53 protein-coding genes and 3 pseudogenes (2 of these 56 running past the window's edge) are annotated in these 57,671 nt (G+C 70.5%); 37 read left to right on the forward strand and 19 right to left on the reverse strand.

Going from position 1 to position 57,671, the window contains the following annotated elements; genetic code table 11:
- A protein-coding gene (locus tag B085_RS0104715; RefSeq protein ID WP_018557408.1) for an AAA family ATPase crosses the window boundary here: on the forward strand, nt 1–1,354 show its 3' portion. Its footprint begins 1,433 nt before the window's first position; the window shows 1,354 of its 2,787 coding nt (coding positions 1,434–2,787); the start codon falls outside the window, past its left edge; the stop codon is at nt 1,352–1,354.
- Nucleotides 1,355–2,339: 985 nt separating this feature from the next.
- Here the strand turns inward: B085_RS0104715 and B085_RS0104720 are convergent.
- The gene (locus B085_RS0104720; protein WP_018557409.1) at nt 2,340–2,975 is read right to left on the reverse strand and encodes an RNA polymerase sigma factor; all 636 of its coding nucleotides are present in this window, start codon (nt 2,973–2,975) and stop codon (nt 2,340–2,342) included.
- A gap of 124 nt (nt 2,976–3,099) precedes the next feature.
- Between B085_RS0104720 and B085_RS0104725 the strand changes: the two genes are divergently transcribed.
- The 13 genes and pseudogenes from B085_RS0104725 to B085_RS50470 all read left to right on the forward strand — a co-directional run.
- Complete coding sequence (locus B085_RS0104725) at nt 3,100–4,104, forward strand: B12-binding domain-containing protein (protein ID WP_026250676.1); 1,005 nt, start codon at nt 3,100–3,102, stop codon at nt 4,102–4,104.
- Between the two features lie 108 nt (nt 4,105–4,212).
- A complete protein-coding gene (locus tag B085_RS0104730) occupies nt 4,213–4,902 on the forward strand; it encodes an SDR family NAD(P)-dependent oxidoreductase (protein WP_026250677.1) in 690 nt (229 codons plus the stop codon).
- A 148-nt stretch (nt 4,903–5,050) separates the two neighbouring features.
- Nucleotides 5,051–6,205: a lycopene cyclase family protein gene (locus B085_RS0104735; protein ID WP_237497583.1), complete on the forward strand. Its 1,155-nt coding sequence runs from the start codon at nt 5,051–5,053 to the stop codon at nt 6,203–6,205.
- Complete coding sequence (locus B085_RS0104740) at nt 6,196–7,767, forward strand: FAD-dependent oxidoreductase (RefSeq protein WP_106434826.1); 1,572 nt, start codon at nt 6,196–6,198, stop codon at nt 7,765–7,767. The genes B085_RS0104735 and B085_RS0104740 overlap by 10 nt, the downstream gene beginning before the upstream one ends.
- Before the next feature lie 370 nt (nt 7,768–8,137).
- Nucleotides 8,138–9,511 carry a cryptochrome/photolyase family protein gene (locus B085_RS0104745; protein ID WP_018557414.1) on the forward strand — a complete coding sequence of 458 codons (1,374 nt, stop codon included), beginning with the start codon at nt 8,138–8,140 and terminating at the stop codon, nt 9,509–9,511.
- Between the two features lie 439 nt (nt 9,512–9,950).
- A complete protein-coding gene (locus B085_RS41240) occupies nt 9,951–11,150 on the forward strand; it encodes a polyprenyl synthetase family protein (RefSeq protein ID WP_018557415.1) in 1,200 nt (399 codons plus the stop codon).
- Nucleotides 11,147–12,676, forward strand: coding sequence for a phytoene desaturase family protein (crtI, locus tag B085_RS0104755; protein WP_018557416.1), 1,530 nt, complete (start codon nt 11,147–11,149; stop codon nt 12,674–12,676). Before B085_RS41240 ends, crtI begins: the two co-directional genes overlap by 4 nt.
- Nucleotides 12,673–13,671, forward strand: coding sequence for a phytoene/squalene synthase family protein (locus B085_RS0104760; RefSeq protein WP_018557417.1), 999 nt, complete (start codon nt 12,673–12,675; stop codon nt 13,669–13,671). The genes crtI and B085_RS0104760 overlap by 4 nt, the downstream gene beginning before the upstream one ends.
- The gene (locus B085_RS0104765) at nt 13,668–14,684 is read left to right on the forward strand and encodes a DUF5914 domain-containing protein (protein WP_026250680.1); all 1,017 of its coding nucleotides are present in this window, start codon (nt 13,668–13,670) and stop codon (nt 14,682–14,684) included. The genes B085_RS0104760 and B085_RS0104765 overlap by 4 nt, the downstream gene beginning before the upstream one ends.
- Nucleotides 14,685–14,724: 40 nt before the next feature.
- Nucleotides 14,725–15,288 carry a hypothetical protein gene (locus B085_RS49125; RefSeq protein ID WP_158689657.1) on the forward strand — a complete coding sequence of 188 codons (564 nt, stop codon included), beginning with the start codon at nt 14,725–14,727 and terminating at the stop codon, nt 15,286–15,288.
- A gap of 250 nt (nt 15,289–15,538) precedes the next feature.
- A complete protein-coding gene (locus B085_RS0104770; RefSeq protein ID WP_026250681.1) occupies nt 15,539–15,985 on the forward strand; it encodes a cupin domain-containing protein in 447 nt (148 codons plus the stop codon).
- 860 nt (nt 15,986–16,845) lie between these two features.
- The gene (locus tag B085_RS0104780; RefSeq protein ID WP_026250682.1) at nt 16,846–17,076 is read left to right on the forward strand and encodes a DUF397 domain-containing protein; all 231 of its coding nucleotides are present in this window, start codon (nt 16,846–16,848) and stop codon (nt 17,074–17,076) included.
- 243 nt (nt 17,077–17,319) lie between these two features.
- Nucleotides 17,320–17,498: pseudogene (locus B085_RS50470) on the forward strand (thioredoxin-disulfide reductase); the annotation flags it as partial.
- Nucleotides 17,499–17,728: 230 nt separating this feature from the next.
- Here the strand turns inward: B085_RS50470 and B085_RS41250 are convergent.
- Nucleotides 17,729–18,766: an alpha/beta fold hydrolase gene (locus B085_RS41250; protein ID WP_234018495.1), complete on the reverse strand. Its 1,038-nt coding sequence runs from the start codon at nt 18,764–18,766 to the stop codon at nt 17,729–17,731.
- A gap of 355 nt (nt 18,767–19,121) precedes the next feature.
- On the opposite strand from B085_RS41250, the gene B085_RS50475 reads away from it, so the two are divergent.
- Complete coding sequence (locus B085_RS50475) at nt 19,122–19,280, forward strand: hypothetical protein (protein WP_018557422.1); 159 nt, start codon at nt 19,122–19,124, stop codon at nt 19,278–19,280.
- Nucleotides 19,281–19,878: 598 nt separating this feature from the next.
- On the opposite strand, the gene B085_RS0104795 is transcribed toward B085_RS50475, so the two are convergent.
- Complete coding sequence (locus B085_RS0104795) at nt 19,879–21,102, reverse strand: MFS transporter (RefSeq protein WP_018557423.1); 1,224 nt, start codon at nt 21,100–21,102, stop codon at nt 19,879–19,881.
- A gap of 299 nt (nt 21,103–21,401) precedes the next feature.
- A complete protein-coding gene (locus tag B085_RS0104800; protein ID WP_026250683.1) occupies nt 21,402–22,154 on the reverse strand; it encodes an SDR family oxidoreductase in 753 nt (250 codons plus the stop codon).
- An 89-nt stretch (nt 22,155–22,243) separates the two neighbouring features.
- Here B085_RS0104800 and B085_RS0104805 point away from each other — a divergent pair, with 89 nt between their 5' ends.
- Nucleotides 22,244–22,843 (forward strand): TetR/AcrR family transcriptional regulator, encoded by a 600-nt coding sequence (locus B085_RS0104805; protein ID WP_018557425.1) that lies wholly within the window; start codon nt 22,244–22,246, stop codon nt 22,841–22,843.
- A gap of 149 nt (nt 22,844–22,992) precedes the next feature.
- Here the strand turns inward: B085_RS0104805 and B085_RS0104810 are convergent, their stop codons facing one another.
- Nucleotides 22,993–23,334 (reverse strand): DoxX family protein, encoded by a 342-nt coding sequence (locus B085_RS0104810; protein ID WP_199789148.1) that lies wholly within the window; start codon nt 23,332–23,334, stop codon nt 22,993–22,995.
- Nucleotides 23,335–24,016: 682 nt separating this feature from the next.
- On the opposite strand from B085_RS0104810, the gene B085_RS41260 reads away from it, so the two are divergent.
- Nucleotides 24,017–25,009: a lysylphosphatidylglycerol synthase transmembrane domain-containing protein gene (locus B085_RS41260; protein WP_018557427.1), complete on the forward strand. Its 993-nt coding sequence runs from the start codon at nt 24,017–24,019 to the stop codon at nt 25,007–25,009.
- 12 nt (nt 25,010–25,021) lie between these two features.
- Here the strand turns inward: B085_RS41260 and B085_RS0104820 are convergent, their stop codons facing one another.
- Both B085_RS0104820 and B085_RS49130 read right to left on the reverse strand, forming a co-directional pair.
- Nucleotides 25,022–25,264, reverse strand: coding sequence for a hypothetical protein (locus B085_RS0104820; protein ID WP_018557428.1), 243 nt, complete (start codon nt 25,262–25,264; stop codon nt 25,022–25,024).
- A 492-nt stretch (nt 25,265–25,756) separates the two neighbouring features.
- Nucleotides 25,757–25,933 (reverse strand): hypothetical protein, encoded by a 177-nt coding sequence (locus B085_RS49130; RefSeq protein ID WP_018557429.1) that lies wholly within the window; start codon nt 25,931–25,933, stop codon nt 25,757–25,759.
- Between the two features lie 973 nt (nt 25,934–26,906).
- Here B085_RS49130 and B085_RS0104835 point away from each other — a divergent pair.
- Nucleotides 26,907–27,815: a universal stress protein gene (locus B085_RS0104835; protein ID WP_018557431.1), complete on the forward strand. Its 909-nt coding sequence runs from the start codon at nt 26,907–26,909 to the stop codon at nt 27,813–27,815.
- Nucleotides 27,816–28,376: 561 nt separating this feature from the next.
- Here the strand turns inward: B085_RS0104835 and B085_RS0104840 are convergent.
- The 3 genes from B085_RS0104840 to B085_RS0104850 all read right to left on the reverse strand — a co-directional run bounded on the left by B085_RS0104840 (nt 28,377) and on the right by B085_RS0104850 (nt 32,377).
- Nucleotides 28,377–28,793, reverse strand: coding sequence for a CBS domain-containing protein (locus B085_RS0104840; protein WP_018557432.1), 417 nt, complete (start codon nt 28,791–28,793; stop codon nt 28,377–28,379).
- A gap of 230 nt (nt 28,794–29,023) precedes the next feature.
- A complete protein-coding gene (locus B085_RS41265) occupies nt 29,024–30,538 on the reverse strand; it encodes a DUF1254 domain-containing protein (RefSeq protein ID WP_158689658.1) in 1,515 nt (504 codons plus the stop codon).
- Between the two features lie 504 nt (nt 30,539–31,042).
- Nucleotides 31,043–32,377: a nicotinate phosphoribosyltransferase gene (locus tag B085_RS0104850; protein ID WP_018557434.1), complete on the reverse strand. Its 1,335-nt coding sequence runs from the start codon at nt 32,375–32,377 to the stop codon at nt 31,043–31,045.
- Between the two features lie 327 nt (nt 32,378–32,704).
- On the opposite strand from B085_RS0104850, the gene B085_RS41270 reads away from it, so the two are divergent.
- The 14 genes and pseudogenes from B085_RS41270 (at nt 32,705) to B085_RS0104915 (ending at nt 44,960) form a co-directional block, all read left to right on the forward strand.
- Entirely contained in the window at nt 32,705–33,061 is a 357-nt protein-coding gene (locus B085_RS41270; protein WP_037731318.1) for a DUF5335 family protein, read from the forward strand.
- A 42-nt stretch (nt 33,062–33,103) separates the two neighbouring features.
- Nucleotides 33,104–33,307 (forward strand): annotated as a pseudogene (locus B085_RS0104860) (DUF1918 domain-containing protein); the annotation flags it as partial.
- Between the two features lie 86 nt (nt 33,308–33,393).
- Complete coding sequence (gene acsA / locus B085_RS0104865; RefSeq protein ID WP_018557437.1) at nt 33,394–35,190, forward strand: acetate--CoA ligase; 1,797 nt, start codon at nt 33,394–33,396, stop codon at nt 35,188–35,190.
- The gene (pdhA, locus tag B085_RS0104870) at nt 35,187–36,221 is read left to right on the forward strand and encodes a pyruvate dehydrogenase (acetyl-transferring) E1 component subunit alpha (protein ID WP_018557438.1); all 1,035 of its coding nucleotides are present in this window, start codon (nt 35,187–35,189) and stop codon (nt 36,219–36,221) included. Before acsA ends, pdhA begins: the two co-directional genes overlap by 4 nt.
- Nucleotides 36,218–37,210, forward strand: coding sequence for an alpha-ketoacid dehydrogenase subunit beta (locus tag B085_RS0104875; protein ID WP_018557439.1), 993 nt, complete (start codon nt 36,218–36,220; stop codon nt 37,208–37,210). Before pdhA ends, B085_RS0104875 begins: the two co-directional genes overlap by 4 nt.
- 16 nt (nt 37,211–37,226) lie before the next feature.
- Nucleotides 37,227–37,424: pseudogene (locus B085_RS50480) on the forward strand (biotin/lipoyl-containing protein); the annotation flags it as partial.
- A gap of 147 nt (nt 37,425–37,571) precedes the next feature.
- Complete coding sequence (locus tag B085_RS0104880) at nt 37,572–38,552, forward strand: 2-oxo acid dehydrogenase subunit E2 (RefSeq protein ID WP_234018510.1); 981 nt, start codon at nt 37,572–37,574, stop codon at nt 38,550–38,552.
- Complete coding sequence (locus B085_RS0104885) at nt 38,549–38,794, forward strand: acyl carrier protein (protein ID WP_018557441.1); 246 nt, start codon at nt 38,549–38,551, stop codon at nt 38,792–38,794. The genes B085_RS0104880 and B085_RS0104885 overlap by 4 nt, the downstream gene beginning before the upstream one ends.
- Nucleotides 38,795–38,856: 62 nt before the next feature.
- Nucleotides 38,857–39,843 carry an Acg family FMN-binding oxidoreductase gene (locus tag B085_RS0104890; RefSeq protein ID WP_018557442.1) on the forward strand — a complete coding sequence of 329 codons (987 nt, stop codon included), beginning with the start codon at nt 38,857–38,859 and terminating at the stop codon, nt 39,841–39,843.
- A gap of 187 nt (nt 39,844–40,030) precedes the next feature.
- Nucleotides 40,031–40,909, forward strand: a complete 879-nt coding sequence (locus B085_RS0104895) for a universal stress protein (RefSeq protein WP_018557443.1) — start codon at nt 40,031–40,033, stop codon at nt 40,907–40,909.
- 109 nt (nt 40,910–41,018) lie between these two features.
- On the forward strand, nt 41,019–42,506 hold the full coding sequence (locus B085_RS0104900; RefSeq protein WP_026250684.1) for an AAA family ATPase: 1,488 nt from the start codon (nt 41,019–41,021) through the stop codon (nt 42,504–42,506).
- Nucleotides 42,507–42,641: 135 nt separating this feature from the next.
- On the forward strand, nt 42,642–43,112 hold the full coding sequence (locus B085_RS0104905) for an Hsp20/alpha crystallin family protein (protein WP_018557445.1): 471 nt from the start codon (nt 42,642–42,644) through the stop codon (nt 43,110–43,112).
- Between the two features lie 18 nt (nt 43,113–43,130).
- Nucleotides 43,131–44,021 carry a universal stress protein gene (locus B085_RS0104910; protein ID WP_026250685.1) on the forward strand — a complete coding sequence of 297 codons (891 nt, stop codon included), beginning with the start codon at nt 43,131–43,133 and terminating at the stop codon, nt 44,019–44,021.
- Between the two features lie 60 nt (nt 44,022–44,081).
- Entirely contained in the window at nt 44,082–44,960 is an 879-nt protein-coding gene (locus B085_RS0104915) for a universal stress protein (protein ID WP_018557447.1), read from the forward strand.
- A gap of 30 nt (nt 44,961–44,990) precedes the next feature.
- Here B085_RS0104915 and B085_RS41275 read toward each other — a convergent pair whose 3' ends face one another.
- From B085_RS41275 to B085_RS45450, 9 genes are read right to left on the reverse strand one after another with little or no spacing between them, the layout of a single operon-like run.
- Nucleotides 44,991–45,632 carry a V-type ATP synthase subunit D gene (locus B085_RS41275; RefSeq protein ID WP_018557448.1) on the reverse strand — a complete coding sequence of 214 codons (642 nt, stop codon included), beginning with the start codon at nt 45,630–45,632 and terminating at the stop codon, nt 44,991–44,993.
- Nucleotides 45,629–47,020 carry a V-type ATP synthase subunit B gene (locus B085_RS0104925; protein ID WP_018557449.1) on the reverse strand — a complete coding sequence of 464 codons (1,392 nt, stop codon included), beginning with the start codon at nt 47,018–47,020 and terminating at the stop codon, nt 45,629–45,631. Before B085_RS0104925 ends, B085_RS41275 begins: the two co-directional genes overlap by 4 nt.
- On the reverse strand, nt 47,017–48,762 hold the full coding sequence (locus B085_RS0104930; protein WP_018557450.1) for a V-type ATP synthase subunit A: 1,746 nt from the start codon (nt 48,760–48,762) through the stop codon (nt 47,017–47,019). The genes B085_RS0104925 and B085_RS0104930 overlap by 4 nt, the downstream gene beginning before the upstream one ends.
- Entirely contained in the window at nt 48,750–49,253 is a 504-nt protein-coding gene (locus tag B085_RS41280; protein ID WP_018557451.1) for a V-type ATP synthase subunit E family protein, read from the reverse strand. The genes B085_RS0104930 and B085_RS41280 overlap by 13 nt, the downstream gene beginning before the upstream one ends.
- Nucleotides 49,250–49,471 (reverse strand): hypothetical protein, encoded by a 222-nt coding sequence (locus tag B085_RS0104940; protein WP_018557452.1) that lies wholly within the window; start codon nt 49,469–49,471, stop codon nt 49,250–49,252. Before B085_RS0104940 ends, B085_RS41280 begins: the two co-directional genes overlap by 4 nt.
- Before the next feature lie 2 nt (nt 49,472–49,473).
- On the reverse strand, nt 49,474–49,893 hold the full coding sequence (locus B085_RS0104945) for an ATP synthase subunit C (protein ID WP_018557453.1): 420 nt from the start codon (nt 49,891–49,893) through the stop codon (nt 49,474–49,476).
- Complete coding sequence (locus B085_RS0104950; protein WP_202470471.1) at nt 49,890–51,263, reverse strand: ATPase; 1,374 nt, start codon at nt 51,261–51,263, stop codon at nt 49,890–49,892. Before B085_RS0104950 ends, B085_RS0104945 begins: the two co-directional genes overlap by 4 nt.
- A 19-nt stretch (nt 51,264–51,282) precedes the next feature.
- Nucleotides 51,283–52,209, reverse strand: coding sequence for a hypothetical protein (locus B085_RS0104955; protein WP_018557455.1), 927 nt, complete (start codon nt 52,207–52,209; stop codon nt 51,283–51,285).
- The gene (locus tag B085_RS45450) at nt 52,206–52,652 is read right to left on the reverse strand and encodes a hypothetical protein (RefSeq protein ID WP_158689659.1); all 447 of its coding nucleotides are present in this window, start codon (nt 52,650–52,652) and stop codon (nt 52,206–52,208) included. Before B085_RS45450 ends, B085_RS0104955 begins: the two co-directional genes overlap by 4 nt.
- A 298-nt stretch (nt 52,653–52,950) precedes the next feature.
- Between B085_RS45450 and B085_RS0104965 the strand changes: the two genes are divergently transcribed.
- The 5 genes from B085_RS0104965 to B085_RS0104985 form a co-directional block, all read left to right on the forward strand.
- Entirely contained in the window at nt 52,951–54,459 is a 1,509-nt protein-coding gene (locus B085_RS0104965; RefSeq protein ID WP_018557457.1) for an AAA family ATPase, read from the forward strand.
- A gap of 49 nt (nt 54,460–54,508) precedes the next feature.
- Nucleotides 54,509–54,790 (forward strand): dsRBD fold-containing protein, encoded by a 282-nt coding sequence (locus tag B085_RS41290; RefSeq protein ID WP_018557458.1) that lies wholly within the window; start codon nt 54,509–54,511, stop codon nt 54,788–54,790.
- A gap of 156 nt (nt 54,791–54,946) precedes the next feature.
- Nucleotides 54,947–55,870 (forward strand): universal stress protein, encoded by a 924-nt coding sequence (locus B085_RS0104975; RefSeq protein ID WP_018557459.1) that lies wholly within the window; start codon nt 54,947–54,949, stop codon nt 55,868–55,870.
- Nucleotides 55,871–55,949: 79 nt separating this feature from the next.
- Nucleotides 55,950–56,456, forward strand: a complete 507-nt coding sequence (locus B085_RS0104980; RefSeq protein ID WP_026250688.1) for a hydrogenase maturation protease — start codon at nt 55,950–55,952, stop codon at nt 56,454–56,456.
- A 120-nt stretch (nt 56,457–56,576) separates the two neighbouring features.
- Nucleotides 56,577–57,671 carry the 5' portion of a 4Fe-4S dicluster domain-containing protein gene (locus B085_RS0104985; protein ID WP_018557461.1) on the forward strand. 75 nt of this gene lie beyond the right edge of the window, so the window shows 1,095 of its 1,170 coding nt (coding positions 1–1,095); the start codon lies at nt 56,577–56,579; its stop codon lies beyond the right edge, outside the window.

Raw genomic sequence — 57,671 nt, forward strand, 5'->3', positions numbered from 1 at the left:
TGTGATCGTCAACGCCATCGAGGAGACACTGCGCCGAAGCGATGCCTACGATCCCGCGCTCGACGAAGCCCTCTATGTGCTCATGCTGCTGTGCCACTTCGGCGGCCGGCGGGAACTGTGGCAGGCCTTCCACAGGGTCGTGGCACGCCTGCCCGCCCTGCCTGCCGTGATGAGGGTGTCCGCGGCGGCACTCGGCGATCCCGCGCGCGTCAGCGTCGCCGCGCTGCGCGAGCTGGACGAACTCCTCGCCGGGCTTGCCCATGAGAGCGATCCGACGAGTATCGTCCGCATCGGTACCTCGGGTGTCTACGTGGACAGGCTGTCCGGTGCGCGCGACGCGGCCCTTCGTATCTGGCGCCAGGAACGGGATGCGGGCCTGGCCGTCAAGAAGCTGGGCGTCCTTCCGCTGCTGTGTCAGGACGCCTTCAACACCGGCCGGTGGGACGAGACGATCCGCCTGGCCGACCACGGACTTCTCTTGCGGGAACAGGTCGACTACCCGTTCTACACCTGGTATTTCCGGTACGAGAAGGCGCTGGTCGCGGCGGCACGCGGTGACGTCGGTTCCGCCGTGGAGACAGCCGACGCGATGACGTCCTGGGCCGTCTCCCGCGGTGCGGGCCAGATGATGACCGCTGCCACGCACATCAGGTTGCTGAGCGCTTTCGCGGACGAGGACTTCGAGAGCGCCTTCCGGTACGCGGAGGCCATCAGCCCCGCCGGCACGCTGCCGTGCTATGTCCCCCATGCGATCTGGGTGGTGATGGATCTGGTGGAAGCCGCCGTGCTTACGCACCGCCAGGCGGCGGCGACCGTCCATGTGCGGGCCGTCCAGGAAGCGGGGATAGCGAACGTCTCGACACGCCTCGCGCTGCTCGTCGGCGGAGCCGCGGCCGTGGCTGCCACGGCGGACGACGAGGCGACGGCGCTGTTCGAGCGGACTCTGTCGCTTCCGGGCATCGCCGACTGGCCCTTTGAGCGGGCGCGTGTGGCACTGGCCTTCGGCGAACGGTTGCGGAAAGCGAAAGTGACCAGCGCCGCCAGAGAGGCACTGTTGAAGGCGCTGCACATCTTCGAGGAGCTCGGCGCGCGCCCGTGGGCCGACCGGGCCGGACGCGAACTCAGGGCGACCGGGTGGGCAGTCCTGCGTGAGTCGGGCTCCGCCGGGCTCACGCCACAGGAATCGGAGGTAGTCCAGCTGGCCGCCTCCGGACTCACCAACAAACAGATCGCCGAGAGGCTTCACCTATCCCCCCGCACCGTGAGCGGCCACCTCTACCGGGTGTTTCCCAAACTTGGAATCACCACCCGCGCGGCTCTACGCGACGCCCTGGCCGACCTGGACCGGCAATGATCACATGATGGCAGCCGCGGCCTCAGGAGATGGGCGACTTGGGCAGATCCAGATGCTCTTGCCGGTTCTTCGCATCACCTTCACAATCGCTGTCGCATCCGACCGTTGCATCGCCGAACGTACGGAGCGCCGCCGCGTCGCGGGTTCCACCCGGGTAGGCGTCAACCGCGAGCACTGCCGGACCTGGGAGGGACGGAGCGAGCCGGCCGCCCGGACGCCAGCCCGACCGAGCAACCTCGGCGGCGCCACCTTCCGCAGCGATCACAGGGCCCGGTACTGCGGCCGGGCCTTCGCCGAACACCAGAAGGGGCACTTCGCAACGTTGTCACGTCTTGTCGAAGCACGGCGCCGCTTACCGCCAGCAGGTGGCTGCGCTCCATGCAACCCCTCCTACGACAAGGCACACGCAGGCAACGAGCAGCCACACGCGGCGGCGCGGCCGGCGGCGCGGTACCGCTGTCGGGCCGGCACAAGAAGTACGCCCTGAAACGCCCTCCAGACGTACAGCGATGTTCTGCCAGATCCGCTCCGGGGGCCGAGTGAGCGGCTCACCAGCCGTAAACCGTCCCGCCCGCACGACGCGCCGCAGGGACTCAAGCTCTTCCAGGCACTTCTCGCACTGCCGCACATGGGCGCCGACGAGGAGTGTCTGCGCAGGCGTCGATTCGCCGAGCGCAAGGTCAGCAAGAACGCTGGTATCGACGTGCGTCATCGGTGCCTGCCCTCCGAGGCCAGCCAACCAGCGCGAAGCAGGCCGGTAATGTGGACCAGACCTGAAGGGTCGGCAGTCCTGTCATGGATTACTGCACAGCCTTCCTCCTGTCGGCCTGCTGCGGATGCACGGCAGATGCTCCTGGCCGCGACAGGAGTCGTCGCAGAATGCCGGCCGGTGCCGGCTCCAGCTGAACGAGACGGAGCCGCTGCTGAGGCAGTCCCTTGAGCCGCGGCCTTCCTCCAGCCACACGCAGAGTGTGACGTCACGACATCACTGATGAAGTGCGACTGCCTGGAGCCTGTGCCGCAGGCGGATAAGGCCGCGTCGGGCATGGCTCTTGACCGTGCCCAGGGCCAGACCGGTCCGCTCCGCGATCTGGCTGTGGGTGAGGTCGTCGTAGAAGGCCAGGCGGATCACCTCTCGCTGCGGAGCGGGGAGCCTGGCGAGTTCGTATTCGACGAGAACCTGGTCGATGATCTGATCGGCCAAGGCGGGAGGCGCGGGTACGGCCACGACTGTGGCCACGGCATCGGCCAGGTAGCGCCTTCTCGTGCGCGCACTCAGCGCGTCCGCGATCTTCTTCTTGGCGATGCCCACGAGCCAGGCGGGTAGTGCCGCGCGCTCGGCACGATAGGTGTGGCGTCCACGCCATGCGCCGAGGAAGACCTGCTGAGTCACGTCTTCGGCCTCTGTGGGGTCTCCGAGGGCGCGGGTGGCGAGAGAGTAGATCAGGCTTCCCCAGCGGTGATAGGCAGCGGCAAGGTATCGCTCGTCACCGCGTGTGATACCGGCGGCCAATTCCTCGTCCGCCAGCTGTTCGCCGGACAGGCCCGCAGCGGCCGGAGCCCAGGCCGTGGATGCCGCGCCGGCAAGGACGCTGTCGCGGGTATCCGTCAGAGCAGTCATGTGATCCCTCCGCAGGTGGGCCGGTTGCATCGCGCAGGCTCGCATCACGATCCGGCAGTGACCATGGCAATCCGAAAACGCGGAAGACACAACTCGCATCGTTTGTGCGTCGTATTCTGGAGGGGTGACTACAGACACGGGCGAAGGTCGCGAGACCGCGGACATCACTGCACACGGCGGGCTCAGCACGGGTGCCGTGGCGCGGCGGCTGGGTGTGGCCCCGACCACCGTCCGATCGTGGGACCGTCGCTACGGCCTCGGGCCCGCATCACGTGAGGGCGGAAGGCATCGTCGCTGGTCAGCGCGCGACATCGCCGTCCTGGAGCGCATGTGCAGCCTTACGGCAACAGGAGTACCTCCGGGCGAAGCGGCCCGGCAGGCACTCGCCGAGGACCGCCCTCGTCGAACCCATGAAGCGGCACCGGCGCAGTCGCCCGCTCCCGAGATCAGACCAGGGGCGCCGGGCGGCCACGGTTTGCCCTTGGGCAAGGTGCGGGCAGAGTGCCGCGGCCTGGCCCGTGCAGCTGTGCGTCTGGACAGTCCGGAGGTGGAGCGACTCCTGGCCGCTGCGCTCGCTGACCTGGATCTGGTCGAGGCATGGGATGAGATCATCATCCCTGCCCTGCGCGCCGTGGGCCGCAAGTGGGCGTCCTCCGGCGAACGCTACGTGGAGGTCGAGCACCTGCTGTCCTGGCATGTCTCCACCGCGCTGCGGCGGGTCACCGCTCAGGGCGGGCCAAGACCGGGCGGCCGGCCGGTGCTGCTGGCCTGTGCACCCGGCGAGCAGCACACCCTGCCGCTGGAGGCAGTGGCTGCCGGACTCTCACAGCGCAGTGTCCCGGTGCGCATGTTCGGAGCCGCCGTTCCTGCCGGCGCGTTGATTGAGGCTGTCCGCCGGGTGGGACCGGTGGCCGTGGTGGTGTGGTCACAGGGCGGGTCGACCGCACAGCGTGACTTGGCAGCGGTGCTGTGCGCCAGTGAGTGGGGGGTCAGCGGAGCCCGGACGGCTCCTGCGGTAGTCCTCGCGGGACCGGGCTGGGCTACGCATGCCAGACACCTTGGCGGCAGTCTCCGCCCCCACAGCCTGAAGGACGCGCTCGATCTGCTCACGGGACTGGGTACGTCCTGAGTCCGGTCCGGCCGCACAAGAGGCGGGCGCATCCATGCGGCGCCTCCGAGGTGAACAGCAATACACCCAGCAAACGCGAAGGACTGGTAACGGAGCCGGGAGGTCAGCGTGCGTATCCAGGGTGCCCGGATTCTCGTGGCGGGAGCAACCGGCGTGATCGGCACTGCCCTTGCAGACGCCCTCTACAGTGCGGGAGCACACCTGGCTGTCGCGGGGCGCAGTGCTCCGCGGCTGGCGGACCGGGCATGCCGCTGGGGCGAATGTCCGGCCCTGGGCTTCAACGCCTACGACCTCGCATCGTGCGCCGCGCTTCCGGGAAAGGCGTCGCAGCGGTTGCAGGGCCTGGACGCCGTGTTCACGGCCTTCGGGGCAGTTGCCTTCGGGCCGGTCCAAAGCGTCGGTGATGAGATCGTTCAGCATCTGATGACGGTGAACGCTCTGGCCCCCATGGCTGTCCTGCGCGAAGCTCTCCGGCATCTGGGGTCCGGTGGCGTGATGGGAGCGGTCACCGGAACAGTGGTGGACCGCCCGCAGCCAGGGCTGGCTGCCTACTGCGCCTCAAAGGCCGCGCTGAGTACCTGGCTCACCGCCGTTCGAGCCGAGCAGCGCTCTCGCGGCGTGACAGTGCTGGACGTGCGGCTGCCGCACCTGGACACAGGATTCGCGGACAGGGCGGTGGTCGGCAGACCACCGCCGTTGCCGCCCGCGGCCGACCTCTCCAGCGCGGTACGCCGGATCATCGGCGCGATGGCCACGACGGGAGACGTGGTACGGCCTCAGTTGCCTGTCAGCCCGTAGGCGGTTCCGCAGAGGTCTTTGCATCCGGCACGCCTGGGGCGACGGAAGGACCAGTGATCGCGGTCATCCCGCGTACCGCTCCGGAGGGACTGCCGTGCACCGAGCCGACACCGCTGATGTCGTCATCGTGGGAGCAGGCGCCGCTGGTTTGTCCCTCGCACGTCGCCTGACACGTCCGCAGGAGTCATCCAACGCAACGCCCTCTTTGATCCTCGTGGAGCCACCGGCTGGGTCGTCCGTGCGGTCCGCATCGCGTACTTGGTGCTTCTGGGACGACGACCCCGGTGAGTACGACGACCTCGTCACTGCCAGTTGGCGGCACATGCGCATCACCAACCGCGACGGGTCGAGCACAACGGCAGCTCTCCCCCGCGCCTACAAGATGATCCGATCGGCCGATTTCCTCCAGCACATCGGCACCGAGCTGCGTGATCGGACCGAGGTGCGGTCGCTGGAGGCGACGGTCACCGCAGTCCGCGACGTCCCGGGGGGCGCCGAGGTAAGCGGGGTGGACGCTGCGGGGCGGAGCGTGCGGCTCACCGGCCGCTGGGTCTTCGATTCCAGGCCGCCTCGGGAACTGCCCGCCGCGCGGACCGCGTTGCTGCAGCACTTCCGGGGCTGGTTCGTCACCACACAGGCGGAGCGCTTCGATCCGGCTGTCGCCGATCTGATGGACTTCCGCACAGGGCAGCCCGACCGGGGTCTCTCCTTCGTCTACACGCTGCCGATCAGCACCCGTCAGGCACTCGTGGAGTACACGGAGTTCTCCGCCGCGCCGCTGTCCGAGGCGGCTTACGACTCGGCACTCGATCACTACGTACGCCGCGTACGCCCTCTCGGCCCGTTCGTCGCCACAGCGGTGGAGCAGGGTGTCATCCCCATGACCGATGGCTTCTTTCCGCGCCAGGTGGGCCGCAGAGTGTTCCGTATCGGCGTCGCCGGAGGAGCAACTCGTCCATCGACAGGCTATGCCTTCGCTGCGATCCAGCGGCAATCGGCCGCCGCCGCTCGGGCCCTGCACGCCGGCCGCACTCCCCTGCCCACCATGCCTCATACGGCACGGCACCGGCTGATGGACGCCGTCATGCTGCGCGCCCTGGCGACCGGCCGGGTCGGGGGGGCCGCCTTCTTCGAGGAACTTTTCCGCCGCAACCCCGCCGAGCGGGTTGTGCGGTTCCTGGACGGTGCTTCGTCTCTGCGTGACGAGTGGGCCATCGGCTTGAGTACCCCGGTCATGCCCATGCTGCGCTCCCTGGCGGAACTACCCTTGCTTCCCCGTCGAAAGGCCACGAAGTGTTCCTGACCCGCCCCTACCGTACGGCCCACCGCGGCCGGGACCGCCGAGCGGTACTGTGGCCGGCCACCGAAGGCATCCCCTGCGCGCCCTCACCTGGTCCCCGAGTGGCTGTCGTAGGCGGCGGCATCGCCGGCCTGACCGCCGCCACCGCCCTGGCCGAGCGAGGCGTTCGAGTCGACCTGCTGGAACAGGACAGCGCGCTCGGCGGCCGGGTCTCCGGATGGCCGACGACACTGGCGGACGGTTCGACAGCCACTATGAGCCGAGGCTTCCACGCCTTCTTCCGTCAGTACTACAACCTGCGGCAACTGTTGCGCCGCACCGACCCGAACCTGAGCACGCTGCGTCCGCTCGCCGACTACCCCCTGCAGCGCGGCAAGGCCCGTGACAGCTTCCGCCATGTGCCCAGGACACCCCCATGGAGCGTACTGGGCTTCGTCGCGCTCAGCCCGAGCTTCACCTGGTCGGGACTGGCCGGAATGAATCCCCGCCAGGCGCTGGGCCTGCTGGACGTCCGTGTCCCCGAGGTGTACGAACGGCTCGACCACATCAGCGCGGCCGAATATCTGGACCGGGTCCGATTCCCCGAGGATGCCCGGCACCTGGCGTTCGAGGTCTTCTCCCGCAGCTTCTTCGCCGATCCTCACCAGTTGTCGGCCGCCGAACTGGTCTTGATGTTCCACATCTACTTTCTCGGCTCTTCCGAGGGCCTGCTGTTCGATGTGCCACGCGAGCCGTACCCGCAGGCTCTGTGGGATCCACTGGCCGCATACCTGTCCAAGCTCGGAACCACCGTCGAGACCGGTACTCGGGTCGTTGCGGTCCGGCCCGACGGGAACGGCTTCCGCGTGACCCGCACCTGTGCGGCGGACTCACCCGGCGCACCCCCTCGGGAGGAGCCGTACGACGGCGTCGTGCTCGCTGTCGACAGCGGCGGGCTGCGGAGGGTGATCGCCGCCTCCCCGGATCTGCTGGATGCAGACTGGCGCGCTCGCGTCGAGAGGCTACGCCAGGCACCGCCTTTCCTGGTCTCCCGATACTGGCTGGACCGCCCGGTCCGCGCCGACCGGCCGGGTTTCCTCGGAACCAGCGGGTACGGGCCCGTCGACAACATCAGCGTACTCAACCGGTGGGAGGGCGAAGCGGCCCGTTGGGCCGCGGCTACCGGCGGCTCCGTGGTGGAACTCCATGCCTACGCCGTCGACCCCACGGCCGAGCAGGGCGCCGTGGAGGCCGCGATGCTGCGAGAGCTCGTCCAGGTCTACCCTGAATGCGCTGACGCGCGCGTGATCGACGTGCGCCATGAGTGGCGGAGTGACTGCCCGCTCTTCCCTGTCGGAGGCTACGCCGACCGGCCCGGCGTCCGCACCGGCCACCCGCGGCTGGTGCTCGCCGGTGACATGGTGCGATCGACACTCCCAGTCGCACTGATGGAACGAGCTGCTACCACCGGCTTCCAGGCCGCCAACGCGCTCCTGGAAAGCTGGGGCATCCTCGGCCACCCCTTGTGGTCCGTACCGATACAGGGACGGTACGCCGGCATGCGGGCGCTGGCCCGGCTCGGCTGAGCCCCAGTAACCGGCCCAGGTTCCCTCGCGCGCCGGGGCGAGCGGGCGCACCCGCACGATCAGGCTTCGCCACGACGGCAATCCGCACCGCACGGCAACCGCGGTCAGGAACGATCGAAGGTCTGCTCTCTCCCTCCCATCTGTCACCAGATGGCCTTGCAGCCAGGCATGGAGGGTCGGGTGTGCGGGCAACACACTGCGTGAGAAATCGCCGCATCCGGCGGACGGGGCTGCTCGGAAGAAAGAAGTGTCGGGTTCTCACAGGAGGCCTCTGTGTCGCCTTGTGGTGGCGACGAGCGCAGATCTCGCTCATCGTTGGCGCCGCCGGGCCGGGGGACCCGGGCACAGGATGAATCCCGGGAGCTGCCCCATGCACGTCGCGGTTGTGCTGTTCACGTCCGACCTTCGCTTGCACGACCACCCCCCGCTGAGCGCGGCTGTCAGGTCGAACTCGTTCGTGGTGCCACTGTTCGTGCGCGACGCGGGCATCTCGGCAGTCGGCTTCGACGCTCCCAACCGCCGGGCTTTCCTGGCCGACTGCCTGCAGGATCTCGATCAGGGGCTGCGGAGACGCGGTGGGCGGCTGATCCTGCGCACGGGCGAGGTCGTGGAGCAGGTCTGCAAGGTGGTCGCCGATGCCGAAGCGGACGAAGTGCACATGGCCGCAGGGGCAAGCGCCTACGCCCGGGCACGCGAGGAGCGGCTTCGTCGCGCTCTGGAGCGCGAGGGAACCCGGCTGTACGTCCATGAGGCCGTGACGACTGCTCTCGCTCCCGGCGCGGTGACACCTTCCGGTTCTGATCACTTCGCGGTGTTCACTGCATACTTCCGTCGCTGGTCGCAGCGTGACATCCGAACGACGCTGGGCGCCCCCCGCAGGGTTCAGGTTCCCGTCGGCATTCACTCCGAGAACCTTCCTGAGCGCAAGGACGTCACCGGTGTCTCGCCGGGCCTTGCGTCGGGGGGCGAGGAGGAGGGGCGCCGGGGAATGGCGTCGTGGTTGGGAAACGGAATCGCGCGGTACGAGGAACGACACGATGGTTTGGCGGCCGACGCAACCTCCCGGCTGTCCGCGCACCTGCACTTCGGAACGCTTGCCGCCGCCGAGCTCGTTCATCGTGCGCGCTCGACGGGCGGGGAGGGTGCGGAAGCGTACGTGCGGCAGTTGTGCTGGCGCGACTTCCATCACCAGGTCCTGGCAGCGCGGCCTCTTGCGGCAGTGGCGGACTACCGGACGAGGGGGGATCGCTGGCGTTCGGAGGGCGCGGCCGAGGAGGACCTTCAGGCATGGAAGGAGGGGCGAACCGGCTATCCGCTGGTCGACGCAGCGATGCGGCAGTTGCGTCATGAGGGCTGGATGCACAACCGCGGCCGGCTGATCACGGCGAGCTTCCTGACCAAGACGCTCTACATCGATTGGCGGGTGGGCGCTCGGTACTTCCTCGAGTGGCTGGTGGACGGTGACGTGGCGAACAATCAGCTCAACTGGCAGTGGATTGCGGGTACGGGTACGGACACCCGCCCCAACCGGGTGCTCAATCCGGTACGTCAGGGTCTGCGGTACGACGCGGAGGGCGCCTACGTTCGCCGTTGGGTGCCGGAGCTGGAAGGGCTCGAGGGGTCCGGGGTGCACCAGCCGTGGAAGCTGCCTGAGGCACGGCGTGCGCTGTGCGACTATCCGGATCCCGTCGTTGGTCTCGCTGAAGGACTGGAGCGATTCCGGCTGGGACGGGGACTGGAGTAACAGATCCAGCCGTCGTGCGACTGCATCTTGATGCTCAGCCGTGCAGAGCCTTCTCCGCTACCGGCGGCACGGTGCGGGCGACTTCGTCTCCAAGCCGCTCGAACTCTCTCTTCATGAAAGCGTCGGCGAGCCGAGCCAGACCGGAGTTCCGAGCTCCCACCGGACCGTTTCACCGAAGCCGGCAAGGTGAGCGATCACGTCCAGCACGGGCGGACGGATGACGAACGAACGTCGCACGTGAACCATGCCACTCCCCTTTTCCGAGGGACACCGCACCTACCCGAGGCAACTGCTCACACACCATGGGAGCCCCTGCCCGAAGGAACGGTGGTGAACACTCCTACGGCGCATCCGCGGAGATGGGTGGTGCGGAAGAAGGCGAAAGAGCCCGTCACACTTCCGGAGGATCGTGATGTGCCCAACCGGGGCAATCGAACGCGTGCCGGCCAGCGGGCGGACTGCCGTCACCGGCACTCCGTGCGGGGCAGTCGACGCCGACGTCGCCGGCTGCGTCGGCCAGGAGCTCGCGGTTCTACTCGACGAGCAACTGACGCACGCCGCTTGCCTGGACGATGTCTTCGCACGGGATGTTGCCCGCCCGATCGCGCAGTTCACCCTTGAAGGCGGTCGTCGCACTCGTGCACGACTGCTCTGGTGGGCGATGAGGGCCTGCGGGGGCGGGAGCGCCGAGACCGCCTCGGCGCTACGCATGGCCGCAGCGATCGAACTCATCCAGACCTGTGCGCTCGTCCAGGACGATGTCATGGATGGCTCACCGCAGCGGCGTGGACGAGCGTCGTTTCATGCGCAGGTGGCGGAGGAGTACCGGCATGTGACCGCAGGCGCGAGCCGCGCGGCGTCATTCGCCGCCTCGGCGGCGATCCTGGCCGGTGATCTGGCCCTGTCCTGGGCCGACGACATCGTGGCGGCTACCGACTTCCCCCGGGGGTCGAGGCGGCAGGTGCTCGAGATGTGGCGCTGTCTCCGCACCGAAATGGTGGCCGGCCAGTATCTGGACCTGCACAACCAGGTGACGGGTTCGCGGTCCGTCATCCGGTCCTTGCAGGCTGCGCGGCTGAAGACCGCGCTCTACTCGGTTGAGCGTCCCCTGGCGTTCGGCGCAGTGATCGCGGGCGCGAACGCCGCGACGCTGCACGGACTGCGGTGCGCCGGTCGGTACGCGGGCATAGCTTTCCAGCTCAGGGATGATCTCGACAGCGTCTTCGGCGACTCACTGCTGACCGGGAAGGAGTCCGGGGAGGACATCAGAGCCGGAAAGCTCACCTACCTGATCGCAGTAGCCCGCGCCCGTGCAGAGGCACAGCGAAACACCTACGTCCTGTCCGTCCTCGACAGTGCGGTCGGCAACACCTCACTCTCTTCATCGGATCTGCGGCAGGTTCGGGACGCCCTCGCCGACTGCGGGGCCCTGCAGGCGGTGGAACAACGCGTGGCGCGGCTCGGCCGCCGCGCTGCCCGGCACTTGAGCGCCCTTGACCTGGACGGGACCGCCTCGGAACGGCTGGCGGAGCTACTGCACGCCGTCATGGCCTTCGAGCCGACCGCACGAGGAGTACAGGAGGACGACGGTGCGAGGTCCGAGCTCGTCGCATCCGTTGCCCACGGAGGTGGCCGATGAGGACCGTCGGTGGCCGCACGGATCACGTGGTCGTCGTCGGGGCCGGTCTGGCCGGTCTGTCGGCGACCTTGCATCTGCTGGGTGCGGGGCGGCGTGTGACGGTTGTCGAGCGCGACCGACTGCCTGGGGGGCGGGCAGGCCGCATCGTGCAGGGGGGATACCACTTCGACACGGGTCCGACCGTGCTGACGATGCCGGACCTCGTACAGGATGCATTCGCCGCCGTGGGCGACTCGCTCAGTGAGCGTCTGAAGCTGATCGCACTGCACCCGGCCTACCATGCTCGCTTCTCCGATGGCAGCGCACTTCAGGTGCACACCGACGCCGAGGCCATGGAAGCGGAGGTGGAGCGCTTCGCCGGCGGCAGGGAGGCGCTGGGCTACCGCCGGCTGCGCAGCTGGCTGCAAGAGCTCTACGGGGCCCAGATGAGACGTTTCATCGACACGAACTTCGACTCGCCCCTGGCCCTGCTGAACTCGGACCTCGCACGGCTCGCGGCCCTGGGTGGCTTCAGTCGCCTGGATGCCAAAATCGGGCGCTTCATCACCGACGAACGCCTGCAGCGAGTGTTTTCCTTCCAGTCGCTGTACGCCGGGGTGGCACCGTCACGTGCGCTGGCGGCATACGCGGTGATCGCCTACATGGACACGGTGGCCGGGGTGTACTTTCCCGCCGGTGGGATGCACGCCCTTCCCCGTGCCATGGCCGAAGCCGCCGCGGATGCAGGTGCCGAATTCCGCTACGCGCACCATGTCACCCACCTGGAACGTACCGGTGACAGGATCACCGCCGCCGTCACCGACCAAGGGCGCATCCCGTGCGACGCGGTCGTTCTCACCCCTGACCTGCATGTCACGTACCGTCTGCTGGGCCGTAGCCCCCGGCGCCCCCTGGGCCTGCGCCGCGCGCCGTCCGCGGTCGTCCTGCACACCGGTGGTGGTCGCAGTTGGCCGGAGTTGGGCCATCACACACTGTCATTCGGGACCTCCTGGAAGCGCACGTTCCAGGAGTTGACCCGTACCGGTGACCTGATGAGCGATCCGTCCCTGCTGATCACCCGGCCTACGGCCAGCGACCCCGGTCTGGCTCCGGCCGGCAAGCATGTGCACTACGTGCTGGCGCCCTGCCCCAACACCGAAATCGGCCCCGGCCCCAGCCAGTGGGAAGAACTCGCTCCGCGCTACCGCCGGAGCATCCTGACAGAACTCGAGCACCGAGGGCTCACCGGATTCTCTTCGGCAATCGAGGAAGAGTGCCTCGTGACGCCGGCGGACTGGTCGCGGCAAGGACACGGCGCGGGCACACCGTTCTCCGTCGCACACACCTTTGCGCAGACCGGTCCATTCCGGCCTCGCAACCTCGTCAACGGAACGGCCAACGCCGTCCTGGCCGGCTGCGGAACCACTCCGGGTGTCGGCGTCCCCACCGTCCTGATCTCCGGCAAGCTCGCGGCCGCCCGCATCACCGGCGCCCACCCACGGTCTCGGACCGGCGGCCGCCCGGTCCAGGAAGGCAGCACCGCATGACGCGCCGCGAACTGGACGCCGCAGCAATCACCGATCCCCGTCTGCGCGCCGCCTACGACCGGTGTCGTCACCTCAACGCACAGCACGGCAAAACGTATTTTCTGGCAACGCGGCTTCTCCCGGTTCAGCATCGGCCCGCTGTCCATGCCCTGTACGGATTCGCCCGCTGGGCCGACGACATCGTCGACGACCTGGCCGTCGACGCAGGCCCTGCCGAGCGGGCACGGCGGCTTCAATTGCTGACGGCCCGTCTGCACGACGGCCTGCGCACCGGCCGCAGCAGCGAACCCGTGGTGATGGCCTTGGCCGACACTGCCACCCGATACGCCATCGACCATCGTCATTTCACGGACTTCCTCGAGTCCATGCACAGCGACTTGAGCGTTACGGACTACGCCACACTTGATGATCTGCACCGCTACATGCACGGCTCCGCGGCGGTCATCGGACTGCAGATGCTGCCGGTTCTGGGCACTACGGTCCCTCGCGAAGAGGCGGCACCGTACGCGGCCTCCTTGGGCGTTGCGTTCCAGCTGACCAATTTCCTCCGGGACGTGGGCGAGGACCTCGACCGTGGACGGGTCTACCTGCCCGCCGACCTCCTGGCGGCTCACGGCGCGAGCAGGGAACTACTGCAATGGAGCCGCGACACCGGCAAGGACGACCCTCGGATCACCGCGGCACTGCGAGCGGCGGCGAACCTCACCCATGACATGTATCGCCACGCCGCGCCTGGTGTGGACATGCTGGATCCGGTCGCACGGCCCTGCATACGTACCGCCTTCACCCTCTACCGCGACATCCTTGCGGCGATTGCCGATGATGGCTACGCGTCGGTCCACCGCCGTGCGATCGTCCCCCGGCGCCGTCGGGCCCGTGTGGCGCTGGATGGTCTGGTCCGGGTGACCGCGGCCCGGCTCACCGCCCCGCGGCGCGGCCCGCAACCCAATCGTCCCGATGCCCACGTCCCCGTATGGGAAGGCGAAACCGGATGACCTACCCCCCTCCCGCGCGCCGGCCACGGTCGCCGCTGCGCCTGCGGAAGAACGCCACCTCCTGGGAGCGTCAGCAACCGACCTGGCGCGATGCCAAGCCCGCACTGATCGACGCCTCCCTGAAACGGGCCCTGGCCCGCCCGTCAGGCAACTGGTACGTACTCGGCGACAGTCGTGACATCAGGCCTGACAGCAGCTTCGGCCAGACCGTGGCAGGGGTCGAGGTGGTCGCCTGGCGGAACGAAAGGGGTGACCTGGTCGTAGGCCCGGGAGCGTGCCCCCATCTGGGTGCTCCCCTCCGAGACAGCCCTGTGAGCTGCGGCACCCTCGTCTGCCACTGGCACGGCCTGTCACTGGACGGGCGGCCTTTCGCCGGCTGGGAGCCCTATCCCAGCTTCGACGACGGCCTGCTCGCCTGGGTGCGGCTCGACGACATCGGAGGCGAGCAGCCCCTGGATCAGCCGGTGCTGCCGACCCGCCCTCCCTTGGCCGGCGCCGTAGCCGGCGTCTATACCGGCCAAGGGGTCTGCGAGCCCGATGACATCGTGGCCAACCGGCTCGATCCCTGGCACGGCGCATGGTTCCACCCCTACTCCTTCGCGGACCTGACGGTACGCGACCAGCCCGCCACGGCAAGCGAACCTGGCTCCGCCACGGACGACGCACTGATCGTCGACGTGTCCTTCAAGATCGCCGGACGGCTGGTCGCTCCGGTCACGGCCGTGTTCACCGCACCGGATCCGCGCACCGTCGTCATGCACATCACGGAAGGGGAAGGCGCCGGTTCCGTGGTCGAAACCCACGCCACCCCTGTGGGAGCGGATGTTCACGGACGCCCGCGCACAGCAGTCATCGAGGCTGTCGTCGCTACCTCCGACCGTCGCGGCTTCGCCATGGCCCGCGTCATCACCCCGGTGTTGCGGCCGCTGGTACGAGCGGCCGCCGGTCGCTTGTGGCGGGACGATCTGGCTTACGCCGAACGCCGCTGGCAGCTACGGACCCGAGGCCGTTAGCCTCGTGCTTCCACGTGGTGGAGCGGCGAGAAGCGAGGTCTTGACGTTCTGCGCGTCGATCACGCAGGCCATTGTCGGGCCGGGCGAGGACGACAGCTGGGCAACGTCCACCAAGGAGCTGCACGGTACGCTGCACGAACTGCTCCTGACAGTCGGCGAGGTGACCACCACCGAAGTCAAGGACGAGGCCCGCGTGGCCGCGCAGCACGACGGCGCCTCCGCACAGATCTTCACCGGCCACATGACCATGAACGTCCTCCCGCACGGCCAAATCACCCACCAGGCCAACGGAAGGCTCGAGTCGATGAGCGCGACACCGACACTGCGGGACATCCGCGCGATGTCTACCCCCTGCCGGGGGTGCGCGGTAGCCGGGGTGGCACGTACAGGCACAGGCTGCCATGGCCTGGCCCGCGGATCCGCCATGGCGCCGGCATGCGCACGGCGCGGGGTAAGGATGTCCCCCATGCGCCGCAAGTTCCCGCGTCGTCATCAGCCACAAGCGGTGTGTCACTCGCGGAGCTCTCCGCACTACGGCAGGAGATCGAGCGGCGTAGCAATGCCGCACACATCAGCCCTCACCGATGCCGGAGGATCACGATGACATTGCGCACCTGCGTTCTGATGTCACCGGTTCTCCGGATTGTGGCCGCCGTCCGCAGGAGGGAGGGTGGTCTCGGGAGAGGCGCACCCGTGTCTCGGATGCGGCCGGGGCTTGGCAAGCGTGAAGCAAGTTGTCCGAGTCCGGAACCGGCGAAGACGGTCGCCGCCGAGGGATGGGTCGCACACCGATCCGGAATGCGGTGGACGACGCGAGATCGTCCACTCCGGGCAGGCGCACGGAGGTGTCGTACATGTCCGAGAAGAACTCAGTGCACGCGAGCCCTGCTGGAAATCACGAGGTCTCGCTGCCGCCTGAAGTCAAGTTGCTGCAGGACGTCACTCCGCCCTTCTTCCCCGAAGGCGCTTCGGGAATGACCATTCTCGTCGACTGGCCTCCCGGTCACCCCGGGCTCCCCCCGCACCGCCACTCGGGGCCCTCATTCGGCTACGTGATGGAGGGCGCGCTCCGGTTCGAACTCGAGGGTGAGCCGGAGCGTGTGATCAAGGCCGGTGGGACGTTCTGGGAGCCAGGCGGTGACGTGATCCACTACCAGGACGGCAACGCCCTGTCGGACGGACCGACCAAGTTCCTGGTGACCATGGTGTGCGCGCCGGGTCAGCCGATGCTCACTGTGGTCGACGAGGAGGAATTGAAGGAACGGGCGCACCTTCGCGCGCCTCGTCCCTCCGCGGGATGACGCCGGACAACGGCGGCGTCCAGCACGCGGGCGACGGCGCCGGAGGAGTTCTCCGGTCTCCAGGACCACGGCCTCCCGGGCCGGTTCCCTTCGCGACATATGGGGATGGCCTGCGGACCTTCCTGGCAGGACGCACAGGCGGGCGTCCGGCCGGCGGCGGCCGGCTCCTCGGCAAGAGCGGCGGAGGACGTCGTGGGTCTGCTCCGGATGCGCGGTTGCCGGCATCGCTGAGGAAGGAGGAGTGCGCGGCGACGCGGCTGCCCGATCCGCGCGGTGATCTCGGTGTACAGCGTTTGAGGGACGCGCCGGAAGCCGGGACCCGGCGGTAGGCGCCGTGGTCGGAGAAGCCGTCGCGGGACGATTGGTCGGCTGCATGGGTGTCCGTGCGGCGGCTTCCCTGAGCCGGTCACGGCGATCAATGCGGCCAGGGTCTTCCGTAGCGGCTTGGGCGGGGACGGCGAGGAAGTCATCTCCGACGCCCAGCAGCCCGGTCACGGCGCCGAGTCCGGCACTGGTGGCCGCTGAGCGGCCGGGCCCCGCGGCGCGCGGGCGCGCGAGCACGAGCCGTCCCAGTTCCGCGCCTGCCCGACGCAGCTCGCTCAGTGCCCAGCAGCAACCCGGCTCGTCGCCCTCGTGCGTTCATGCCGGCGGCGGGCGCGGGCCTCCTCCGGCGGCCGATGCGCAGGCCCACCGCTTGCATGGCAGCCCTGACCGGTCGCCCGGCCGAACGCCCGCAGCCTCGGTCGTCACCCGACAGCGACGCTCTCGGCCACAGGCGTCGGCCATGCGGGTTGCGGGCACGGAAGCCAAGCGCGAGTGTTGAAGTGGAACACACGACCGAGCGTCAATCGGAGCGTGCCATGCAAGCGAGAAAGGTCGATCTGTACGCACGCGACCTGACCCAAGCACAGTGGGTCAAGAGCAGCGCGTGCCCCTACGGCTACAGGCCCCATTGCGTCGAGGTGGCCCACCTCGGCGAGGGGGCGGTCGCCATCCGTGACTCCGCCCACCGCGACCTGCCACCCCTGCGATTCACCGCAGAGGAATGGGCAGCCTTCCGAGACGGCGTCCGCGAGGGCGAATTCGGCTAGAACCCCACCATTGAAACCTGGGCCGGCAGCACGCACCTGCCGGCCCTACCCTGGGGATGCGTCCGGCCGATCATGTGACTACTCGGCGTCCGAATGGTGCCGCGCCGGCCTCCGACATCGAAGAACAGGAAGAACGGTCCTGCGGACCAGCGTCACCGGCGTCCGGCTCGCCATGAAGCACGAGACGGCCTCCATGAAAAACAACTGTGGCGGCACCATCGTCAACGTATCCGCCAACCTCGGCGCACAGCGACGGACTCCAAGGGCACCGCCCTGATCGTCGCCACCGGCCCACAGCACCGCAAGCTCGGCCTGCCGAACGAGGACGAACCGTCAGGCCAGGGCGTGTCGTACTGCGCCAGCCGTGACGGCTTCTTCTTCCGCTCCCGCGACATCGCCGTCATAGCGGCGGCGACACCGCCAGATCGGTGTGGCCGCGGATCCCATAACCACTGCCCTGGCCTACTCAGCCCCCTGCGGATGCTGCGGCCCTCCCAGGCAAAGGCGCAGACAGCCGACGGTATCGCCTGCATGGCGCCGGGGTAGGCGGTCGAACGTGTCTGCCGCCTACCCCTCCCATCCGGAGCGCGGACCGAACCCATGCCTTTTCGGCAGGTGTCACCCGTTGTTCTGTCGCCCGGCTCCACGCACGTCACTTGCTGGGGTAGAACGCGTTGATTTCTTCGATGATGCGCCGCGGAGCCTCTTCTGCCAGCCAGTGCCCAGAGCCGGCCACCTCCACACCGGTCGCGGAGGGTGAGGCGCCCTGCGCTCCGGCGAGCATCACGTCGAGGAATCCCTCCTCGCTGATCATCCTCACGGGAATGGTCAGCGGCTTCTGCTGCAATCGCTTGTTGTCGATCTCGTCCTGGTTCCAGTAGCGGTAGAACTCGAACCCGCCGTGGAGCACCTGCGGCCGCGAGTAGGTGCGGACGTATTCCTTGACGGCGCCCGGCGAGGGGACGGCATGAGGCGAGTGCGAGAACGTCGGGTAGAAATAGCCGAAGAACTGCTTCTCACGGCCGGTCACGAGCTGCTCGGCGAGCGGTGACTGCTGGTTGAACAGGAAGTGGAAGGACACGTTGCTGAAGTCAGCGAAGCGCAGGTTCTTGCCCACCAGAGGGAAGTCGATCATAAAGAGTCCACTGACCTGCTGACGGTATTCGGCGGCGAGGGGGTAGGCGACGCCGGCGCCGATGTCGTGGGCTACGAGCTCCACGCCGTGACGCTTGCCGATCCGGTCGAGCAGATCGTGCACGTAGGTCGCCATGGTCGTGGCGGCGTAGTTCGACGGGGCTCCGGTCGAGTCCCCCAGGCCGGGCAGGTCGACGGCTATGACCGTCCGCCCGGGAAGGAGCTTCGGCATGATCCCTCGGTATGCGTACCAGTTCTCGGGCCAGCCGTGCAGCAGGACCGTGGTTTGCGGGCCGCTGCCGCCGATGACGTAGTGCATCTGTATTCCGTCGACGGTGGTGAAGCAGTGACGGAATTCCTTGTTGAACGCCGCGTCCTTGCGGGTTGCGGAGTCATAGCCACGACTCTTCGGCCTCTCCGGAGTTGCGCAGGCCGGCGCGCGGGATGCGGACGACTTTCCGCCGGCAGCGGCGTTCGCAAGATTCGGGATGACCAGGGCGGCGAGGGCCACAAGACCAGCCAGGATCCCCAGGAGTCTTTTCTGATTTTTGTGCACGGAAGTACCTCGGTGTTTGCTGTTCTGCCCGGCCGCTGAGACGGCGGGCACTTGCGCACTACTCAAAGGCCGCGGCCCGGTTGACGCTCCGGCCCACCGACGTAGGCGCCAGTCCCGCATCGCGGTCATAGCCGTGGGGTGCGCCGCCAGGTGGATGCGCCCATTCGGGGCGCCAGTCATGGGGCTTGGGGGCTGGTGAGCGACGAAGCCGCTAATTCTTGACCTGTTCGTCCATAACGCTACCCCATATGGACGAACCGGTCAAAAAAGCGTGGACTGGCCACATGGCACGCCCTCGGTAGTTCGGCGAGCAGAACCGCGCCATGGCGCGGTTCTGGCCCGGCGGGGCACACGCATGGACGACCTTGCTGAGGCCACCGGCCTCAGCAAGGGGAGCCTTTCCGGCGCGTTCGGCGGGAATCAGCAGCTGCTCCACCGCGTGTTCGACGAGTCCTGCGGCTCAGTCCTCGACGCCACCGGCCAGCAGCTGCGCGACACGGACGAGGACGCGTAATCGCGACTGTCCGCGCACGTGCACGCGGCAGCGTCGGCGACCGCCGCGGACACCGCCCGCCGGGGCTGCGGCTGCCTGATGGCCAAGGGCACGGCCGAGCTGGCCGAACACGGCCCGATTGTGGCCGAACGGGCCCACGCCACCGTCGAGGCGTTGCACGCAGTACTCACGAGGACATCGCGGCCTGCCAGCGCAACGGCGACCTCGCCGCGGACGCGGACCCGGGCAAGCCGGCCGCACTGATGCTCGCCGTTCCGCGTGGCATCGAGGCACGGGGCAAAGCCGGGGCACGTCGCGATCGGAGCGAAGCCGGAGGCCGTGCGTGAGGACGGGGTAACGGCCGGCGTCCGGCAAGTCCGCAAGTTGCCCCCCGCACCGTCTCGAGTGCAGAGCCTCTCGCTCGGAATACTCGTACTCGGCTGGTCGACAGGCCTCGGCAGGGGGCCTGGGAAAGGCCGGCGGGGGATCGTCGGCGGCCTGTGTCGAGCGGAATCAGCAGGGTGGCTCTCCGCTCGCTCACGGCGCCCGCTTCCCGGCCGGGCATCCCACGTCGCCGGCGGGACGGCCGTGTGCCGGTCCGAGCCCGTCCTCGAGGGGATCAGTCGTGGGACAGGCGCGTGAAGATCTGAGTGGCCGCGCTGAGCAGGGCGAGGGCGCCGCCGAAGGCGAAGGCCGCCGGAGCGCCGTAGCCGTCGACGACCATGCCGCCGACGAGTGATCCCGCGGCGAGTGAGATCTGCAGCACGCTGACAAGGAGCGCCAGGCCGCTCTCGGGAGCGTCGGGGGTCGCGCGCAGGATCCACGTCTGCAGTGCCAGGGGCACCGCGCCGAAGGCCGCACCCCAGAGGAGGACGAGCACGACGACGGCGGGTGCGGCGCCCGTGAGGGTGTTGAGCAGGACGACCGTGGCGGCGAGCAGGACGGCCGCGGTGACGTAGACCGCGCGTAGGCTGCGACCGATGATCGCGCCGGCGGCGAAGTTGCCGGCCAGTCCTGCCACGCCGTATCCGAGGAGCACCAGCGTCACCGCGGACGAGCCGAAATGCGCCCGGTCTTCCAGGTAGGGGGTGATGTAGGTGTAGGCGGCGAAGTGCCCGAGGAACATCAGCGCGGTGGCCAGCAGGGCGATGCGAGCGGCGGGAATGCGCAAGGACGCCGTGAGCGTGGCCACGCGTATCGCGCCGGTGGGCGGCAGCGAGGGGAGTCGCAGTGTCAGAGCCGCAAGGGCGAGCAGAGCGGCGCCGGCGGCGATGAAGAACGCGGTTCGCCATCCGGCGAGGTGTCCCACGAGTGCGCCGAGCGGCAGGCTGACCACGGTGCCGGCGGAGATGCCGGCGGTGATCAGCGAACTGGCGCGGTGGACCGCTTCGGCGGGCACCAGCCGGGCGGCGACGCCGGCACCCATCGCCCAGAATCCGCCGACGGCGACGCCGAGGAGGATTCTGGCCACCGTCATCACCAGCATGTTGGGGGCCAGTGCCGCCACGACGTTGGAGGCCGTGAAGGACACCGCGAGCGCGATCAGGACCTTGCGCCGGTCGAGCTTTCCCGAGGCGATGGTGAGCAGAGGCGCTGTGACGGCTGCCGTCAGGCCGGGTACGACGACGACCAGGCCCACGGTGCCGACGGAGACGTGGAGGCTGGATCCGATCACGGGCAGGAGCCCGATCGGCAGGAACTCCGAGAGCACCAGCACGAAGGACATCAAGGCGACCGAGGCGACGGCCGGCCAGTTGCCCTGCGGCGAGGGTGCGGCGTGGCCTGCCGCTTCCAGCGGTTCCGGCGGGCCCACGACCGGTGCCGTGGTGGAGTGGTCACTCATGCTTCTTGTCTCCTGGAAGGATCGGGGGCCGTGGCCGGCCCGGGCCGCGTTGTTGCGCGGCGGCTGTGCCGCAACGGTGGGACGTGCGCGGCAGGGGTCAGCGGCGTGACCATGGAAACGAGGCGCGCGCTCGGCCCGGTGGATCGCCGGGCGGGTGACGCGCACCACACTCGCGCCGGTGACCTGCTGCGCCGTACCGGGCGGTGTCCGCCCGGTACGGCAGGGTCACGCGGCAGACGAATCCTGTCTTCCTGCAAGCGGAGGGCTCTATCGCCCCCCGCTGCGGAACGAGGGATCATTCAGATCTGGTTCAGCCCACCGTCGACGTACAGCTCGGTGCCGGTGACGAAGCTGCTCTGGTCGGACGCGAGGAAGAGAGCAGCCGCGGCTGCTTCGGCGGGCTCGCCCATGCGGCCGAGGGGAATCTGCTGCGCGAAGAAGGCGTGGAGCGACTTGGCCTCTTCCTCGTTGGGCGCCAGGCCGGTGAGTCCCGGGGTCTTGATCGGTCCGGGCACCAGGGTGTTGACACGAATACCACGGCCGCGCAGCTCGTTGGCCCAGGTGCGCGAGAAGGACCGGACGGCGGCCTTGGAGGCGGCATAGACGCCGAACGCCTCTCCGCCGGTGGTGGCGGCGGTGGAACCCGTCAGGATCACCGAGGCGCCGTCGTTGAGGAGCGGCAGTGCCTTCTGAACGGTGAACAGCGTCCCGCGGACGTTGATGTCGAACGTGTCGTCGAAGTGCTGCTCCGTCACCTGCTCCAGGGTCGCGAATTCCCCGCCCCCGGCGTTGGCGAAGAGCACGTCGATGCGGCGGCCCTGCTCGGCGATGACCGAGAAGAGCCGGTCGAGGTCGGCCGGGCTGGCTATATCTCCGCGGACGGCGGTGACATTCGCGCCGATCTCGGCAGCGGCCGCGTCCAGCGCATCCTGACGCCGGCCGGTGATGATCACGTGGGCGCCCTCGGCGGCGAAGCGCCGTGCCGTGGCCAGTCCGATGCCGCTGTTCGCCCCGGTGACCACGGCCACCTTGCCTGCGAGTACTTCCGTCATGACGCGCCACTCCTCCATAGTTTTTGACTGCTTCGTCCACAACATTAAGCGTTGTGGACGAAGCGGTCAAGAAAGCGTATGCTCACCTCATGGCACGACCTCGGAAGTTCGACGAGCAGCAGGTACTGGCGACCGCGCGGGAGCGGTTCTGGGCGGGTGGGTACGCGGGCACGAGCATGGACGACATCGCCGCCGCGACCGGCCTCGGCAAAGGCAGCCTGTACGGCGCGTTCGGCGGCAAGCAGGACCTCTTCCACCGCGTGTTCGACGACTACTGCAACTCGGTCATCGACGCCACGGCCCAGCAGCTGGGCGGCGACGACGACAAGAACGCGTACACGCGACTGTCCGCCCACGTCCACGCGGTGGCCGCAGCCACCGCCGCGGACACCGCCCAGCGCGGATGCCTGCTGGCCAAGGGCACCGCCGAGCTGGCCGAACACGACAAGACCGTGGCCGACCGTGCGCACACGGCCATCGAAGCACTCCACGCACTGCTCAAGGACGACATCGCCGCCTGTCAGCGCAACGGCGACCTCGACGCGAACGCGGACCCCGGACGACTGGCCGCGCTGGTGCTCTCCGTTCTGCGCGGCATCGAAGCACTGGGCAAGGCCGGAGCCGACGAGGAGATGCTGACGGACATCGCCCGCACCGCACTCGCCGTGCTGCCACGCCCCGCGAACTGACGGACCATCGGACCACGTCGTCAGGGTTGCGAGAAGGACAGGAGGGGCCGGTTTCCGTCCCGACCTGTCGTTCGTGTCAAAGGCCGCCGCCACGGAGAAGCGACGGGACCTGTCCAACACGGCGGTTGAGGCGCGCTCGCGACCACTCGTCACACGCGTCCATCGCCGATGACGTGCAGGACCGCGAGCGCCGTGGCGGCCACGGCGAACACCACAGGCACCGCCGCAACGGGAACCGGGTCCTTGGCACGGGCGTGGAATATCGCTGCCCCGGTCAGCTGCATCACCAGGCCGACCGCCGCCGCCACGCCGAGCGGCGGCCAGACCAGGCCGATCAGCAGTCCGACGATCGCGGCGACCTCGACAACCCCGATGAGGCGCGTGAGACCTGACGAGACGCCAAGGTGTGCCATCCGGTCACGCATCTGCACCTGACCCGTGAGTTTCGTTACGGCCAGGGCCCCGAGCACAGATACGAGAATGATGGTCAAGGCAATGATCGGAGCGCGCACGCGATGCCCTTCATGGAGATCCAAACGCGCACGTGCCCCAAGTACGGGCGTGAGCCCGTGAGACGGTGCGCCTTCATCTGCGGGGTTCCCTCGTCGGAGTCCGATGCCTTCGCCGAAGACGGCATCCTGGCAGGGCCAGGGCAAGCGATGCCTTCGCTCCAGCCTGAAGGGGCCGGCGTCCCCACGAATCCGAACAGTTGCCGATGAGCCTCGCAGTCCTACTCCCCCGCTGCACCGTTCTTTGAACGTCCCGGCTCGGGCAAGGTCTGTATCGCACGGCCGCTCACCTCGTGCGGCTCGATGCGGATCCACAGTTCGCGTACGCCGCCGGCCCGGGGCCTGGCACCGGGACGCCGACTGAGGTGCTTCACGGCCGCACAGTCGGTGATCGTCATTCCGGTCCTTCTTCAGCGCAGCAGACCAGCCGTCGGCCCGCCAGCCGGGAAACTGCGACACTCACGGGTCCGGGGCACGGGAGCCCGCACACGGCCGCGCATTCCCGGCGCACCGCGCCGAACGACCGCTGGGCATCCACGGACGGCGTGGGGCATCGTGGCCTTTGTGCGCACATGATGGCTCCACGGCGGGGTCCGAACCTGAGAAGGGCCGGCTCGCCGGAGGGCGGAGGCCAGGGGCCAGATGGCCCGGATGGGCACGGTGGGTGGGGGCTGCCGTCATCGTGGGCGGGGTGGCCCTCCTGGCCCGCTCGCACCGGCGGGAGGTGTCGCAGGCCTACAGCCTCATCTCCCACGTCCGCGGACCGGCACTGACCGCCGCGGTGGCCTGCGAGGCGCTCTCGCTGCTGTGCTTCGCCGCCGTTCCCCGTCGGCTGCTGGCCGGCGGCGGAGTGCGTTGGGGACTGAGTCGCATGGCCGTGATCACGATCGCGGGCAACGCCGTGGCGGGTGTCCTGCCCGGTGGAGCCGCCTTCGCCGGCGCTTGGATGTACCGGCAGTTCAGCCGCCGGGGCGTTCCCCCGGCCCTGGCCGTTGCCGTGCTGGTTGCCGGCGGTGTGCTGTCGGCCGTCGGGCTGACGCTGCTCGTCGCCGCCGGTACGGTCGGCTTCGGCGCCGTCGGGACAGCTGCGCCGGTACAGCCCGTCACTGGCGTTCTGCTTGCGGCGACGGCTGCTGTGGCGGCGATCGTGGTCCTGTCCCGGTCTTCAGGCTTCCGAGTCGCTGTGACGCGCGTCTGGGTCTCCGCAGGCCGGCGCTCGTCACTCGTGCATCGCGGGCAGCACGCGCTGGCGGCCGTAGTGGAAGAGGCCAGGAGTCTCCAGCCCGGTGTGCGCCCCTGGCTGTGGCCCGCCTTTCTGGCCTTCATGAATTGGCTCATGGATGCCGGGTGCCTGGTCTGCTGCATGTGGGCGCTGGGCATCACTGTGCCCTGGCACGGACTGCTCCTGGCCTACGGGCTGGCCCAGCTTCCCGGAAGCCTGCGGCTGACCCCGGGCAGCGTGGGCGTCCTCGAGGCGAGCCTGTCCGCGTTGCTCGTCCTCTACGGCCTGGACTCCGGCTCGGCCATCGCCGCAACCCTCCTGTACCGGGTCATCGGCTACTGGGCACTCCAGCCGATCGGATGGACCTGCTGGGCGGCGGTCACCGCCCAGCGCGGCGCGGACCGTGAACGTTCCACTGGCAGCCGCCCCCAATGAGCGGGAAACGTTCTACAGCTGTTGCGAGAGCAGAAGCTCGTGGGCCAGACGAGCGCCGCGTGCCGCTTCGTCCGCCAGGGCAGCGTCCCGGGAAGGAGCGGCCTCGAGGCCGTGGGCGAGTGCGCGGACCGCTTCGGCAAGCGTGCTCACCTGCGACTCCAGCCGCTGCAGCCGCATCTCGGATGTCTGCGGGCCTGCGTCGCCCTGCCCGGGGCGGGTCCGCGTGTCCGGCGCGCCCTGTTCGATGTGAGCCATCTCAGGCCTCCGTGTGAGAGTCGTACGGATGTCGGCCCGCTCGGATGCCCGGCGCAAGCGGGGAGTGCGTACGGCAGGTGCCGACGCCCTGATGTCCGGGGCCCTTCCCCGCGCATCCAACACACCGTGGGGAAGCCGCGCGCGGCTTCCCCGGCCGCCGGTGTCCCCCATCAGGCGGGGAGGGGCGGAGGCACACCGCCGCTCCCCGCCGAAGGGACCATCCGATTCCAGGGAATCCCGGACATGCCGGACCCGATAGGGCCGAACGGCCCGAACAGGCGTCCGTGATGCGCAAGGGGACCGCCCGCACCTCCCTGTCGGCCGGCAGGAGCCCGCCAGGTCGTGCCGGCTCGGCAGGGAGGGTCCTTCCCGAGACGGGCAATCACATGGACCTCCGGGTCCTTCCTCCCGCGATATGGGCCGGCGCCGCAGCACGCCTCGACCCGCGCCGAGTCCGGCCAATGCACCTCACCCTCTCTCACCGCACGCTGGTCACTGACGGCCGATCATGATGCCCCAGCCGCTGTCCTGTGGAAAGGAGACGCACCCGTGTCCCACCCGGGTGGTGGTGGTGGTGGTGGTGGTGAACGCTGCGCCGCTCGCTGCCGTGTTCTCCCCCTTCGGCCCGAACAGCCTTCCCGGCCCGGCGGCACAGAGGCTGCTGGTCATCGCACCATGGGTTGTCCCGCAATCCGTGAAGCCCGCGATCGAGTGCCTGCGTCTGCGGGGGCCTGGCGGAGCACTTGACGGGTGCGCCCGGACTTGCGGTTGCGGGTTCGGGGTGCGGCCCAACTCGCCTGACGAGGCGGGAACGCGCAGCATGGAAATGACCTGAACGGTGTCGTTCCCGGAGGGTATGAACCGCGATGACTCTGCCCGTACACCGACGGCCCGGCCGCCTCCTCGAAAGTGGCCTCATCCAGGCGTGACACCGGCCCATCGGCGGCGCGTACGACGCCGTGTCTGCATATGAATCACCCATTGCGTGACGGGGGCCGAACACCGAGGACATCCCACCCTCCCTGAGCTCGATCGGCGTCCTGCGATGCGTTGCTGCGGGCGTTGTCCGCGACGCGGCGGTCGGGCTTCCCGCGGGGTCTGTCCGGTCCGGGCTCGGGGAGAGCCCGACACCACCGAAGCGGGGTTCCGGCGGAACAGTGCGCGGTGCCTGGGGCACCAGCCAGCACGGCGCAGGGGTCATCGCACAGGCCGGGGCTGTCCGGCCCTGGAGTCCGGGCCTTTCGGCCCGTGCCCTGCCGGCGGAGCCGGGGGAGACGCTGGTGAGGAGATCCGCCGCAGACAGGAGGTGGTCGGCGTGGCAGTCCTGGTCGCCGGCGCTCGCCTGGCGAGGCTGAGGGCCATGGGTGTGCGGGGGTCGGCGACCGCCGCTTGTGCCCGGCGATCGTCCTCCCGAGTCCGCAGCGCCTCCGGCCCCCTCCCGCGAGGGGGAGGCCGAGGAGTGGGCGTCGCCAGCCGGACAATCGGCTTCCTCGGCCAGCAGGAGCATCAGGACGCGATGGGGCGACGCCGACCGCAGTCGAGGACGAGAGCGGCCCGGCTGCGGATGCCGCAGCTTCGCGACGGCTGACCGCGTGGGCTCATGCCCCGACGGGGTGCATCGAGCTCGGAAGGGAAGGAAAGCATGAGCACGTCACATGAGCACGGCGCGGTCGTCGTCGGGGTGGACACCACGCCCGCCTCCAGGCCGGCCCTGGCCTGGGCCGCGGATGAGGCGGCGCTTCGGCGACTGCCGCTGCACATAGTGCTCGCCGTCGACGCGCCCGGCCTGCACGGCGGCTCTGCCGAGCTGACCACGTTGTGGACGTCGTGGGGGCCGGTGGTACGTGCCACGCATGCCCCGGTGCTGGAGGAAGCACGGGACTTCGCAGTTGCGCGGCACCCGGGACTCACTGTGGTCGCCGAACTTGCCGATGGCTCTCCGTTGGACGTTCTGCGCGCGCGGGCACCGGGCAGTGCCATGGTGGTGCTGGGCTCCCGGCACCGGGGCATCGTCCGGGACCTGTTCAGTCGTGAGTCGGTGGGCATGCCCTTGGTCAGGCACGCACCGTGCCCGGTCGCCGTGGTACGGGAAACCGAACATGTGATCCACGTTCCGCCGGAAGTCGTGGTGGGCATCGATGGTTCGGCCTTGTCGGCGGAGGCGGTGCAGTTCGCATTCGAGGAGGCCGCGTTCCACGACGCACGCCTGCTCGCGGTCTCCACCTGGCAGCCACCCCGTCCGCGCGACTTCCCTTCGGTGGCGACGGGGGACGAAACAGAGGACGAGGTCCGACGGACGCTGGCGGAGTCGACGGCAGGCTGGCAGGAGAAGTACCCGCAAGTCGAGTTCCGGCACGAGGTGATCCCCGGGCACCCGGTACAGGTACTCGGTGAGACCGCCCAGCGGGCGCTGGCGCTCGTGGTGGGCAGTCGTGGCCTGGGCGGATTCTCCGGTTTGCTGCTCGGCTCGGTCAGCCAGGGACTCATGCACCATGCGCAGTGCCCCGTAGTCATCGTCCCGCACCCCCACGCCGGGGACGCGACCGCCTGACCTATCAGTCAACAGCCCCCGGGGACGAGATGCCTCGCCGTCACGCGCCACGAGGCAAGGTCACGTTCGCCGGTGGACCAGTGCGAAGCGGTTCCCCGCAACGGAACAAGTGGCTCGACGATGACCCACAGCCTTGAATCGAGCGGTCGCACATACCGAGGTACGCCAGGCTTCCGAGCCACTCCTGCGGGTCGGCTCTCGGCCCGGGCACTTCGCCCTAACCGAGAAGGAGGTGCGGCACGTGCGTATGGGGAAACCGCGGCGGAACGAGCCTGTGCGGCCTCACGAAGTGCCCCGGTTGGAACCGCCGCCGAACGGGTTTCGCACACCAGCGGCGCCTGAGGGCGCAGGCATGTCGCTGCGCTGCACGAGCCGAGGTGCGGCGGCCACCGAGGGTTGACCGAACCCGATCGGATCGTCCACCGCGACCGCGGACCGCCACGTGACGAGCGTCCGAGGGCGACCCGCGGACGCCTGTGCCGGGACGTCGCGCTCTCGGTGTGGTGCGGTCGCGCGCGAGCCGCCGGCGGCCGTCGTTCGATCGCCCGTACGACTACGCCCTCAGGGCGCGCAGACGGCCTCGACGAGGTGGCCGACCTTGTCCTCGGGCAGCCGCCTGGAGAGGTCGGCTTCGCTGATCATGCCGACGAGCCGGTGCTCCGCGATGACGGGCAGCCTTCGGATTCGGTGATCTTCCATGATGTGCAGGACCTTGTCCACTGCCGCATCGGCGTCGATCGTGATGGGCTTCCCCTGGGCCAGCTCGCCCGCGGTCATGTGCTTGGGATCCTTGCCCCTGGCCAGGCACTTCACGACGATGTCCCGGTCGGTGATGATCCCGTGGAGCCGGTCGTCCGGGCCGCAGATCGGCAGCGCGCCGATGTCCAGCTCGCGCATCCGACGCGCCGCTGCGTCCAGCGTCTCGGTTTCCTGGACGCATTCGGCGCCCGCGTGCATGATGTCCCGCGCAGTGGTCATCGCTGCCTCCGTCGCGTCGTCTGAGGGGCGGACCCCCGATGGGGCCGTGCCCTCACGGCCGGATCGATACGACCAGCCTGATACGCACGCACTCGTTGCCACTAGGGCCAAACGGGCCACTGCGCCCAACGTGGCGCTACCGCTCCATCAGATCATCCGTGGCCTGTGCGACGGGGAGCCGGGTACGCGTGCTTGGCGCGCCCTGCGAAAGAGCTGACCGGCCGGTCGCCTCACCCCACGCGGATCAGCGGAGGGCATTCCCAAGTGGCATCGAGCACCTCGGGACGCGGCCGGTACATCCGTAGCACGACGAACCAGGGGCCGGACCTGGAGGTGGGCAGCCAGTTGGCCTCCTTGTCACTCCCAGGAGACCGATCCTGCAGGTGGATGGTCAGCCCGCCCTCGGCATCCCGTGTGAGGCCGTGGGTCCGGTCACCGACGGAGTAGCGGCCGGCCTCATTCGGAATGAGGTTCATGTCGTCGCCGTAGGCGCTCAGCGACCAGAACGCCTCGGCCGGAGGCATGGTGTCCGCGTCGAAGTGCAGTTCGTAGCGGCCGCCGGCGCTCAGTCTGTTGCCGTCGGCGTCTTGGAAGTTCGTCAAGTACACCGCCTCTGCGGGATCGTTCGCCGTCACCCCGAGCAGGGACTGGTCTGCGGCACGTTTGAGGAAGTCGTCGCCGAAGCGTCCCATCTGCGGAGGCGGGTAGCGCCAGCCGTGGACCAGGTGCGCCCAGTCACCGCTCAAGGTCTGCTGCTTGAGCATGGGCAGGCCGACCGCGGCCGCCCTGACGAGGCTGCGCTTGACCGCATCGGGCTGCGCCTCGATGTCGAGACCGGGTCCCACACCGATCTGGGCGAACTGTTTGAGAAGGACCTCGTGGTGGGCCGGCGGAGGATTCTCCGCCAACATCGCGTTCAGGGTCTTCCAGGGTCCGAGCGGATCCTCCTTGGCGGTGACCGGCTTGAGGACGTCACGGCTCTCTGGGACGTGCGGCTCCGATTCACCGAACAGCGCGAGCGGCGTGAGCCTGTAGCGATCCTGCAGTTCGCGCACGGTGGGGACGTCCCGCACCCCGTCCACGAGAGTCCGGCCGAGGACGAGCACCCAGGGACTGGGCGCCTTCTCCAGTGGACGGACATCCGGCGGCAAGTCTCCAGTCCAGTCGGGGCCGACGAGAGCGAAGTGCCCGGCGGCCGGGCCTGTGGTGCGCTGTCCGACGTAGTCGAAGTTGTCCGACGTGATTCCGATCAGCTCGAAGGTGAAGTACCGGTCGCCCATCTCGGGATGGGAGAGGACGACCGGCCCCGCGCGGAGGTCGACCCACGCCACCGAATACAGCGTGTCGTTGTTGGGGCACCCACCGTCGCGATACGTGGCGTCCAGGAGACGTTCTGCGTGCCAGAAATGGTTGACAGGCGCATAGGGCACCGTGGCGGGGTTCCGCGGTTGCGTCACCCAGTCGTATCGCAGTTGAGCGTTGTACATGTACGGGAACCCGTAGACGAATGCCTGCTCACCGAGCGTGTAGGCGTATTCGCTGTGCCAGTCCCCGACGTTCCCGGTCACGAGAGGTCCCACCGCCTGCCGCAGCGTAGGAATCATGTCCGACAGCCGGCGCACCCTTTGGATGGTCGCCTTGGGGTGAAGAACCGCATGCCCGGTGGTGCGTACTGCCGTTGCCGCGGCTTCTGCCATTTCCTCGGCCAAGCCGCGCCGATGTCGCATCTTCGTCGTTGCCACCATGTCCACATCACTTCACTGGAAAGGCCCTCTCTGAGGAAGGGCGCTCCGAATTCGTGGCTCATTTCCATGCTGCGTGCTTCCGCTACCGCGGGCCAATGCAGGGATGACGATGTGCGCCCGCCGGCGTGGCGTGCGCACCGGTGCCGGGCCGACCTGGCACACACGTTGTGTGTCGCGCTGCGAAGGGCTGACCTTCCGGTTGCATGCTCGAGGGGTCCAAGCAGCCTCCCCTCGCGTCCGGGTTCGCTTCCGGGTCCAAACCTCCCACGACGATCGGGGTGGACCGGCGGCACACACGGAAGTGAGCCCACCGGCCTTCCCGTCAGGCCTGCGGGCGTCACGTCGGCCGGGTGCGAAGTGCACCGATGTGCGCGTCGCCATGGCCGCCGCCGGTGCCGCGGCTGTGCCGGCCAGGACGACACGTCGATCCGGGCCCTCCGCATCTCCCCGCCTCCTGACATCATGCAAGCCGGCCCGGCCCCCGAACCGCGCGTCGTCCCGCCACTATGTGGTGGCCAGTACGTCGTCCTCGATCCGGCGGCGAACGCGTCGCGTGAGCTCTTCCAGGGCCGGCGAGCGGGTGACCCGCGGCGCGACGGGGCCGTGGATCCTTCGGGCGTTGTGGGGCAGCGCCGCGAGGTCGGCCGTGAACCGGGCGTGTGCCCAAGCCAGGGGTTCCGGCTTCGAGGTCCGCCGGCCGTGCGACATGACGGTGACCAGCAGCGGCTCCGCGCCCGGCGGAACCTCTTCGTCCCTCAGCGCGATCACATCGGCGCAACCCGGATGCCGGATGACCTGCTTGGGTCCCGGAGCGGTCACCTTGGCCGTGGACAGTTTCATCACGGGCCGGCCGTCGTAGGCGACCAGTTTGTACGCCGAGTCCAGGTACGGGGCATCGGCCGACACTCCCACGCGCGTACCGACGGCGTAGGTGTCGATGGGTGCACCGGCGCGTACCAGCTCCTCGATGCGGTACTCGTCCAGGCCTCCGCTGGCGACGATGCGCACGTCGGGAAGACCGGACTCGTCGAGGACACGGCGGGTGATCACGGCGAGGGCCGCCAGATCACCGCTGTCCAGTCGGATCGCGCAACCCGGGGGCGGGCCCAGTTCCTTCAGGACACGCGCCGCGGTGACCGTTCCCGCCACGGTGTCGTAGGTGTCGACGAGGAAGGTCACAGGGCCGGGGTGGGTTGCGGCGAACGCGCGGAAGGCCGATTCCTCGTCGCGGAAGGCTTCGACGTACGAGTGGGCCATCGTGCCGGTGGCGGTCAGCCCGTACTTGTGGGCAGCGGCCACGTTGCTCGTCGCGGTGAAGCCGACCATCGCGCCCAGCCGGGCCGCTTTCATGGCTGCCTCGATGCCTTGGCTGCGGCGCAGGGAAAAGTCCACGACCGAACGTCCGTCGGCTGCGAGAACGCACCGGGCGGCCTTCGAGGCGATCGCGGTCTGGTGGCTGATCTGGTTGAGGACGTAGCTCTCGACGAGCTGCGCCTGGGGCAGGGGTGCCGTCACCTCCAGCAGGGGTTCCCCGCCAAAAGCGATCCTGCCTTCCGGTACGGCACGGACCTCGCCGTCGAAGCCGGTGCCCTGCAGGGGGGTGAGGTCGCCGCGCGGCCGGTGCAGCAGGTCGGCGAAAGCCGAGACGTCCTCCGGACGCACGCGGAACTCGGACAGGTATTCGAGCACCGAGTCCAGTCCGGCGGCGACCAGGAAGCCCCGCTCGCGGGGCAGGTCCCGGACGAACAGGCTGAAGGTCGCGGGCGCCGTCATGCCCTCGTGGACGTAGGACAAGGCCATCGTCACCTCGTAGAGGTCCGTGGTGAGCGCTCGGGACATCTCTGCCGCCTCCTCGGAGGTCCGGGGCGCCCGGCCTCGCCGGCCTCGTACGGATGCCGGGCGCACGATCCGCCGACGCGGGGCCGGGGCGCGTCTCCCAGTGCAACGCGGGGCACCGGACGGGCGGCAGTGCCGAGCGGGCAGGTTTCCGGGCCGATCGGCCCATCCGCGTCTCCTCGGAGGGTGCGTCCGTCGTCCGCGTAGCACCATGGTGGTAGGCGATGCGTGTGATCGTCGTGACGGCCCGCCCCCGCGTGCCGAGCGGCGGCGACGAACCCGGCGGCGCTCCCGCCCCGACGGCGAGGGCCGGCTCTCTGGATGGCGATCATGGACAGCGAAACACTCGACCGCAGCGACTGGAAAATGGTGCTCGAGGGCGTAACCGCTCGTCACGACGGGGACCTTGTGACCATAGAAGTGCTGGACCCGTTGCTCGGCCCCCAGCACGAAGCCGAGCGGCTGCCCTTCTCCTACATCGACTACGACCCCAAGGACGACGCCGTGATCGCCGCGGTCGGCGGCCGGCCTCCGCGGTACCCCGTCGTCCTCCGTCACATGATCGTGCGTCCCCAGGAGATCGACATCGCCTCCATGGACGTGCCCGAGGCGGCTGTCCGGATCGTCGCGGAGGACGGCACCCCCACCTTGATCACCTTCTACCCGGCACGGCCCCGCGGAGTCTGACGGCCGGGTCGGGTCACATGCGACGCAGGACGGGAGATGACGATGCATGCCCACCTCGGCGACCAGCTCATCGTGGAGAGCCCGAGTACCGGGGCCACCCGCCGCGAAGGGGAAATCGTCGGACTGCACCACGACGACGGAACGCCGCCTTATGACGTCCGCTGGTCGGACACGGACCGGACGTCTCTCGTCTTCCCGGGACCCGACGCCCACGTCCACCATCTCGAACAGCGGTCCCCGGACACGACGTGAGAGCGCACGGGCGGACCGGCCCATGACGGCCGGACTGCGCTGGCCCGATCCTCGTGGCCAGGCCATGGAGGGAGTGTCCTGTGGCATGGGAGACGATCCGCAAGGAACCGCACCCTCTCGTGACGCCCAATCTCGTCGACTACGAGCAGGTCCGCCGGGACTTCACGTGGCAGCGGGCGCGCACCGCCCTGGCAGGTCTGCCGGACGGCCGCGGCCTGAACATCGCCCATGAGGCCGTGGACCGGCACGCGGGAGGAAGCTCCTGCGGGCGGACCGCGCTGCGCTGCGTGACACGCGACGGCACCACGACGTCCGTTTCGTACGCTGAACTCGCCCGCGCCTCCTCGCGGTTCGCCCACGTCCTGCGGGCCTTGGGCACGGGACGAGGTGACCGCGTCTTCACTCTGCTCGGCCGCTGCCCCGAGCTCTACGTCACCGTGCTCGGCACCCTGAAGAACACCAGCGTGCTGTGTCCGCTCTTCTCCGCCTTCGGCCCCGATCCGGTGGCCCAACGGCTGCGGCTCGGCGACGCGCGCGTCCTGGTCACCACGGAAGCGCTCTACCGGCGCAAGGTCGCCGGCCGGCGCGCCGAACTACCCGGTCTGGAACACGTACTGCTGACAGGGCCACCCCCGGCGCAGCCGCTGCCCGGAACCGAATCGTTCGAACACCTCATGGCCGCCGCCCCGGACGACTTCACCATTCCGCCCACGGATCCGCAGGACATGGCCCTGCTCCACTTCACGAGCGGCACCACGGGCACGCCCAAGGGGGCGGTCCATGTGCACGAGGCCGTCGTCGCCCACCATGCCTCGGCGCGCTACGCCCTGGACCTCCACCCCGAGGACGTGTACTGGTGCACCGCCGACCCGGGCTGGGTCACCGGCATGTCGTACGGCGTCATCGCCCCCCTTGTCCACGGCGTGACCACAGTGGTCGACGAGGGTGACTACGACGCGCGGCGCTGGTTCCGGATCCTCGCCGAGGAAAAGGTGTCGGTCTGGTACACCGCCCCCACGGCCGTGCGGATGCTCATGCGGGGCACGTCGCTGCACGGTGCCGATGAGATGACCCACGCATACGACCTGTCCGCGTTGCGCTTCATCGCCTCGGTCGGGGAACCCCTGAATCCCGAGGCAGTGTTCTGGGGCCAGGAGGCGCTCGGTCTGCCGGTCCACGACAACTGGTGGCAGACCGAGACCGGAGCCATCATGATCGCCAACTTCGCGGGCACCGAGATCCGCCCCGGTTCCATGGGCCGCCCGCTGCCGGGCATCGAGGCGACGGTCCTGGAACGCGGCGAGGACGGCCGGGCCCGGGTGACCGGCGGCCGCGTCACCGTCGTACGCGAACCGGGGACGGAGGGGGAACTCGCGCTGCGGCCGGGCTGGCCTTCGATGTTCCGGGGCTACCTGCACGACAAGGCACGCTATGACGCCGTCTTCGCCGACGGCTGGTACCTCACCGGTGACGTGGCGCGGCAGGACGCCGACGGCTGGTACTGGTTCGTCGGACGCGCCGACGACATGATCAAGTCGGCCGGTCACCTCATCGGGCCGTTCGAGGTGGAGAGCGCGCTCATGGAGCACCCGGCGGTCGCGGAGGCCGGCGTCATCGGCCGGCCCGACGTGGTGGCCGGGGCGGTCGTGAAGGCGTTCGTCTCCCTGCGGCCCGGCCACCGGCCGGACGAGGCCCTGCGGCGGGAACTGCTGGCCTTCTCCCGCCGTCGGCTGGGCCCGGCCGTGGCCCCCCGCGAGATCACGTTCGACCAGGACCTTCCCAAGACCCGCAGCGGCAAGGTCATGCGTCGCCTGCTGCGGGCCCGCGAACTGGGACTGCCCGAGGGGGACACCTCGACACTGGAGGGATCATCGTGACCGCCGCCGCGCGCCCCCCGCGGACGCATCCCCGCAAGGCCGCACCCAAGAGCACGCCCGACCGTGACGCGCTTACCGTGATGCTGCGCATCCGCCGCTTCGAGGAGCGCTGTGTGGAGCTGTACAGCGCGGCGAAGATCCGTGGCTTCGTCCACCTGTACATCGGGGAGGAAGCCGTGGCCGTCGGCGTCTGCGCCGCCCTGACGTCGGAGGACGCCGTGGTGTCCACCTACCGCGAGCACGGGCACGCCCTGGCGCGCGGGATCTCGGCGGAGTCGGTCATGGCGGAGATGTACGGCAAGGTGACCGGCTGCAGTCGGGGACACGGCGGGTCGATGCACCTGTTCGACGCGACCCACCGGTTCTACGGGGGCAACGCCATCGTCGGGGGTGGCCTGCCCTTGGCCGCCGGCCTCGCACTCGCCGACCGCATGTGCGACCGCCCCCGAGTGACGTGCTGCTTCTTCGGTGACGGGGCCATGGCCGAGGGCGAGTTCCACGAGACCGCCAACCTCGCGGCACTGTGGGACCTGCCCTTGCTGCTGGTGTGCGAGAACAACCAGTACGCCATGGGCACGGCTCTGCGCAGGGAGCACGCCCAGACGGATCTGGCGATGCGCGCGGCCTCCTACGGCATGGCCGCGTGGGCGGTGGACGGCATGGACGTCCACGCCGTCGCGAGCGCGACCCGGCGGGCGGTCGAGGGCATCCGGGCGGGCAACGGACCCCACTTCCTGGAGCTGCGCACCTACCGCTTCCGCGCCCACTCCATGTACGACTCCGACCGCTACCGTGACAAGGCCGAGATCGAGCGGTGGAAGGAACGCGATCCGATCGATCTCCTCCTCGGGCGGATGCGCGCAGCGGGAGAGCCCGTCGACAGGGAACTCCCCGGTATCGAGCAGCGGATCTGCGAGGAGATCGACGCAGCCGTCGACGCCGCCGAGCGGGCTCCGGCCGAACCGGTCGAGGCACTCTTGCGCCAGGTGACGAGCCCGCCCCAGGAGACCGGGGAGGCGAGCGAGCCGTGAGCGACCCCGGGAACGGTACGAAGACCACGTACCGCGAGGCCTTGCGCGAAGCATTGCGACAGGCGCTGCGCGAGGACGACCGCGTCTTCCTGATGGGTGAGGACGTGGGCCGGTACGGAGGCTGCTTCGGCGTGAGCCTGGGTCTGCTGGAGGAGTTCGGGCCGGAGCGGGTCCGCGACACCCCCCTGTCGGAGTCCGCTTTCGTGGGTGCGGGCATCGGCGCGGCCCTGGCCGGCATGCGGCCGATCGTGGAGATCATGACCGTCAACTTCAGCCTGCTCGCCCTGGACCAGATCCTCAACACCGCCGCCACCATGCTGCACATGTCCGGCGGGCAGTTCTCCGTGCCCCTGGTGATCCGCATGACCACCGGCGCCGGGCGACAACTGGCCGCCCAGCACTCTCACAGTCTCGAAGGGTGGTACGCCCACATTCCCGGCATCCGCGTGCTCGCCCCCGCCACGCTGGAGGACGCACGCGGCATGCTGGCCCCGGCCATCGCGGACCCCGACCCGGTGCTGATCTTCGAGCACGGCTCCCTGTACAACGCCTCCGGCGAGCTCCACCCAGCCTCCGCTCCGACAGGGCTGGACAACGCCGCCGTCCGGCGCGGCGGCGACGATCTGTCCGTCATCGCCTACGGCGGATCGCTGCCGAAGGCCCTCGCCGCGGCGGACGAATTGTCCGGCGAGGGCATCAGCGCCGAAGTGGTGGATCTGCGCACCCTCCGGCCCCTGGACGACGCCACCCTCACCGGCTCCGTGACCAGGACCCACAGGGCGGTCGTCGTCGACGAAGGCTGGCGCACCGGCAGCCTCGCCGCCGAGATCTCCGCCCGCCTCACCGAACAGGTCTTCTACGAACTCGACGCCCCGGTGGAGCGCGTGTGCAGCGCCGAGGTGCCCATGCCCTACGCACGGCGGCTGGAAGAGGCGGCGCTCCCCCAGGTCGGCGACATCGTCGCGGCGGCACACCGGGTGGTCGGCTGACATGCCCGAATTCACCATGCCGTCCCTGGGCGCCGACATGGACGAGGGCCTGGTGCAGGAGTGGCTCGTACGACCGGGTCAGCATGTCGACAGGGGCGACGTCGTGGCGGTGATCGAGACCGCGAAGTCGACCATCGAGGCGGAGTGTTTCCACGCCGGGACCGTCGAACGTCTCCTGGTGGAGCCCGGGACGACGGTTCCCGTCGGTACTGCGCTGGCGGTCATCGGCTCTGACCGGCCGCAACGGCGGACGGCGCGGCAACCGCGATCCGCCCGTCCGTCACACCCGCCTCCTGCCGAACCAGCTCCGGCCGGCCGGCCCCACGGGACACCCGGCACTCCCCAGGAGAGGCCGGACGCTGTGGGCGAACCCGTGGCCACGCCGCTGGTCCGCGCACTCGCCCACGAAAGGGGCCTGGACCTGGCTCGTCTCCACGGCAGCGGACCGGGTGGCCGCGTCACCAAGGCCGACGTCGAGCACGCGGCTCCTGCTCCGGCCCCCGCACCCCGGGTGCACGCCTCCCCGCTGGCCCGCCGCCTCGCCGAGGAACTCAAGGTACGTCTCGAAGACGTCGCCGGAACCGGCAGGAACGGCGTGGTGCGCGCTTCGGACGTCCGCAAGGCAGCCGGAGCGCCGGCACCGCAGCCCGACACGAACCGGGCCCGGCGGCGGGAGCGTCCAGCGGCCATGCGCCGCACCACAGGCGACCTCATGGCCCGCTCCAAGCGGGAGATCCCGCACTATTACCTGTCCACGAGCATCGACCTCGGCGGCGCCCTGGGCTGGATGCGGGAGCAGAACCGGAGCAGACCCGCCTCCCGGCGGCTGGTACCGGCGGCGCTGCTGCTGAAGGCAGCGGCCACGGCCGCACAGCGGGTCCCGGAACTCAACGGCTACTGGCAGGAGGGTGGCTTCGTCGCTGGTTCCGGCGTCCACCTCGGTGTGGCGATATCACTGCGGGACGGCGGCCTGCTGGTCCCCGCACTGCACGACGCCGACACCCTGTCCCTGGCCGACCTCATGGCCGCGCTCAAGGACCTGGTGGACCGGGCGCGCACCGGAAGGCTGCGCGCGTCGGAAACCACCGGGGCGACCATCACCGTCACCAACCTCGGGGATCAAGGGGTGGAGTCCGTCTTCGGAGTGATCTATCCGCCGCAGGTGGCCCTGGTGGGCTTCGGAGCGGTCGTCGAGCGGCCCTGCGCAGTCGACGGGCTCATCGGCGTGCGGCCCGCCGTGACGGCCACCCTCTCGGCCGACCACCGGGCCACCGACGGAGCCATCGGCGGCCGCTACCTGACGACGGTGGACCGGCTGCTGCAACGACCGGAGGAACTGTGAACCGAACCGAAGCCCTGGACACCGTCAAGGAATCCATCGCGCGGATCGTGCCGGACGCCGACTTCACCGACCTCGGACCGGACGACAGTTTCCGGGAGGTCCTGGAACTGGACTCCCTGGACTTCCTCGGGTTCGTCGAGACCCTCGTGGAGCGGACCGGCGTCGACATCGACGAGGACGACTACCCCGCGCTCACCACGCTCTCGGACAGCGCCGACTTCCTCGTCGCGCACACGGCGTGACGTCCCGGCGGCGTCGCCCCGCGGGCATGGAAGCCGGGCAGGCAGCGGAAGGAGATGGTCAGGTGCCCGGGCACGCAATCGACACGAGGCTCGCGTCGGCCCTCGTGGAGGCCGCCATCGCGGCCCCGTCCATGCACAACGCCCAGCCCTGGAGGTTCCGCCTCCAGAGGGCGGAAGGCGCGCTGCACCTACGTGGCGACCCCGCGCGGCGGATGCCGCTCGCCGACCCCGACGACCGCGGGCTCCACCTGGGGTGCGGGGCCGCCCTGTGCAATCTGCGGACCGCAGCCGCCCATGCGGGCTGGGAAACGAACGTCACTCTGCTTCCCGACCCCCGGAACCGGTGGCTCCTCGCCGCGGTGCGCCTGGTCGGGACGGAACACCCGGACTCCGGGCTCGCGCAGTTGTATCCGGCCGTACATCGCCGACACACCAGCCGCTCCCCGTTCGAGGCAACGGAGGTCCCACCGGCCGTCCGCGCAGCGCTGCAGGAAGCGGCCCGCCAGGAGGACGCGCAGCTCGTCTTCCCCGGTGACTGGCACGCACGGGAGCTGCTGGAACTCGTCCACGACGCGGAAGGGCGCGACGCGGCCGACCCCGGGCGCCTCGAGGAACTCGCACACTGGACCCGCAGGGGCACCGAGGCGCAGACGGCCACCGACGGCGTGCCCGAGTACGCGTTCGGCCCCGGCGAGCGGGGCGGGCGCACTCCGGTCCGCGACTTCGCCGGGAGGCGGCCCGTCGCCGGGCGGGAGGCGGTGGCCTTCGAGGACGCGCCGCACCTCGCGCTGCTCTGCACCGCCGGTGACGGACCGGCCGACTGGCTGCGCGCGGGGCAGGCGATGGAACGCGTCCTGCTCACGGCCACCTTGAGCGGCCTGTCCACCGCGCTGACCTCCCAGGCACTGGAACGGTCCGACCTGCGCTGGGCCGTACGCGACCCGAGCGCACCGGTCGGTCATCCCCAGATGGTGCTGCGCCTGGGGTACGGACCCGAGTGCGCCGCCACGCCACGCCGGCCCGTGGCCGACGTACTCGACATCGGGTGAATCGACCCCGCCGCACGGGGGTCGGCGGCCCGTCCACCGTCCCGTCCGGGGTGCGCTCGACAAGGCCATGCGGTAGTCCTCGAACGTGGCACCGCACGGCCCGGTGCCGGGAGGGGATACGTCCGTCAGTCCCGTTCGCCGGGCACCGAGCCGCGACACGGGGTACCCACGGAAGGGAGGCAGCACGATGGATCCGGTCGTCACGGTCGGTCTCGACGGCTCGCCCGAGAGCCTCGCCGCCGCTCGCTGGGCGGCCGGGCAAGCCGAACGGCGCAGGCTCACCCTGCGGCTGCTGCACGCCTGGCCCATGCTCGCGCCGGAACCGACGCGTCTGCCGGCGGAAGTCGACCAGAACTACTGGGCGAAACGGCTGGTCCACAACGCGCGCGCAGAGTTGCAGGCCCGTCATCCGGGTCTGACGATCGTCGGCAACCTGGTCGCCGACGACGCCGAGCACGCCCTGCTCCAGGCGGCGTCGGAGTCCGAGATGGTCGTCCTCGGCTCCCGGGGCCTGGAGCCGGTCGCCAGCTACTTCCTCGGCGACATCGGCATGCCCGTCGTCTCCCGTGCTGCGTGCCCTGTCGTCCTCGTACGCGCGGGAAGCCCCGGCACCGAACAGGAGCCCATCTCGAACGACCTGGGAGGAGTGGTGGTCGTCGCCCTGAAGCTTCACGGCCCCTGCGACGACCTGCTGGAGTTCGCCTTCACCAGCGCTGCGGCGCTGGGCGCGCCGCTCCGCGCGATCCACGGCCGAAGCCTGCCTCTGCACGCGCACGTCCCCTGGGGTGTGGACCACGATCTCACCGAAAGGATCCGCAAGGAAGCGCACACGGATCTGCTCCAGGTGCTCCGTCCTTGGCGGGAGAAGTTCCCGCAGGTGATCGCGGCCGACTCCGTGCGCCTGGAGAGCCCGGCCAGGGCCGTCCTCCACGCTGCGGCCGACGCCGCGCTGCTGGTCGTCGGCAGGCGCGAGCACCGGCCCGCCCTCGCACCGCACCTGGGTGGGGTGGCATCGGCCGCCGTCCACCACGCACGCTGCCCGGTGGCGGTCGTCCCTCATGACTGAGAAGGACCGGGGCACTGATGTGACGGCGCCACCGCCGCAGGCCGATGCGTCCGTCGCGCCGCCCGGACGAGGCCCCGGAACGGCCGGGCCTTCGCTCCCGCGTGCGGAGATCTGCGAGACCCACACCGCGGTGCTGATCTTCCTCGGCGACCACGCCTACAAGGTCAAGAAGCCCGTCGACCTGGCATTCCTCGACTACACCTCCGTTGCGGCCCGCCGCGCCGCCTGCGAGCGGGAGGTCACCCTCAACCGGCGCTTCGCGCCGGACGTCTACCTGGGCGTGGGAGAGCTGCGCAGCCCGGACACGGACGCGCCGGAGCCGGTGGTCGTGATGCGACGCCTGCCCGCGGACCGCCGCCTGTCCCGGCTCGTCCGCGACGGAGCCGACGTCGACGACGTCCTGCGCGCCGTCGCCCGACTGCTCGCCGCGCGGCACGCCGACGCACCCCGACGCCGGGAGGTCGAGGAGCAGGGCACCCGGGACGCGCTGGCCGGGCGCTGGTCGGCGAGTTTCGACCAGGTGAGGGACCTGGGTGGCGACCACCGCTTTGACGGCGGCGTCAGTGACGACCTGGACGAGGCCGAGCGACTCGTCGGCCGCTATCTCGGAGGCCGTAAGCCGCTGTTCGATGCCCGCATCGAGCAGGGCCGCATCGTCGACGGCCACGGCGACCTGCTCGCCGACGACGTCTTCTGCCTCGACGACGGCCCCCGTGTCCTGGACTGCCTCGAGTTCGACGACCACTTGCGCTTCGTCGACGGCCTCGACGACGCCGCCTTCCTGGCCATGGACCTGGAACAGCTCGGCGCCCCGGAGGCCGCCTCGTTCTTCCTCAGCCGCTACAGCGAGTACTCCGGGGACCCCGCCCCCCGCTCCTTGTGGCACCACTACGTCGCCTACCGCGCCTTCGTCCGCGCCAAGGTCTCCCTGGTCCAGGCAACGCAGGGCGCGACCGCAGGCGCCGCCGCGTACCGGCGGCTGCTCACGGCGACACTGCGGCACCTGCGGACCTCCTCTGTCGGCCTCACCGTCGTCGGTGGCCTGCCAGGCAGTGGCAAGTCGACCCTCGCCGGAGCGCTGGCCGACCGGCTCGGACTGACCCTCCTCAGCAGCGACCGCCTCCGCAAGGAACTGGCCGGCATCCCGGTGGAGGAATCCGCGGCCGCCGACTACCTCCAGGGTCTGTACACCCCGGAGTGGACGGGCAGGACTTACGAGCGGCTCCTCGACCGCGCGTTCGCCCTGCTGTCCCACGGCGAGTCAGTGGTCCTGGACGCCACCTGGTCCGATCCAGGACAACGTGAAGCGGCGATGCGCACAGCCGAACACGCGGGTGCCGACCTGGTCGCCCTGCACTGCGCGGTTCCCGACGAGCTGTCCGCGGCCCGGCTGCGCGCCCGCGGCCCGGGCGCGTCGGACGCCGGCCCCGCCATCGCCCGGGAGCTGGCGGCCACGGAACCGCCCTGGGAGGAGGCCGTCGCGGTCGACACCAGCGGATCTCTGGAATCCGCCGTGGCACAAGCACTGAGCGTCATGCGCCCCTCGGGCACGGCCCAGGCCCCGCCCTTCCGCCGCCCGTACATGGAACCCGGCTGAGCGGGACACCGGGCTGCCCCGCCCGTGGCGGGTCGCGCCTCGTCCCGGCGGACCACGCTCGACTGGCTCCGCCCGACGGGCCGGGCGCAGTATGGAAACAAGACCATTACCGTCCAATCGCGGAGGTGAACCGCGATGACCCTGCCCGCCCACCGCCGGCCCGGCCGGCTCATGGAAGGGTTTCCCGCCCTCGGCTGGGGCGAGCCGATGGCGTCCGAGTTCGACGAGCTCTTCGGCCGTATGAACGATCTGCTGGCCTCGGCCGCCGCGACACCCGCGGGCGCCTGGTCGCCCCTGGCGGACATGCACGAGACCGACGACGCCTATGTGATCGAGGCCGAGCTGCCCGGCATCAAGTGCGAGGACATCGACGTCGAGGTGGACGACCAGCACCTGCGCATCACCGGCGAGTACAAGGAACGCGAACGCGAAGGCGTCCTGCGCCGCAGCACCCGGCGGTCGGGACACTTCGAGTACCGCGCCCTGCTGCCCACCGGCGTCAACGCCGAGGAGGTCAAGGCCCAGTTGTCGGACGGCGTCCTGACCGTCACCGTTCCCAAGGCCCAGAGCGCGAAGCCCCGGCACGTCCGGATCACCGAGAGCTGACGGGCAGCCGACCGCACCATGTCCGGCACATGGGGACCCCGGCCCATCGTCGTCGGTGTCGACCCGGATCCGGCGAGACGCAACGCACTGACCTGGGCCGCGGACGAGGCGGCACTGAGGAATCTGCCGCTCACCCTGGTCTACGCCCAGGGAGTGCCCACGGCCGGCTACACCTCGGGGGAAGTCCTGCCTTCCTGGGAGCGCTGGAACGCGGCCCTGCACGTGGAGGGCGAGCGGCTGCTCGAGCGAGCGGTCGCGTACGTCGGGTCCCGGCAGCCCCGCGTGGCGGTCAGCACGCAACTGGTGGAAGGTCATCCAGCCTGGGTCGTACGGGAGATGGCGCCGGGGGCCGCCATGGTGGTCCTTGGGTCGTGGCGCCTCGGCGCCGTACAGGAGTTGTTCACTTCTGCCTCAGTGGCGCTTCCGGTCATCGCTCACGCCCCGTGTCCCGTCGTCGTGGTCCCCGAACCGGAGGAGACCGACGAGCGGTCCCGATACCTCGTGGTGGGTGTCGACGGACATCCGCGTTCCGCCGCGGCCGTCGGCCTGGCCTTCCAGGAGGCCGCGCTTCATGGAGCGGCCTTGCGCGCCCTGTACGTGTGGCACCCGCCGTTGCTGGGCGTTCTGGACGAGGGCGCCGCCGAGCGGGAGTGCCGCCGCCTGCTGTCCGAGTCGGTGGCGGGGCACCGCGCCGCCTACCCCGGGGTGGACCTCACTCAGGAGGTCGTACGGGGTCACCCGGTGGCGGTGTTGACCCAGGCGTCCGAGCGGGCGTGCGCGCTCGTCGTGGGAACGCGGGGGCAGGGCGGCTTCAGCGGCCTGCTGCTGGGGTCGGTGAGCCAGGGTGTGCTCCATCACGCGCGTTGCCCCGTCATCACCGTCCCGCCGTCGGGCACGGCGGCTGCCTAGACCCGGGCGCGTCCGTCGCCCGCCCGGACCGCCGGCCCCCGGCACGGACAGGAGATCCCCATGGACGAGCACTCCCGGCCGCCCGTTCCCGACGGCCCGGTCGTCGTCGGCACCGACGGCTCCGACGTCTCCACCCGCGCGGTGCTGTGGGCGGCCGAGGAGGCCACCGCGCGTGGCCGACCCCTGCAGATCCTTTGCGCGACGCACGTCGATCTGCTTCCCGACGAACTCACGGAGGACGTCATACGGCCCATCCTGGACACAGCGGCGGACAGGGCGGACAGGGCCGCCCGAAAGGCGACCGGCCGCTTTCCGGGACTGCAGGTGACGACGTCCACGAGCCGCGGCGATCCGGCGGAGAGCCTGGTCGAAGCGGCGGGGGCGAGGGGAACCGTCGTCGTGGGCTCCCGAGGACTCGGCGGTTTCCCGTCACTGCTGCTCGGGTCGGTCGGACGCCAGGTGACCAGGTGGGCCACCGGACCGGTGGTGGTGGTGCGCGGGGAGCCGAGGACACCAGCGGTAACGGTCCTGGTCGGTGCCCGTGACGCCCGCGACATCCTTCCGGTCCGCTTCGCAGCCCTGTACGCACAGCGACGGGATGCCGCGTTGAGGGTGCTCGGTGCATGGACCCTGACGCACCATCTGGAGAGCATGGCACCCATGGTCGCTTCCGTCCGGGCCGTGGCCGAGCGGCAGGCCGACCACACCGCACCCCTCGTGGCCGCCGTGCGTGAGGAGTATCCGAACGTGAGGGTCGCGGAGGAGGTGGTACGGGTCCCGTCGGCTGCAGGCGCACTGGTCGCTCAGTCCGCGCACGTCGATCTGGTGGTGCTCGGAAGCCGTGATGCCACCGGGCTCCTCTCGGCCCCGGTGGGGCGGGTCGCCCAGGCGGTACTGGAACACGCGGCGTGTCCTGTGGCCCTGGTGCCACGCGGGTGACACGCCATCGGGGCCTGTTGGCCGCCGTGCTCATCCCCGGCCCGCGGGGCCCCCGTGCCCGTGCCATGCGTGTGCCCGGCGCAGCCGCACCGCGTCCTCGTGTTCGGCCTGCTCCAAGGCGCGGTCCACTCGGTCCAGTTCGCGCTGGAGCCGCGGAATCCAGTGACGGCGCAGCACACGCACTCGACGCTGTGTGCGACTCATCTCGGCTTCCACGATGCGTACCGCCGACGAAGCCGCCGCATACGAGGCGGCCGATGTCACCACCTCCCGGTAGGCGGCCTCGGCGCGCAGCAGGGCCGTGTTGCCGGGCGCCGCCGTATCCGGCGCGCGCGGCGGGACCTGGACCGCCACGGAGGCAGGCCGGCGCACCCCGAGGGAGGTGGTCCACTCCACCGTGACGACGGCGGGGCCGCCCGCACCCGCGGCGGCCGCGATCAGTGCGTGTTCTCCGCCGATCACCACCGCGCGCAGCAGCCAGGTCTCGGCGTCGGTGACGCAGGCCCGCCAGCCGGCGGCGCAGTCCCGCTGCGTACGGGACAGGGCGTCGTGCTCCCTGTGCAGGAGGTGGAGCTTGCGGTCGAGGAGATCCGCACCGTGGGAGGCGACGTGCAGGCTGCGCCGCAGCCGCAGGCGTGCCGCTCGTCCCGGGGCGCGGTGGCCGCCGTTCACGTGGGGCGCTCCATGTGCACGCCGTGAGCGTGGCGCAGCTCCGGTGGAAGCATCGTCAACTGCTCGGGCCCGAGGGTGAGCAGCACGTCCCAGGCGCGTTCGAAAGTTTCGTCGAGAGTCACCGCCTCGTCGGGGCGCTGGTCGACGAATCGGTGCAGGAAGGCTGCCTCGAAGTCCAGATAGCGGCGGTCCGCCGGGCTGAGCGCCTCGAGTCCCACCAGTTCTGCCAGTTCGCCGACCTGGCGGGCGCGGGCGAGGGCGGCCAGGAGTTGGGCGGCCACCTGCAGGTGGTCCGGCCGGGTGCGGCCGGGACCGGCACCCTTGCGCATCAGGCGGGACAGGGATGCCAGCGCGTCCACGGGCGGATAGACACCTCGTGCTTCCGCATCTCGGGACAGCACGATCTGTCCCTCGGTGATGTATCCCGTCAGATCGGGAACCGGGTGGGTGATGTCCCCTGCGGGCATGGTCAGCACGGGCAGTACGGTCACGGAGCCGGGGCGGTCCTTCAGCCGCCCGCAGCGCTCGTACAGGGACGCGAGGTCGCTGTAGAGGTATCCGGGGTAGGCGCGGCGGCCGGGGATCTCCCCGCGGGCCGCTGACACCTCACGCAGCGCCTCGGCGTAACTCGTCATGTCCGTCATGACGACGAGGACGTGCCGGCCCATGGCGAACGCCAGGTGCTCGGCGACGGTCAGAGCGACACGCGGGGTCAGGAGGCGTTCGATCACCGGCTCGTCGGCGGTGTTCACGAGCAGCACGAGTTCGCCGCCGGCCGACCGTTCCTCCAGCGCCTCCCTGACGAACCAGGCGTCGGCGTGCGTCAGGCCCATGCCGGCGAAGACCACGCTGAACGGCTCGCCACCGACGGTGGCCTGGGCGGCCATCTGCACCGCGAGTTCCAGATGCCGCAGCCCCGCGACGGAGAAGACGGGCAATTTCTGCCCACGGACCAAAGTGGCGAGCCCGTCCACCGCCGCCACACCCGTGAGCACCGGTTCCGCGGGTGGCCCGCGCCGCGCCGGATTGATCGGGTAGCCGGTCACGGCCGCCTGCTCCGCCGCCGTGACCGGCGGGCCGCCGTCGGCAGGCTCGCCGCGGCCATTGCAGACCCGGCCGAGCCAGCCGGGCCCCACCGGGATGTGCAGAGGGCGGCCGGTGAAGGCCACGCGCAGCCGCCGTGGGTCCATTCCGGCCGTGTCCTCCAGGACCTGGACCACCGCGAGGTCCCGGTCCGCATCCACGACGAGTCCGTGCCGCCGCTCCCCCGTGCCGAGGGTGATGACCGCGAACTCGTCCCATCCGACGCCCTCGGTCCCTTCGACGACCAGGAGCGGGCCGCGCACGTCGCGGACGTTCTTGTACTCCACCTCGCTCCGCGCCGTCATGACGCAGCCTTCGGCAGCGCGTCGAGCGCCTGCAGCATCTCGTCGCGCCGGCTCGCCACTTCTGCGGCGTCATGGGGCCCGGCTGCCTCACGGGCACGTAGCAGCGGCCCGAAGTCCGTCTGCTCAACGGGCTCGGGGCTTCCTCCGGCGGCGACGATCTCGCGGCACCGATCGGTGACGGCCAGCACGGCCTCGGCCAGCGCGGCCGTCTTCTCCGGGCTGCTGTAGGCGTCCCGTGCCGACAACGCGTTCTGCTGGAGCAGTCCTTCGCGGACGAGGCGGCCCGCGAGCACGCTCATCCGCTCCTGTGCCGGGAGCGCGGTGATGCCCACGAGGTCGACCAGGGGCCCGAGCCGGTCGGCCTCCGCGAGCAGGGCGCCGACACGCCGGCGGTGGTCGGACGGGTCCCCCGCCGTCGGCCCTTCGCTCAGGACCGCCGCGTCCCTGGAGAACGATCCGGCCCAGGAGACGGCGGGATAGTGACGCGCGTAGGCGAGGTCGCGGTCGAGCGCCCACAGGCAACGGACGAAGCGCTCCGTGTGCGCGGTGACCGGTTCGGCCGTATCACCCCCGGGCGGTGAGACCGCGCCGATGACGGTCACGGAGCCCTGCCCGCCACCAAGCGTGGTCACCGCGCCTGCGCGTTCGTAGAAGGCGGCGATGCTGGAGGCGAGGCCCGCCGGGTAGCCCTCCTCGGCGGGGAGCTCTCCCGAACGCGAGGCGAACTCCCTCAGCGCCTCGGCCCACCGCGAGGTGGAGTCGGCGATGACCACCACGTCCAGGCCCATGTCCCGGAAGTACTCGGCCACCGTCATGCCGGTGTGGACACCGGCCTCGCGTGCCATCATCGGCATGTCGGAGGTGTTGGCGACGGTGACCGTGCGATCCGCCAGCCTCCCGCCGGTACGGGGATCCTCCAGTTCGGACAGCTCGTCGATGACGTCGGCCATCTCGTTGCCGCGCTCGCCACAGCCGATGTAGACGATCACGTCGGCGTCGCACCATTTGGCGATCTGTTGCAGCAGCATGGTCTTGCCGGTTCCGAATCCCCCGGGTACGGCCGCGGTACTGCCTCTGGCGACGGGGAACAGCAGGTCGACGACGCGTTGGCCGGTGGTGAGGGGGTGCCGCGGGATCCGGCGCGCGCGTACCGGACGCGGACGCCTCACGGGCCACGAACCGGTCATCGCGATCTCGGTTCCTGCGACGACGGCCACCACCGCGTCGCGTTCGCGGTCCCCGGCGGGCGCGATCCACTCCACCTCGCCGGTGACGCCGGGAGGCACCAGGACGCGCAAGGTCACCGGTCCTGCCGTCCGCACCTCCCCGACGGCCTCGCCCTCGCCGACCCGCTGTCCCGGGCAGACGCAGGGCACGAAGCGCCCATCACCTTCCCGGCCCGTGGTTTCCACGGCCGCACCTGGCCGGATACGGTCGCCGATCCCGGTCAGCGGGCGCAGCAGACCGTCGAAGATCCCTCCGAGCAGTCCGGGTCCCAGGCGGGCGCAGAGCGGGTGTCCCGCCCCACGGGCGGGGTGTCCCGGCGCGAGACCGCCGGTGTACTCGTAGGCCTGGACGGTGACCACCCCCGCCTCGATGCCCACGACCTCACCGGGCAACCCGGCCTCGCCGAGGAGGACCAGGTCGTGCATCGCGATGCCGCCGGTGTACTCGATCTCGACGAGCGGTCCGGTGACGCGCAGCACGTGACTGGGCGGGCCGCCGGGGCTCAGGGCGTCCACAGGCTCTCCAGCGCGCAGCCTGCGCCGTCCACCACCCGCAGGGCTGCCGACTCCAAGGTGAGGTCGGCGCGGCGTCCCGGCACCCGGGCCTCCACGCCTCCTGTGGGGTGTTCCCGGACCTCGGCGTCCGGCCCGAGCAGGGCTCGGGCCCGCCCGGTGAGCGTGTCGAGGAGGCGGGGGTAGTCCGGCTCGTCGCGGAGCGCCATGACCCGCTCGGCGACCCGGCGGCGCAGTTCGCGGTAGGCCCTGGCCTGTGCGTGGAGCCGATCGGCGCGTTGCTGCCGGTGTGCCGCCGTGATCGCGGCGGCACGGGCTCTCGCAGCCTCGGCCTCGCCCATGCTGCGGCCCTTGGCGATGATCGCCCGGGCGAGGTCCTCAGCCTCGGCCAAGGTCGCCTCGGCGTCGCTGTCGGCCCTCGCGAGGAGGTGGTCGGCTTCCGCCCGTGCACGACGCAGCAGGCTGTCCCGTACGGGCTGCAACGAGTCCGTCACTGCGGCATCACCGCCGTCAGGGGGTGGCCGCACGACAGCCGCTCGGATCCCAGGGCCGCAGCCGCCGCCGGACTGAGGATGACGAGATCGACGTCCGCAGGCAGGGCCTGCCAGGCCTCGTGGACGGCATGCGCGCCCTCGGCGACGATGACGTCGACCCCGGCCAGGGCCAGACCTGCGACTCGGGGCTGTTCCCCGACGGCTGTGACACGTCCCATCGTCAGGCCTTCCCGATCAGGAGGATCGCGACGACGAGACCGTAGATGGCGATCCCCTCGGCAAGTCCCACGACGACGATGGCCCGGCCGAACAGCTCGGGTCGCTCGCTCAGCGCGGCGAGGGCGGCGGCTCCGGTGTACGCGACGGCGATGGCCGCGCCGATGGAGGCTCCGGCGACCGCGATGGCCGCGCCGATCAGGGCGGCCGAGTTGCCGGACGACGCGGCGGCCGTCTGCGTGCCACTGGCGGCGGCAGGCGTGTCGGTGAGCGCGACCGCCACCAGGGCGACGGCCCCGACCAGCAACAGCAGGTTCATCACGGTGATCACCCGCAGGACGGCGCGTCCCCTGCGGCGCAGGACTCGGTGGGTGAGGGTGAAGGCCGCCACGACGGCGGGCAGGGCGATGAGCCAGGCGATCACGGTGGCGCCTCCTTGTGCTGAACGGGTGGGTGCCAGGGCTCGAATGGGTGGCCCTGCCCCTCGAAGACCCGTGAGAACAGCTCGTAGAACTCCAGCCTCAGCGCCTGGACCCCGGCCACCAGGGCTTCCAGGGCGAAGGTGACTGCGGTACCGACGACGAACAGGGCGCCGGCCGCGACGATGCCGGGTGCGCCGTGGGCCGCGAGCGCGCGCGTCCCCTGCCAGACGACGGCGGCGAGTGCCGCGTGCGTCAGCCCGAACGCCGCCACACGGGCGAAGGAGAAGACGTTGGCGCCGATCCGGATGACACCGTCGACGAGCTGGATCCCGGCCTGGAGCACCCCAGGGGCGCCTCCGGGGGTCAGCGCGTACAGCCCGGTTCCTGCGAGGACCAGTCCCGCGGTCGCCGCCGAGCCCCCCAGCACCCACCAACTGGTGCGTCCGAGGGCGAGGCCGACACCGACGCAGACCAGCCCGGAGAAGAGCACGGCTCCTGCTATCCCCGACAGGGCGTACAGGGCCGTTGTGCCTCCCCCCTCTCTCCACCGGTTGACCGCTCCGGCCGCGTAGGACAGGACGAGCAGGACGCCGCCGAGGCCGAGAGCGGAAAGCAGCAACCGCATCGGCTCCTGCAGGGGATCGAGCCACAGCACGGGCAGTACACCGGTGGGTCCGAAGAATTCGCCGTAGGCGGCTCCAGCCAGGATGCCGGCCACGCCGGCCGCAGTAACGAACGGCCACAGGTGGCGCCACCTCGCCAGCGGTCCAGGCTTTCCCCGCCGAAGGAAGAAAGCCCCCAGGACGAGCAGGCCCCCGTATCCGACATCACCGAACATCAAACCGAACAGGACGACGTAGACGAGTCCGGCGAGCAGCGTGAGGTCGAGGTTCCTGTAGGGCACGGTCCCGTAGACCCGTATCAACGGGGCGAAGGAGCCTCGCAGGGAGCCGGCGGCCCGCAGGAGGGTCGGCGGCTCGGATCCCGGGGGCAGGGGCAGCGCCACCAGTGACCCTCCGCAGGCGGCCAGTCGGTCGGCCGCGGCCGCCAGCCGGTCGCGTGGACACCATCCCGCCAGGGCTGCGACCTGGGCGCGCCGTACGGCGCTGTCCATTCGCTCTTCCATTTCGCGCTCACCGGTCAGCAGGTCGATGCGGTGGTCGTGTTCGAGGGTGTCGAGGTCGGGCGGGGTCTCGGCCAGCACCGGCGTCACGTGGGCGGCCTGCACAGCGCCAAGGTGACGCGCGGCGGGACCGGGTGTGATGTGCGCTGGGTCGTCGATGAGGTCGATCTGCACGCAGCCGCTCTCGGCGACCCGGATCAGCGTCTCGCGCAGGTTGTCGTAGGGAGCCACCACCGCGACCCGCTGCATGCGCACGGGAAGTGTCTGCTCAGTCCACCGCATCGAGGGCCTCCGGATCGCCACCGCCGCGGGCGGCCAGCTCCAGCGCGGCCCGAACCCGCCAGGCGTTCACGGACAGGAGGGCGACCGCGCCGAGTACCGGGGCGAAGCCGAAGGCCGCACGCCGAAGCAGTCCTCGCCCGTCCCGCTCGACCCTGTCCCACCAGCGCAACTCTGCCCTCCACAGCTCACCGGGTTCCTCGATGCCGCTGACGGCCCACCGCGCGTCGGCGGGGAGGCGGCGGACGAAGTCGCCGTAGCTGAGCGCCCGCATGGCCGCCGGCCCGATGGTCCGTGCCGCGCGCCGGGCCGCGGGCCCGGGCACTTCCCTGCCCATGAGGTACGTCTCTCGTGCCACCAGCAGAGCCAGCCGGCCGGACGCCCAGGCAGCGGCGCCGGGAACCGCGGTTGCGATGCGCTGTGCGGCCGATACGCGCAGGCTTGTCGCGAGGGCGGCCGCGGTGGGTGCGCCTGGGTCCCCCCATGCGGAGGCCGCGAGCGCGGACCTCAACCCGCCGGGTGACGCCGTTGCCGAGATCGGTCGCCAAGCCGTGTTCAGCGTGCCGAGCCGGTAGGGCGGGTAAGGGGGGACCCCAGCCTGCAGGGCCCTGGCATGTGCCTCGATGCAGGCGATCTCGAAACCCGACGCCAGCAGGCGGACGGCGGCTGCTCCGGAGCGCGACTGCCAGCCGGCCAGCACGCGCAGATGCCACAGCAGGGTGGCTGCGACGGAGCGCTGCGCTTCGGCGAGGCCGGCCGCCGGGGCCAGGTCGTGGCGGTAGGGCGTGGCCGTCAGACGGGCCAGGGCCTGGTGCAGCGTGGCGGAGGCCGCCACGTCGGCGACGGCGGCCGGTGCCAGGCATCGCGAGAGCATCGACCGGGCGCGCACCGCGCCCGCCACCTGCACGGCGCTCATGGATCCCGCGCCTCCGGCCCGCCGAGGAGCGCTTCGGTGGAGTCGGCGGCCAGCCGGTCGACGAACCCGGGCATACGGCGCTCCACACGGGAGCGCAGTTCGGCCAGCTCCCGTTCGGCTCCGGCCCGGATTCGTACCAACTCGGCCCGCGTTGCGGATCGCTCCCGGTCCATCACGCGAGCCGTCTCCTTCTCGGCGCGGACGTGCGCGGCCTGGACGATCTCGGCAGCCTGACGACGAGCCGTCTCGCGTCGTCGGGCGGCCTCGTGGTTCGCCGCCTCAAGCATCGTCCGGGCCAGGGCCCCGGTGGAGTCCAGGGCGGCGAGCGCGGGCTCCAGTTCGGCCCTGAGCTCGGCGCTGCGGTCGGCGGGCACCCCTCCGGCGGCGGCGGCACCCGGCAGGCCGGTCGGCCGGAAGCGCATCAGGAAATCGCGGAATGCCACCACACGATGCTCCTCGGGTTCCCACGGTTCCCCCCTCTCTCCACTGTCCCCGTCGATGGCGGCCGGCGCCTGTTCAGGTACGGGCGGCCGGGTTCCGTCCTCGGGACGTCGCGACGTGGCTGCCGGTGCACGAATTGCGACCGTGCGCGGCGGCGATCACGATGAGGTGAGGGCGTGCGCTCGACAGCCCGGAGTTCTCGCGACGGCCGATGCCGACCGGCTCACGACTGTCGTAGCCTCTTCCGGCCCGTCGGCGTTCCGCGACCGTGGGCGGCTCCTTCGTGGAGGGGAGTGACCGGTGCCATCACCTGGTGCGACGGCCCGCCCCGCGCGACCGGAGAAGATCTTCGACCGGGAGTCCGAGTGGTCGGCCCTCGTCGACTTCGTCTGCGACCCGGGGCCCGGACCCGCACTCGGCGTTGTCACGGGCCGGCCACGACAGGGCACTTCCTTTCTGCTCGAGGCCTTGGCGAATGCCATGGGCGGCTTCTACTTCTGCGGCCAGGACGAGTCGGCTGCGCAGTCCCTGCAGCGTCTCGGCAACCAGTTGGAGCGCCGCACGACCGGGCCCGCGCCCCGAGAGCCGCACAGTTGGAAGGACGCTGTCGATGCGCTGCTGGCTCTCGGGGAAGACCGCCCCGTACCGGTGGTCGTCGACGGCATCCCGGGGCTCGTGGAGCAGAGCCCGTCCCTGCCCGCGCTACTCCATCGAGCGCTCCACGATGCCGAGGCGAGCCTTCGGCCGCCCCGTACGCGTCTTTTCCTGTGCGGAAACTCCACGCCGGTCATGCGCAGGCTCTTCGGGGCCCCGTCACCGCTGCGTGGTCATGTCCGGCTGGAACTCGTCGTGCCGTCACTGGACTTCCGGCAGGCTGCGCGCTTCTGGGGCATTGAAGACACCCGGCTCGCGATGCTGGTGCACGCGGTCGTCGGCGGGACACCGGCCTACCGTGGTGATTTCGTCGGTGACGACGTACCGGCCGGACTCGACGACTTCGACGACTGGGTGTGCAGGACCGTCCTCAATGCGCGACTACCGCTGTTCCGGGAGGCCGGTCACCTGGTCGAGGAGGCAACGGACCACCGGGACCGGGCCCTGTGCCACTCCGTGCTCACCGCCATCGCCTCGGGTCACGTCACCGCCGGCGAGATGGCCGGCCATCTGGAGCGGCCCCTCACCGACGTCTCGCACGCCCTTGCCACCCTGCACGACCATTGCGTGCTCGAGGAGAGCCGGGACATCCTGCGCCCCGCTGTCACCCGGTACCGGATCGTCGAGCCCCTGCTCGCCTTCGACCACGCGATCATCCGTCCCCACGATTCGGTCCTCGAACGGGAACCTGCTCCCACGGTGTGGCAGCGGGTTCGGGGCACGTTCCACACGGACACCGCCGGACGTCACTTCGCAGACGTCTGCCGCGACTGGGCCGAGCGGTTCGCCGCCGCCCCTACGTTCGGCGCGCCGGCGATCTCCGACGCGGTGGTCACCGCGGTGTCGTCCGGCTCTGTGCCAGTCCCGGGACGAAGCACCGGCATCGACGTGGACGTGGGCGTCCGTGGCCGGGTGGGCAACCGTCCGGGGGTCCTGCTCTCGGTCGGCACGGCCTGTTGGAATGAAGCCATGGGGCTGGAGCACCTGGAGCGGCTCCGCCACGTGCTGTCCGACCTCTCCGAGCGGGGCGAGGACGTGAGTCGTGCCGGGCCCGTCTGCTACGGCGGGGCGGGTTTCAGCTCCGGCCTCCTCCAGGCGGAGCTGCGCGGGGACGTCGTCCTGGTCGGCCCCGAGCGTCTGTACCACGGTGAGTAGCGCACGGACCCGGTCCGCGTCCGCCAGGAAGCCCCTCGGGAGTGATCACATGGAAGCGAAGCAGTGGAGCGTTCAGATCTACATCACCGAGCACGGGGACGAGACCCACGCCCGTGCCCTCCTGACGACCCGGGACACCTCGAACGTCGCCGGTACAGGTGTGGCCCGACGCGCGTCTGCCGATGCCGTCCCCGAGATCGGTGACGAACTCGCCGCCGGCCGCGCTCTGGAGGACCTGGGTCGTCGGGTGCAGGCCGCGGCCGCCGAGGACGCACGTGGCCGCTCGGCACAGTGGGAGGAACCGCCAGGTCCCACGGCCGACGAGCAATAGCGCCGCGGTGACGTCTTCTCGCACGCCCCGCCGGCCGGGGCGGTTCGGCCCGTACGTCGGGCCGTCCGGCCCCGGGCCTCCGCCTGCCGGCGTGTCCACGCTGGGTGTGGCGGTCGGCGCGGTGCCGTGCCGCACGAGCGGAGGGGACACCGCCAGATGGACACCGGCATCGACAGGGACATGGGCTCCACATGGTGGGAGCCGCCGCCGAACCCGGAGTTGTTCGGTCACGTGGTCGTCGGCGTGGACGGATCGGCGCACTCCGGGACCGCGCTGGAGGCGGCGGTCGCGGAGGCCGATCGCCGAGGCGTGCGGCTGGAGATCGTTCACGGGCGGCCCTGGGGCGGGCGCGGACAGGGGCTGTGCCGTGGGCCCCGGCCCTACCACACAGCTCAGGCGGTACTGCGTCAGGCCGCGGCGCGGGCCGAGGAGCTGCGGCCGGGGCTACGGGTGAGCACGTCCCTGGTCGACCGGCCCGCTGGCAGCGTCCTGGTCCGCCGCGGCCATGACGCGGCCCTGACCGTGGTCGGGACGCGTGGACACGGCGGCGTCACCGGGACGCTGCTGCGCTCGGTGAGCCTGCGCCTGGCCGCGCACTCCCCCTGCCCGCTCCTTGTGGTGCGTGGTGGGGCAGCCGCGCATCCGGCGCGTGGCCGTGTGCTGCTGGGTCTGCGCAGCGGCGCGGACACCGAGGCGGCTGCCTTCGCCTTCGCCGAGGCCGGACGTCGCGGCGTCCCGCTGACGGTGCTGCACGTCTGGACCCGCCGAACGGGCGGGTCACCCGGCTGTGCAACGGCGGGGTTCACCGAGCGCGCACGCGCCGAGCAGGGCGTGCCGGTCAATGCGGTGGCCCGGTTGCGTACGGACCAGCGCGTGGTGGCCACGGACATCGAGACGGTGCGCGGCAGGGCGACAGACGTACTGGTCGGGGCAACCGCTGACGCCGACCTCGTCGTGGTGGCCGCGCACCGCCGCCCCGGAAGGACCGGCATGCGGCTCGGCCCGGTCGCCCGCGTCCTGCTGCACCATGCCCAGTGCCCCGTGGTGGTCGTCCCCGTCCCGGCGCCCGGGCGGCGGTAGGAGGCGGGTCCCCCGCTCGCCGCGTCAACGCGTGCGCCGGCTTCGCGGGTGGTGCAATGGCCCGCGGAGGAGGTGAGCAATGCGCGATCGAGCGGGTGCGGTGGTCATCGGGGTGGGAAACGTCTTCCGGAGGGACGACGGCGTCGGCTGGGCCCTCATCGAAACGCTGCGCGGTCGCTCCGCCGGGATCCGGCTGCCGAAGGAAACGGTGCTGCGGGAGTCCGCCGGCGACCCCGGGCAGTTGATCGCGCTGTGGGAGGACGCCGACCGGGCGGTCGTCGTCGACGCCTGCTTCCCGTCGGCCGCGCTTCCCGGGCGTGTCCACCGTTGGTGCCCGTCGCCCGGCGAAGTACCGCCGCCGGAAGCCGGCCGGCACAGCACGCACGGACTCGGCGTGGCCCACGCCCTCCGTCTCGCCGACGCCCTGGGGCGCCGACCGGCCGATCTGGTGGTGTACGCCGTCGAGGGAGCCGACAGGTCGCTGGGGACGGGGCTGAGCCCCGCGGTCGCGGACGCCGTCCAGCCCTTGGCCGAACGCATCGCGCGCGATCTCACTTCGCGTACCGGCGGCCGGCAGGGGCCGTAAGGGCGAAACCGCGCGCGGCACCGCCGTGGTTCAGGCGCGAGCGCCGCAGCCCCGTGGTGCAGTGGACACCGGCTGCTCCGAGCCACCCTCCCCGGCCCGGAGCGCGGACTGAGGGACGACATGACGGAACCTGGAAACACCGGAGCACTCACCTACGAGGCCGCGGAAGCCGTGCTGGACCGGGACGGCCTGGAGACCCTGGTGCGGGTGCTCCGGCGGCGTGGCCGGACCGTGGTCGGCCCCACGGTCCGGGACGGCGCCATTGTGCTGGCCGAGCTGGAGTCCGCCGCGGAACTGCCGCACGGGTGGGGGGTCGAACTGGAGGCGGGCCGGTACCGGATCCGCAGGCGCGCGGACACGGCGGCTTTCGCGCACAGTGCGGGCCCGCAGTCGTGGAAGTCGTTTCTGCACCCGGAGCGAGTACGCCAGTGGAGCGCGGACCGCGGTCCTGAGGGGGAGCTGACCGTACAGGAGGAGACGCCTGACCCCGTCTCCTACGCGTTCCTCGGTGTCCGTCCCTGCGACCTGCGGGCGATCCGGATCCTGGACCGCGTGCTGACCGGCGGCCGCCACCGCGATCCCGCCTACGGTTCGCGCCGTACCGGGGCCTTCCTCATCGCGGTGGAGTGCACCGAGCCCGGGGCCACGTGCTTCTGCGTCTCCATGGGCGCGGGGCCCGCCGTGGACGAGGGGTACGACCTCGCGCTGACCGAAGTGCTGGACGCCGACGGCCACCGCCTGCTGTGCCGCAGCGGAAGCGCGGAAGGCGCCGCCGTGCTCGCCGAGCTCCCCCGGCGCCCCGCCGATGACGCGACAAGACGCGCCGCCGCGGACGCGGTCGGCAGCGCGGCCCAGCGCATGGGCAGGAGCATGCCCGCAGTGGACCTGCGTACCCTGATGCGCGACAACCTGGAGGCCGACCGGTGGGACGATGTCACCTCCCGCTGCCTGAGCTGCGGCAACTGCACCATGGTCTGCCCCACCTGCTTTTGCACGACCACCGAGGACGTCTCGGACCTCACCGGTGACCACGCCGAGCGGTGGCGACGCTGGGACTCCTGCTACGACTTGGACTTCTCGGCACTGCACGGCGTCCCCGTGCGCGAATCGGCGCGCAGCCGCTACCGGCAGTGGCTGACCCACAAACTCGGAACCTGGCACGACCAGTTCGGCAGCTCCGGCTGCGTGGGCTGCGGCAGGTGCATCGTCTGGTGC

Origin of the sequence: Streptomyces sp. BoleA5 (assembly GCF_000373665.1) — a bacterium.
In the GTDB taxonomy this organism is placed as follows: domain Bacteria; phylum Actinomycetota; class Actinomycetes; order Streptomycetales; family Streptomycetaceae; genus Actinacidiphila.

Coding starts and splice junctions, on each gene's coding strand:
- B085_RS0104720 (WP_018557409.1), bottom strand. CDS start 2,975: ATGACTGCTCTGACGGATACCCGCGACAGCGTCCTTGCCGGCGCGGCA.
- B085_RS0104745 (WP_018557414.1), top strand. CDS start 8,138: ATGCACGTCGCGGTTGTGCTGTTCACGTCCGACCTTCGCTTGCACGAC.
- crtI (WP_018557416.1), top strand. CDS start 11,147: ATGAGGACCGTCGGTGGCCGCACGGATCACGTGGTCGTCGTCGGGGCC.
- B085_RS0104760 (WP_018557417.1), top strand. CDS start 12,673: ATGACGCGCCGCGAACTGGACGCCGCAGCAATCACCGATCCCCGTCTG.
- B085_RS0104765 (WP_026250680.1), top strand. CDS start 13,668: ATGACCTACCCCCCTCCCGCGCGCCGGCCACGGTCGCCGCTGCGCCTG.
- B085_RS0104770 (WP_026250681.1), top strand. CDS start 15,539: ATGTCCGAGAAGAACTCAGTGCACGCGAGCCCTGCTGGAAATCACGAG.
- B085_RS0104780 (WP_026250682.1), top strand. CDS start 16,846: ATGCAAGCGAGAAAGGTCGATCTGTACGCACGCGACCTGACCCAAGCA.
- B085_RS50475 (WP_018557422.1), top strand. CDS start 19,122: ATGGACGACCTTGCTGAGGCCACCGGCCTCAGCAAGGGGAGCCTTTCC.
- B085_RS0104795 (WP_018557423.1), bottom strand. CDS start 21,102: ATGAGTGACCACTCCACCACGGCACCGGTCGTGGGCCCGCCGGAACCG.
- B085_RS0104800 (WP_026250683.1), bottom strand. CDS start 22,154: ATGACGGAAGTACTCGCAGGCAAGGTGGCCGTGGTCACCGGGGCGAAC.
- B085_RS0104805 (WP_018557425.1), top strand. CDS start 22,244: ATGGCACGACCTCGGAAGTTCGACGAGCAGCAGGTACTGGCGACCGCG.
- B085_RS0104820 (WP_018557428.1), bottom strand. CDS start 25,264: ATGGCTCACATCGAACAGGGCGCGCCGGACACGCGGACCCGCCCCGGG.
- B085_RS49130 (WP_018557429.1), bottom strand. CDS start 25,933: ATGACCAGCAGCCTCTGTGCCGCCGGGCCGGGAAGGCTGTTCGGGCCG.
- B085_RS0104835 (WP_018557431.1), top strand. CDS start 26,907: ATGAGCACGTCACATGAGCACGGCGCGGTCGTCGTCGGGGTGGACACC.
- B085_RS0104840 (WP_018557432.1), bottom strand. CDS start 28,793: ATGACCACTGCGCGGGACATCATGCACGCGGGCGCCGAATGCGTCCAG.
- B085_RS41265 (WP_158689658.1), bottom strand. CDS start 30,538: ATGGTGGCAACGACGAAGATGCGACATCGGCGCGGCTTGGCCGAGGAA.
- B085_RS0104850 (WP_018557434.1), bottom strand. CDS start 32,377: ATGTCCCGAGCGCTCACCACGGACCTCTACGAGGTGACGATGGCCTTG.
- B085_RS41270 (WP_037731318.1), top strand. CDS start 32,705: ATGGACAGCGAAACACTCGACCGCAGCGACTGGAAAATGGTGCTCGAG.
- B085_RS0104895 (WP_018557443.1), top strand. CDS start 40,031: ATGGATCCGGTCGTCACGGTCGGTCTCGACGGCTCGCCCGAGAGCCTC.
- B085_RS0104905 (WP_018557445.1), top strand. CDS start 42,642: ATGACCCTGCCCGCCCACCGCCGGCCCGGCCGGCTCATGGAAGGGTTT.
- B085_RS0104910 (WP_026250685.1), top strand. CDS start 43,131: ATGTCCGGCACATGGGGACCCCGGCCCATCGTCGTCGGTGTCGACCCG.
- B085_RS0104915 (WP_018557447.1), top strand. CDS start 44,082: ATGGACGAGCACTCCCGGCCGCCCGTTCCCGACGGCCCGGTCGTCGTC.
- B085_RS0104925 (WP_018557449.1), bottom strand. CDS start 47,020: ATGACGGCGCGGAGCGAGGTGGAGTACAAGAACGTCCGCGACGTGCGC.
- B085_RS0104940 (WP_018557452.1), bottom strand. CDS start 49,471: ATGGGACGTGTCACAGCCGTCGGGGAACAGCCCCGAGTCGCAGGTCTG.
- B085_RS0104950 (WP_202470471.1), bottom strand. CDS start 51,263: ATGCAGCGGGTCGCGGTGGTGGCTCCCTACGACAACCTGCGCGAGACG.
- B085_RS0104955 (WP_018557455.1), bottom strand. CDS start 52,209: ATGAGCGCCGTGCAGGTGGCGGGCGCGGTGCGCGCCCGGTCGATGCTC.
- B085_RS41290 (WP_018557458.1), top strand. CDS start 54,509: ATGGAAGCGAAGCAGTGGAGCGTTCAGATCTACATCACCGAGCACGGG.
- B085_RS0104975 (WP_018557459.1), top strand. CDS start 54,947: ATGGACACCGGCATCGACAGGGACATGGGCTCCACATGGTGGGAGCCG.
- B085_RS0104980 (WP_026250688.1), top strand. CDS start 55,950: ATGCGCGATCGAGCGGGTGCGGTGGTCATCGGGGTGGGAAACGTCTTC.